A 55630-nucleotide genomic window follows, 5' to 3' on the forward strand; every position below is an offset into this window, starting at 1 on the left:
GAGCTTGCGAGCGAATCATTCAGCTCAGTCTTGAACTCATGGCGACGCCGGAGCGAAGCGGAGGTGGCGGCATGAGCGAGCTTGCGAGCGAATCATTCAGCTCAGTCTTGAACTCATGGCGACGCCGGAGCGAAGCGGAGGTGGCGGCATGAGCATTCAGGAGGCTGCGGGGGCGGCGTTCAGGCAGGCGTACGGGACTGAGCCGGCCGGATTCTGGGCAGCGCCGGGCCGGGTCAACCTGATCGGCGAGCACACCGACTACAACGACGGTTTCGTGCTGCCCTTCGCCCTGCCGCAGCGCACGATCGCCGCCGTCGGCCCGTCCACGGACGGCCGCTGGTCGGTCTGCTCCACGATCGCCGCCGACCCGGTCACGTTCGGCGTCACCGAACCGGGTGAGGTGACCGGCTGGGGTGCGTATGTCGCCGGAGTGGTCTGGGCCCTGCGCGAGGCGGGCCACGAGGTGCCGCCGGTCCGCATCGCTCTCGCCTCCGACGTTCCCCTCGGCGCGGGGGTCTCCTCGTCGGCCGCGATGGAGTCGGTGGTGCTCACCGCACTGATCGACGTCGGCGGCCTGGACGTGCCCCTGGAGAAGCGCCCGGCGATCGCCCAGCGGGCCGAGAACCTCTACGTCGGCGCGCCCACCGGCATCCTGGACCAGTCGGCGTCCATCCGCTGTCAGGAGGGCAGGGCGCTGTTCCTCGACTGCCGGTCGTACGAGGTCGAGCAGATCCCGTTCGACCTGGCCGCCGAGGGCCTGGCCATCCTCGTGATCAACAGCAACGCCCCGCATCAGCACGTCGACGGTGAGTACGGCGCCCGCCGCAAGACCTGCGAGGCGTCCGCGAGCGCCCTGGGTGTCACCGCCCTGCGTGACGTCTCCGTGCCGGAGCTGCCGCAGGCTCTGGAGCGGCTGGACGACGACGTGATGCGGCGGCGCACCCGGCACATCGTCACCGAGAACCAGCGGGTCCTGGACACCGTCTCGCTGCTGCGCTCGGGCCGGGTCCGCGAGATCGGCCCGCTGCTGACCGCCTCGCACGCCTCGATGCGCGACGACTTCGAGATCACCGTGCCGCAGGTGGACGTGGCCGTGCAGGCCGCGCTGGAGTCCGGAGCCTACGGCGCCCGGATGACCGGCGGCGGATTCGGTGGCTGTGTGCTCGCCCTGGTCGACGCCGACCGGGCGGACGCGTGCGCGGCAGCCGTTGCCACGGCCTACGAGCAGCACGAATTCACCGCTCCGACCAGTTGGGTGGCTGTCGCCGGCCCCGGCGCGACCCGGCTCTGACACCGCGGTCACCGGCCCCCGAAAGTCCGGAGAGGCCTACGGGGGCCACCAATCCGAGGGGGGTGGTCGGCCTTTCATCCGATCACCCGCAGGAGCGAGACCAGGGGCTGAACCGGCCGGAGCGCGGTTATGGTGTCCGGCATGGGGGTCAGCGCACCGTATCTTTCCGATGACACCGAGCAAGGTGTCTCCATCAGCGTCGACAACGTCGAGGACGCTGCCGTCTCGCTGCTCACGGTTCGTGGCCCCTGGGACGCCCAGCTTCGCTACAGCGCCTCGGTGACGCTGCGCCAGTGCTTCACCGAGCATCCCGACGGCCTGATCGTGGACCTCACCGGCCTGCTCGACCCGCACAGCGAGAGCGCGTCCACCTGGACGTCCGCTCAGCACGCCGCGGCCGGCCTGCAGCCACCGGTCCACCTCGCTCTCTGCGTTCCCCCGGACCTGCCGCTCGCCGACCTGATGCAGGGCCTGGGCGCCGGCCGGTACCTGCCGATCTACGCCAAGGTGGACCAGGCGCGGGTGGCGCTGGCCGGGCGGTTGCCGGGTGCGGAGCGGCTGAGCCTCACGCTGACGCCGGACCCGGACGCACCGAGCGTGGCCCGCAACCTGGTCAGCGACGCCTGCCTGGCGTGGGGACTCGTGCATCTGCTGCACCCGAGCCGGCTGGTGATGTCGGAGCTGGTGACGAACGCTGTCGAGCACGCGGGCACCGAGATCCGGGTGGTGGTGACCCGGCGGGGTGCGGGCCTGCACCTGTCGGTGGCCGACGACGACCCGCGGCTGCCGGAGATGATCCAGCTGACCCGGCCCCGGCCGGACGTACCGCTCGACGTGCGCGGGCGAGGACTGCGGACAGTGCAGGAGACAGCCGTCCAGTGGGGTTCCGTACCGGCCGGGAAGGGCAAGGTCGTGTGGGCGGCGGTCCGTGACCACCGCCCGTCAACCTGACGACTGCTAGCGGGCCTCGATGATCATTCCGGCGGCGACGGTCCGGTTCGTGGTCTCGTCGATCAGGATGAAACCGCCGGTCGTGCGGTTGCGCCGGTACTCGTCGGCCAGCAGCGGCACCGTGGTGCGCAGCCGGACCCGGCCGATCTCGTTGAGCGCGAGCTCGCCGGCGCTCTCGTCGCGGTGCAGCGTGTTCACGTCCAGCCGGTACTGCAAGCCCCGGACCACGGTACGAGCGGTCCGGGTGGTGTGCTTGATCGCGTACCTGGCGCCGACGCGCAGCGGTGCCGTCTCGTCCATCCAGCAGATCATCGCCTCGACGTCCTGAGCGGGCGTCGGCGCGTTGTGCGGCCGGCAGATCATGTCGCCACGCGAGATGTCGATCTCGTCGGTCAGCCGGACCGTCACCGACATCGGCGGGAACGCCTCGTCGACCGGGCCGGCGGCGGTGTCGATCGACGCGATCTTGCTGGTCATGCCGGACGGCAGGACCATCACGTCGTCGCCGGGCTTGAGGATGCCGGAGGCGACCTGCCCGGCGTAGCCGCGGTAGTCGGTCACCGTCGTCGACTGGGGACGGATCACGTACTGCACCGGGAAGCGGACGTCGACCAGGTTGCGGTCGCTGGCGATGTGCACGTGCTCCAGGTGGTGCAGCAGCGACGGGCCCTCGTACCACGGCGAGTTCTCCGAGCGGGAGGCGATGTTGTCGCCGTTCAGCGCGGAGATCGGGATGACGGTCAGGTCGGGTGCGTCGAGCTTCGCGGCGAACGAGGTGAACTCGTCGGCGATCTTCTCGAAGACCTTCTGGTCCCAGTCGACCAGGTCCATCTTGTTGACGCACAGCACCAGGTGCGGGACACGCAGCAGCGAGCAGAGGAAAGCGTGCCGGCGGGACTGCTCGACCAGGCCCTTGCGGGCGTCGACCAGGATCAGCGCCAGGTCGGCGGTGGAGGCGCCGGTGACCATGTTCCGGGTGTACTGGATGTGCCCCGGGGTGTCCGCGATGATGAACTTGCGCCGCGGCGTCGCGAAGTAGCGGTACGCCACGTCGATCGTGATGCCCTGCTCCCGCTCGGCGCGCAGGCCGTCGGTGAGCAGAGCCAGGTTCGTGTACTCGTCGCCGCGGGACGCGCTGGCCGCCTCGACGGCCTCCAGCTGGTCGGCGAAGATCGTCTTGGTGTCGAACAGCAGCCGCCCGATGAGCGTGGACTTACCGTCGTCGACGCTACCGGCGGTGGCGAAACGAAGCAGGTCCATGTTGCGCGCGGCGGCGGCGTCAGGCTCGAGAACTGCCTGGCTCATCAGAAGTAACCCTCTCGCTTACGGTCTTCCATCGCGGCCTCGCTGACCTTGTCGTCGCCGCGGGTCGCGCCACGCTCGGTGATCCGGGTGGCGGCGACCTCGTCGATCACCTTCTGCACGGTGTCGGCGTCGGAGAGCACGGCGGCGGTCTGCGAGGCGTCGCCGACGGTCCGGTACCGCACCCGGCGGACCTCGGAGGTCTCGCCGTCACGCAGCCGGATGAACTCGTTGACCGCGTAGAACATCCCGTTGCGCTCGACGACCTCACGGTCGTGGGCGTAATAGATGCTCGGCAGCGGGATCCGCTCCTTGGCGATGTAGTGCCAGACGTCCAGCTCGGTCCAGTTGGAGAGCGGGAACACCCGGATCGACTCACCCGGGTGGTGCCGGCCGTTGTAGAGGCCCCACAGCTCGGGACGCTGGTTCTTCGGGTCCCACTGGCCGAACTCGTCGCGGAAGCTGAACATCCGCTCCTTGGCCCGGGCCTTCTCCTCGTCGCGCCGGGCGCCGCCGAAGAGGGCGTCGAAACGGTATTTCTCCACCGCGTTGAGCAGGACCGGGGTCTGGATCCGGTTACGCGTGCCGTCGGGGAGCTCGCGCACCAGACCGGTGTCGATCGCCTCCTGCACGCTGGCGATCACCAGGTTGAGGCCGAGCGAGGCGACCCGGCTGTCCCGGTACTCCAGGACCTCGGGGAAGTTGTGCCCGGTGTCGATGTGCATGACCGGGAACGGGATGCGCGCCGGGGCGAACGCCTTCTCCGCCAGGCGCAGCATCACGATCGAGTCCTTGCCGCCGGAGAAGAGCAGCACGGGGCGCTCGAACTCGGCCATCACCTCCCGCATGACGAAGATGCTCTCCGCTTCGAGAGCATCCAGATGCGAAACGCGGTAGGGCTTCGTCTGGCTCATTACTTCAGTCCCCAGACCTTTCTCCGGCGATTGGGCACGGGCGTTGCCGAGTCGTCATTGTTGCGGAAGATGCCTCTGCAGTGCAGCAAGCAACCGAGGAGCGAGATCTTTGCGACACACGACCAGGTCCGGAAGCTTGGGATCGGCCTGGTTGTAGGCCAGCGGGGAGCCGTCGATGCGTGACGCGTGAAGTCCGGTGGCCAGCGCCACAGCGGCCGGTGCGGCCGAGTCCCACTCGTACTGGCCGCCGGCGTGCACGTACGCGTCGGCCTCACCGCTGATCACCGCGGCGATCTTCACGCCGGCCGAGCCCATCGGCACCAGCTCGGCGCCGATGTCCTCGGCGAGCGCGGTGACGAACGCGGGCGGCCGGGTCCGGCTGGCCGCGATCCTGATGGCCCCGCCGGTGGCCGACTCCAGCGGCATCGGCGGGTAGGCGGGCGGCTGGTCGGTGGCGAAAGTGCGGTGCTGGGCCGGCATCGCCACGGCACCCGCGGCGAGGCAAGCGGGGCTGGAACAGTCGGCGGTCCAGAGGGCCACGTGCACGGCCCAGTCGGTACGGCCCTCCTCGGAGAACTCCCGCGTCCCGTCGAGCGGGTCGACGATCCACACCCGGGAGGCGCTCAGCCGGTCCGGTCGTACCGTGTGCTCCTCACCCTCCCGCCAGGCGACGCGGGCGTGCTCGTCCTCCTCGGACAGCACGGCGTCGGCCGGGCGCCAGCGGGCCAGCTCGGCCCGGAGCAGTTCGTGAGCGGCGTGGTCACCCGCGGATTTGAGAGCTTTCGGGTCGGCGTACCCCATCTCGGCACGGACCTGGAGCAGCACCTGGCCGGCGCGTTCCGCCAGCCAGCGGGCGAACGCGGCGTCGATGACCGGCGGCGTGCCGCCCTCACCGGAGTCCCGCTGACCAGCAATGCGCGCGGACGTCTTCGTCTGCTCGCCCATCGTCTCGCTCCTCACTCACCGTCGGCGGGCGCCGAACGTTCAGTACGCTCCGGATGACCGCACCACGGCGGTCACTGTCCTGAGCAGGATCACCAGATCCAGGCTCAGGGACCAGTTCTCGACGTAGCGAAGGTCGAGCCGGACCGCCTCCTCCCAGGAGAGGTCCGACCGCCCGGACACCTGCCACAGACCGGTCATGCCCGGCTTGACGGCCAGGCGGCGCCGCACATCGTCGGCGTAGGCGGCGACCTCCGTCGGCAAGGGCGGCCGCGGGCCGACCAGCGACATCTGCCCCAGCAGGACATTGAGCAGCTGCGGGAGCTCATCCATCGAGAACCTGCGCAACCACCGTCCGACCGGAGTGACACGCGGGTCGTCGCGGATTTTGAAGAGCACACCGTCGTGCTCGTTGAGGTGTCTCAGCTCAGCCAACCGGGCCTCGGCATCGACATACATGCTGCGGAACTTGAAGATCCGGAACTGACGGCCGTCACGTCCCACGCGCACTTGCCGAAAGAGTACCGGTCCACGGGAGGTGAGTCCCACGCAGAGCGCCACGCTCAGGAGCACCGGACCGAAAAGGACCAGAAGCAGGAACGCGCCTACACGATCGACCATGTCCTTGACCAACCGCGATCCGCCGTGCAGCCGGGGATGCTCGACGTGCAGCATGGGCAGCCCGTCGAACGGCCGGATGGTGGTGCGCGCCCCGGCCACGTCGACGAGCGCACTGGCCACCACGAGGTCCACCTCGTCGCGCTCGAGCTGCCAGGCGAGCCTGCGTACCGCGGCGCCGTCCAGCTCGGGGCAGCTCAGCACGACCACGGTGTCCGCATCGGCCTGCTCGACGGCGTTCGCCACGTCGTCGAACGTGCCGTAGACCGGCAGATCGGTCACGCCTATCCCGTCGGCGCCCGGCGGCAGGCAGGCGCCGACCACCTCGAGGCCGTGGTACCGCTCGCGGCGCAGCTGCCGGGTGATGCCGATGACCGAGAGCTCGTGTCCGACGACGATCACCCTACGGAGGTTCTCCCCGCGGGCCCGGGCACAGTGCAGGCGCTTGCGGAGCGCGAACCGCGAACCGACCACCGAGGCCACCGCGATCGGCAGGGCGACCAGGACGTACGACCTGGCCAGGTCCAGATCGAGGGCGTACGAGACGACGGCCGCCCCGGCGATCAGGCCGACACCGCCGCGGATCACCCGCTGGTATTCATCACTGCCGACGAAGAGGAAACGTCGCTCGTACGCGCGGCAGAGCGCCAGCGCCAGCAGCAGCGCCACCGGCAGCAGCGCGGAGAGCACCAGGTAGGCGCGGTTGTACTGGGTGACGGCGTCACCGAAGCGAACCATGAACGTCACGGCACCGGCGGTCACCCCGGCGAGCAGGTCGGTGAGGATCAGTGCCCAGACGTACCGGCGTTCCCAGAGCTGCCGCCGCGACATCGCCGCGTGCCGGCCCCGGACCCGCAGGAACGGGCGGGTCGCCGCCCGGACCGCCTGCGAACGGCTCGGCCGAGTGGACCAGTGCCGCTCCATCGCGCGATTCCGCGCCCGGTCCGCGTTCGTCACCCGATCGGGGGTGGGTCGTTCGTTGCGGTGCCGCTCCCCCGCACCGGTCGGCGGCGAGCTGAGCGGCGCCCGATCCGCCGCGCCCGCGGGCGGCGAGTTCAGCGGCGCCCAGTGCCGTTCCTCCGCACCGGCCGGCGGCGAGTTCAGCGGCGCCCAGTGCCGTTCCTCCGCACCGGCCGGCGGCGGGCTGAGTGGCGCCACCACCGGGCCAGGGATCTTGTTGAGAGCCGATCCCCGCTGGGGAGAACGCTGCGGACCGCGGTTGCCGGGAGGATGATTCGCCAGGCCGTGACCCGGCGGCGGATCCTGCGGTACGCGATCGGGCCGGATCGCCGGCAGGATCACCGTGGGTTCGGTCAACGCGTCCGCCCGGTCCTCGGACACGTCCTGCGACATCCTCGAACCTCCCGTCACGTCAATCCAACGCACCGATTGCGTGCGTCCGTGTGACCAACGGATGGACGGCGGAGCGCGTCACGGGATCCCGGGGCGGACAAAACGACCCAAACGGATTTTTCTATTTTTTCCGCCGAGTCTCAGACCCCGTGGTACTTGTTCTGCGCCCACTCGACGCCCTCGAGGATGATCGCCTCGGTCACGTCGGCTGCCCGATCCACCAGGAAGTCCAGTTCCTTGCGCTCCACCGCGGAAAAGTCGGAGAGCACGTAGTCGGCCGGATCCTGCCGCCCCGGCGGGCGCCCGATCCCGAACCGCACGCGGGCGTACTCCTTGCTCGCCAGCGACTTCGACATCGAGCGCAGCCCGTTGTGACCGCCCTCGCCCCCACCACGTTTCGCCCGAACCTGTCCGAACGGCACATCAAGCTCATCATGCACCGCGATCACATTCGCCACGGGAATTTTGAAGAACTGCGCCAGCGACACCACGGGTGCCCCCGACAGGTTCATGTACGTCAGCGGCTTCACCAGGATCACCCGGGGACCACCGAAGCCCAGCCGGCCCTCGGCCGCCTCGGCCTGCGTACGCTTCGCCCGGCCGAACCGGCCCCCGAACCGGGAGGCCAGCAGGTCAGCCACCATGAAACCCACGTTGTGCCGGTTGGCCGCATACTCCCGGCCGGGATTCCCCAGCCCGACCACCAGCCACGGCGCCTCGTCACTCACCCTTGCCTCCGCTCCCGCCGCACATGAGGACGCACTGCGCCCGCCCCCGGTCGTACATACCGACGCAGCCTCGCGTCCGCTCCGGCCACATACAGATCAGGGAAAGTGCCACCCGGCACTTTCCCTGATCCCTGGCTTACCGCTGCGCTGCTGCGCGACAGACTTACTCCGCGGCCTGGCCCTCGGTGGTGGCCTCGCCCTCGCCGGCCTCGCCCTCGGACGGAGCGGCGTTCTGCGTCGACGCGGTGATCATCGCGAGGACGTAGTCCGCCTCGACCGCGAGCTCGGTGCCCTGCGGGAGGTTGATGTCGCCGGCGGTGATGCGCGAGCCGGCCTCGAGGCCCTCGACCGAAACCTCGAGCTCGGACGGCAGGTGCAGCGCGTCAGCGACCACCGCGACGGTGTTCGACTCGTGCACGACCAGGGTGCTCTTGGCGGCCTCACCGGTCAGCACGACCGGGACGTCCACCTGGATCTTCTCGCCGCGCTTCACGATCAGCAGGTCCACGTGCTCGAACGTGTCCTTGATCGGGTCGCGCTGGATCGCCTTTGGCAGCGCCAGGGTGGCGGCCGCGTTGCCGGCGATGTCGATGGTGAAAATCTGGTTGAGGCCACCGTGACGGATGGCGGCCGCGAACTCACGGACGGGCAGCGCGATGTGCTGCGGCTTCTCGCCGTGCCCGTACAGCACGGCCGGCACCAAGCCGGCCCGGCGCGTGCGGCGGGCACCGCCCTTGCCGAATTCGGTACGGGGCTCGGCGCTGATCTTTACCTCGGACACGGGGAAACTCCTGAAACTCTTCGATGCGGGCTGCGTCTAAGTCTGCGGCTGCGGTATCCGGCAGTGCTGCGGTGGTCACCGTCGACGGTGCGGAAGCCGTCGCCGGCGCTGCCGGGCTAGGGGGCGCGCTGGGCACAGGCCCGGAGCACCGCGTCGATGACGGCGCCTCGAGCGGACTGCGAACCTCAACAGCCCACGAAGCACCCTCGCCGTGGCAACCGTACTAGCTTACCTGGCACGATCGAGCACCACTCAGCGGGTCCGGCAGCCTGTCGGCGTCCGCAAAAAATCACCCCGCCGAATGCAACTTGCACCTCAAAGCAAACGCCCGTCACAGGACGGGCGCGCCAACTCGAGGAAACCGGCTCAGCTGAGGCCACCGAACAAAGTGGTCACCGAACCATCGTCGAACACCTCACGGATCGCCCGCGCCAGCAGCGGTGCGATCGACAACACAGTGATCTTGTCCAGCCGCTTCTCCGGCGACAACGGCAGCGTGTTCGTCACCACCAGCTCGCTGATCCGGCTGTTCTTCAGCCGCTCGGTGGCCGGATCGGACAGCAGCGCGTGCGTCGAGGCCACGATCACGTCCGCCGCACCCTCCTGGAACAGGATGTCCGCGGCCTTCGTGATCGTCCCACCAGTGTCGATCATGTCGTCGACGATCAGGCACACCCGGCCCTCGACCTCGCCGACCACCCGGTTCGCCACCACCTGGTTCGGCTTCAGCGGGTCCCGGGTCTTGTGGATGAACGCCAGCGGGCAACCACCCAGCCGGTCCGTCCACCGCTCGGCCACCCGCACCCGGCCCGAGTCCGGCGCGACCACTGTCATCGGCCGGCCCGCGAACTTCCGCTGCACGTACTCGGCGAGGATGTCCATCGCGAACAGGTGGTCCACCGGACCGTCGAAGAATCCCTGGATCTGCGCGGTGTGCAGGTCCACGGTCAGGATCCGGTTCGCCCCCGCGGTCTTCAGCAGGTCCGCCACCAGCCGGGCCGAGATCGGCTCACGGCCCCGGTGCTTCTTGTCCTGCCGCGAGTACGGGTAGAACGGCAGCACCACGGTGATCCGCTTCGCCGACCCCCGCTTCAGGGCGTCGACCATGATCAGCGTCTCCATGACCCACCGGTTCACCCCCTCGGTGACCGACTGCACCACGAAGGCGTCCGAGCCCCGCACCGAATCCTTGAACCTGACGAAAATCTCACCGTTGGCGAACTCGTACGAGTCCGAAGGCGTCGGCGCCACGCCGAGCACCTGGCCGATCTCCTCCGCCAGTTCCGGGAAACCCCGGCCGGAGAAGAGCATCAGACTCTTACGGTTCTCGGCGACGATGCTGCCCATCGACTCGCGCTCCCGTTAATCAGAGGGTGGGTTCGCAGTGAAGTATCCCTGTCGGGCACGTAACCGCCATGTTTCCGGGCCGCTGCGTGGGATGCCTCACCCCCGCTGGATCACTCCTGGTCAGCAGTGGTATCCGCTGCCTCAGCCGCACGCTGCGCCGCATCCGCGGAAACCGTCCCCGGCCGCCGGCGAGCCGTCCAGCCCTCCACGTTGCGCTGCTGGGCCCGGGTGACGCCCAGGTTGCCCGCCGGTACGTCCTTCGCGATCGCGCTCCCGGCGGCCACGTAGGCGCCCGGACCGATCTCTACCGGAGCGATCAACACGGTGTCCGAGCCGACGAAGGCGGCCTCACCGACGGTGGTCCTGCTCTTTCGCACCCCGTCGTAGTTGGCGAAGATCGTGCCGGCCCCGATGTTGGCCTTCGCCCCGATGGTCGCGTCACCCACATAAGTCAGGTGCGGCACCTTCGCGCCCTCACCCAGCTCGGCGTTCTTCGTCTCGACGAACCCGCCGACCTTGGACTTGCGCGCCAGGCGGGTCCCGGGCCGCAGGAACGAGAACGGGCCCACCGTCGCCTCCGGACCGACCTCGGCACCGATCGAGTGGGTCCGCAGAACGGAGGCGCCCTCAGCCACCACGGTGTCGATGAGCGTCGTATCCGGACCGACCACCGCGTCCCGGGCCACCGTCGTCGCACCGGACAGCCGGCAGTTCTGATCGATCACTGCGTCCGGCTCCAGCGTCACGGTCACGTCGATCCAGGTCGTCGCGGGATCGAGCAGGAGCACGCCGGAACGCATCCAGCCGTCGTTCACCCGGTCGCGCATCAGCACCCGCAGCCGCGACAGCTCCGCGCGGTCGTTGCAACCGAGGGTCTCGTACGCGAATTCGGCCACCTCGATCGCCACCGGGTGCCCCTGCCCGGCGAGGATCGCGAACACGTCGGTCAGGTACTCCTCGCCCTGGGCGTTGTCCGTGGACAGCTTGCCCAGCGCCTCCCGCAGCAGAACCGCGTCGAACGCGTAGATCCCCGAGTTGATCTCGCGGATCCGGCGCTGCTCCTCGGAGGCGTCCTTCTGCTCGACGATCCGCTCCAGGTTGCCCGCCGCGTCCCGCACGATCCGGCCCAGCCCGCCCGGCTCCGCCACCTCGGCACTCAGCACGGTCGCCGCGGCGCCGGCCTTCTCGTGGGTGGCCAGCAGCGCCTCCACCGTCTCCGGGCGCAGCAGCGGCACGTCACCGCTGAGCACCACGACCGTGCCGGTCAGCTCCGGTGCGGCGTCGAGCGCGATGCGGACCGCGTGGCCCGTCCCGTTCTGCTCGGCCTGCAGCACCGGGGTGGCGTCCGGAGCGGCCTCGGTGAGGAAGGCGCCGACCTCGTCGGCCTTGTGACCCACCACAACGAGCGTGCGATCGGTGTGGATGGCCGAGGCGACCGCGAGGACGTGCCCGAGCAGGGTGCGGCCGAGGAGTGGCTGCAGAACCTTGGGCGTCGCGGACTTCATCCGCTTCCCCTCACCGGCGGCGAGGACGACAACGGTACGGCTGAGGGCCTGGCTCACGCGGGACTCCATCGTTCGCAGTGGCATCTTGCATGGGCGACGTCATGTCGCTCGCAGCCATCGGCGGCTGGTGTCACAAGGGATTTGCTCGGCCGCCAGGACTCGAACCCGGAACTTTTGGACCAAAACCAAAGGTGTTGCCAATTACACCACGGCCGAATATCGCTGGGGACAGCCTAGCGTCTCCCCGCCCGCCAACGATAAGCGGACGAAGCCTCTCGTGTGAACGCCCGGGAGCGCTGTCGATCAAACGACACCGTGAGGCTGACAGGATGGGCCGGTGATGGAACACGGGGATCCCAGAACGACGCCGCGGGTGCGGATGTCGGCAGCTCAGCGCCGGGAGCAACTGATCGCCACCGGCCGGCAACTCTTTGCCGAGCGTGGATTCGAGGCGACGAGCGTCGAGGAGGTCGCGGCCCGGGCGAAGGTGTCGAAGCCTGTCGTCTACGAGCACTTCGGCGGCAAGGAGGGCCTCTACGCGGTCGTCGTCGACCGGGAGGTGCGGGCCCTGCTGGACCGGATCGCCACGGCGCTGACCGCCGGGCATCCGCGGGAGCTGCTGGAACAGGCGGCGCTGGCGTTGCTCGACTACATCGAGGAGGAGCCGCACGGGTTCCAGGTGCTGATCCGCCAGGCGCCGGTGCTCTCCAGCGGCGGCACCTTCTCCAGCGTGATGAGCGACGTGGCGCATCAGGTGGAACACATCCTGGGCGCCGAGTTCAAGAGCCGGGGCATCGATCCGAAGTTCGCCGAGCTCTACTCGCAGGCGCTCGTGGGGATGGTCGCCATGGTCGGGCAGTGGTGGCGGGAGGCGCGCAAGCCGAAGAAGGAGATGGTGGCCGCGCACCTGGTCAACCTGGCCTGGAACGGCCTCTCCCACCTGGAGACCAAACCGGGGCTGCAGACCCGCCGGGTCCGGTGAGACAGACCCGGCGGCGGTCGGCGCCGGATCAGGCGGTGCGGCCTTCGCGCACCTGGCGAGGCGTGCCGGCCTGCGCCTCCGGGACGACCTTGCTGTACAGGCTGACGGTGATCAGCAGCAGCCCGGCGAGGTAGGTGACGACCACGGTGGCGACGCTGGCTCCGAAGAAGTTCGCGTCGGTCCGGATGGTGGCCAGGGAGTAGCTGCCGAGCACCAGCAGGCCCCAGCCGAGGTACTTGTCGATCGCGACGTCGAGGTTGCGCCCGATGACGGTGCCGAGCAGGACCAGGCCGCCGATGACGAGCGTGATGATCGACCAGAGCATGTTGCTCTCCTGGCCGAGCACCCGAACGCCCGTCTCGTTGGCGAACGGCTCACCGGCCGTCTGGATCAGGCCCAGGATGCCGAAGGCGACCAGGTACCCGCCGGTGATGAAACCGACCACGCGGTAGATCGACCGCAAGGGGTGATTGACCGGGTTGTGCGCCATGCTGTCCGTCTCCAAGGTCAGGTGTCTTCGGACCGATTCTCGCGTATCCCCCACAGCGACGCAGGCACACCCCCCGGATCAGTTTCCGGGCACCTGCTCCGCAAGCTCCAGCCAGGTCTCCTCAACCTGCGCCCGCTCCACCTGAACGGCCTTGAGCTGCGCCTCGAGCTCGACGATCTTGTCGTAGTCGCTGCCGTGCTCGGCCAGGCCCTCGTTGATCTTGGCTTCCTTCTCGGAGAGCTTGTCCATCTGCCGCTCCAGCCGCGCAAGATCCTTGCGAGCCTGGCGCAACTCACCCGACGAGAGGCCCGGCGCGCTCTGCGGCGCTTCACCCGCAACCGTTTCCGGTACGACCGGAGCACTCGGATCCGCGACCCGAGCAAGGTATTCGTCGATGCCGCCCGGCAGGTGCACGAGGCGGCCGTCGCCGAACATGCCGTAGGCCGTGTCGGTGACCCGCTCGACCAGATAGCGGTCGTGGCTGGCGACGACCATGGTGCCCGGCCAGGAGTCGAGCAGGTCCTCGAGGGAGGCCAGGGTGTCGGTGTCCAGGTCGTTCGTCGGCTCGTCGAGGAGCAGCACGTTCGGCTCGGTGGCGAGCAGGCGCAGCATCTGGAGACGGCGCCGCTCGCCGCCGGAGAGGTCGCTGACCGGGGTCCAGATCCGCTTGTCGGTGAACCCGAAGACCTCGGCGAGCTGACCGGCGGAGAGCTCCCGGTCGCCGAGCTTGACCCGCTTGGCGACCTCCTCCACCGCCTCCAGCAGGCGCAGGTGGCCCGGCAGCTCCCTGAGCTCCTGGGAGAGGAACGCCGGGCGGACCGTCGAACCGGTGACCAGACGGCCGCCGTCCGGCTTGGTGACGCCCGCCAGCAGCCGCAGCAGGGTGGTCTTGCCCGCGCCGTTGGCACCCAGGATCGCGATCCGGTCGCCGGGGCCGACCTGCCAGGTCAGCTCCCGGAAGATCGGCTTGGGGCCGGCGTTGAGGGTGACCTGCTCGAGGTCGTAGACCTGCTTGCCGAGCCGGGTGGTGGCCAGGCGCTGCAGGCTGACGGTGTCACGGACCGGCGGGACGTCGGCGATCAGCTCGTTGGCGGCGTCGATCCGGAATTTCGGCTTGGAGGTGCGGGCCGGCGGACCGCGGCGCAGCCAGGCGATCTCTTTACGGAGCAGGTTCTGCCGGCGGGCCTCGACGGAGGCGGCGACCCGCTGCCGTTCCACCCTCGCCAGGGTCCAGGCGGCGTAACCACCCTCGTAGAGGTGGACCTCCTCGTCCACGACCTCCCAGGTCGCGGTGCAGACCTCGTCGAGGAACCAGCGGTCGTGGGTGACCACGACCAGGGCACCGCGCCGGGTGACGAGGTGTTTCGCCAGCCAGTCGACACCGGCCACGTCGAGGTGGTTGGTGGGCTCGTCGAGGATCAGCAGGTCGCTCTCGCGGACCAGCAGGGCCGCCAGCGCGACGCGGCGGCGCTCGCCACCGGACATCGGGCCGACGGGCGTGTCCAGGCCGAGATATCCCATGCCGAGACCGTCGAGGATCATGCGGACACCGGCGTCGCCGGCCCACTCGTGCTCGGCGCCCATGCCCTCCGCCAGCCAGGCGGTGCCGAGCACGACGTCGCGCACGGTCGCCTCGGCGGCCAGGGTCAGGGTCTGCGGCAGCGTCGCGACCCGCAGGTCACGACGGTGGGTGACCCGGCCGGAGTCCGGTTCCTCGGTCTTGGCGAGCAGTCGGAGAAGGGTTGATTTGCCGGCACCGTTGAGACCGACGATGCCGATGCGGGCGTCGTCGTCAAGGCCGAGCGAGACGTCGGTGAGCAGCTGACCGGCGGCGCCGTAACCCTTGTTGACCCGGTCCAGGTTGATGATGTTGGCCACGATGCGTCTAGATTACCCGCGCTCCGGGTTGCGGCCCGCGCGCGGTGACCGCCGCCCGGCACACACCCGCCGCGTCCAGCCCCGAAGCCACCCGCTGCGCGTGCGCCGCGTCGGTGGCGAGGAAGACACACGTCGGGCCGGAACCGGAGACCAGACCGGTGACCGCACCCGCCTCGTGACCGGCTTTCAGCACGTCGGCCAGGTGCGGGCGCAGCGAGAGCGCGGCCGCCTGGAGGTCGTTGCCGAGGGCGGCGCCGAGAACCTCGGGATCACGCTGGCGCAGGGCGGACATCAGCTGATCGGCGTCGGCGAGCGCGGCCGGCGGCCAGGAGCTGGCGCGCAACGTGTCCAGTTCCCGGTAGACCGCGGGGGTGGAGAGACCGCCGTCGGCGATCGCGACGACCCAGTGCCAGCTGGTGGGGCGGGCCAGGATCGGGCTGATCGCCTCACCGTGCCCGGTGCCGAGGGCGGTGCCACCGTGCAGCAGGAACGGCACGTCGGAGCCGAGCTGGGCACCCACCACGGCGAGCTCGTCGCGGGACATGCCGAGGCCCCACAGCAGGTCGCAGGCGATCAGGGTCGCGGCGGCGTCGGCGCTGCCACCGGCCAGCCCGCCGGCGAGCGGGATCGACTTGCGCAGGTGCAACCGCGCATATGCCGGGACGCGCCCGTGCGCGGCCAGGGCCCGTGCGGCCCGGATGATCAGGTTGCTCTCGTCGAGCGCCAGCTCGCCGGTGCCTTCGCCCTCCATGGTGAGGGTGAGGGTGTCCCCGCGGCGGGCGGTGAGCTCGTCGAAGAGGCTGATCGCGTGGTAAACGGTGTTCAGCTCGTGATAGCCGTCCGGCCGCAGCGGACCGACACCGAGATGCAGGTTGATCTTCGCCGGCACACGCACCTTGACCGGACCGTGGTGCGGGCGCGGCCGATCGTCGTCCGGTCCCCAGGCTTCGGTCACGGAGTGATGTCCCGAATCGGCAGCACGATCTCGAACGGCTTGCTCAACACCAGTTGCTCCGTCGCATCGGCAACCAGCCGATAGGAATCACCGACCAGGTCATAGGCGAAGACGTGCAGGGGATCCTGCTCGATGCGCCAGTAATGCGGAATGCCCGCGGCAGCATAGAGAGCCGGTTTCACCAGGCGATCGCGTCGCCTGGTGCCCGGGGAGACGATCTCGATGACGGCGACCACCTGTTCCGGCTGGAAGAAGTGATGATCAAGATCGACGGGGCTGTGCAGGATCAGCGCGTCGGGCTCGAGGGTGAAGTCGTGGTCGACCATGACCCCGACAGCCATCTGCGGCTCGAACCCGTCGGGAAGATGCTGATCGAGCCAACCCACCAGCCGCCAATTGATCCTTTGATGGCCACCGGTCGGAGAGGGAACCACGGTCAGGACTCCATCGGCAAGCTCGACGCGGGGGGCGTCATCGGGCAGGTTGAGGACATCTTCGACGGTGTAACCGGCGCGCTTCTGCTTGACAAGGTCAGGGCTCCACAAGACGTCACCCACTGATTCCGCAGTCATGAGTTCACCCCTGCCCTGAATCCAGTCCGCCATGAATCCAGCTCCGTCATGAGTTCGCCTCTGTGGGCTGTGCGTCGGACCGGCTGAGCTTACCGCCGTACCCCGACTGTTTTGCCGCCGCCGCGATCGCGGCGAACTCGCCCACCGTGAGCGACTCGCCCCGTGCCTGCGGGCTGATGCCCGCTGCCCGCAACACCTGCTCGGCCCGATCCGGGCCGCCCGCCCAGCCGGCCAGTGCGGCGCGCAGGGTCTTGCGCCGCTGGGCGAATGCCGCATCCACCACCGCGAAGACGTCGCGCCGGTCGGCACCCGGAGGCGAGTCCTGCCGGGTGAAGGCGACCAGCCCGGAATCCACGTTGGGCACCGGCCAGAACACCGCGGGCGGGACCTTGCCGGCCGACTTGGCGGCCGCGTACCAGGCGAGCTTGACCGACGGCACGCCGTACACCTTCGAACCGGGACCGGCGATCAGCCGGTCAGCGACCTCCTTCTGCACCATCACCAGCCCACCGCGCAGGGTGGGCAGCTCGGCGAGCAGATGCAGCACCACCGGGACCGCCACGTTGTACGGCAAATTCGCCACGAGCATGGTCGGCGCCGGGTCGAAGCGGTCGCCGGTGACCCTCAGCGCGTCCGCGGCGTGCACGGTGAGGTGCGCTGCCCGGACGGTGTCCGGCAGGGCCGCGGCCAGCACCGGGTCGATCTCCACCGCGTGGACGTGGCGGACCGCGCCCACCAGCCCGAGGGTCAGCGAGCCGAGCCCGGGGCCGACCTCCAGGGCGACGTCGCCGGGTACCAGGCCGGCGGCCGCGACGATGCGCCGGATGGTGTTCGGGTCGTGCAGGAAGTTCTGGCCGAGCTTCTTGGTCGGCGCGACGCCGAGGCGCGCGGCGAGTTCCCGGATCTCCGCCGGGCCGAGGAGTGCGTCAGCCATCCCCAGAGCCTAGGACGGACCTCGTCCTCGCTGGACGCCGCCAGGTAGTAATGGAGTCATGACGGAACTGCTGGCGCTGCGAGGAGTGGTCGAGGCAGCTCCGGACTTGGTGGCGGGGGTGCTGCTGGACGTGCGGCCGGGTGGGCGGTCGCCGCTCGCCACCGGCGGCCCGGTCGAGGAGGACGACGGCGACGAGTTCGTGGTGGTCCGCGACGGCAGCCGGCTGACCGTCCGGATCGACCGCACCGCCCGCTCGGTGACCCAGGAGGGCGAGTGGTGGTACCGCGGAGTCACCTCGGTCGAGCCGGACCCGCGCGGCGCCCTGCTGGTCACCCGGATCTACAACATCGCGCCGGGGCACGGCTGGGCGGTGCGGATGGTGTCGCGCGGCCCGCTGCACGCCGCACCGACCGCCTTCGCGACCCAGTTGGAGCAGCTCAGCCGCGAGCTGGGGGTAGCCGCGTGGGTCGAGGTGGACTAGGCCTCCCGGAGCAGGATCAGCGCCAGGTGCCGAAGACCCGCTCACCGTTCGCCGAGATCGTGGCGCAGAGTTCGTCCACGTCGATCCGGCGGGCCTCGGCGAGGGCGCGCACGGTCAGCGGGATCAGGTAGGAGGCGTTGGGGCGTCCCCGGTACGGGGTCGGCGTCAGATAGGGCGCGTCGGTCTCCACCATCATCTGCTCGGGCGGGGTGATCGCGGCCGCCTCGCGCAGGGCGGACGCGCTGGCGAAGGTGACCGTGCCGGCGAAGCTCAGGTAGTAGCCGCGCCGGACGCACTCGGCGGCGAACTCGGCGTCGCCGGAGAAGCAGTGCAGCACCACAGTGTCCGGTGCGCCCTCCGAGTCGAGCACCCGCAGCACGTCCTCGTGTGCGTCCCGGTCGTGGATGATCAGCGCTTTGCCGTACTGCTTGGCGATGGCGATGTGCGCGCGGAAGCTCCGCTCCTGGGCGGCCCGCCCCTCGTCACCCGTACGGAAGGTGTCCATGCCGGTCTCACCGATGCCCCGGACCCGGGGGCGGGCGGCGAGCGCCTCGATCTCGCGCAAGGCGGCGTCCAGATCGGAGAGCCGGGGCGCCTCGTTCGGGTGCAGGGCGACGGCGGCGAGCACCGACTCGTGCCGGTCGGCTAGGTCGGCACCCCAGGCGGACGAGGCGGCGTCCACTCCGACCTGGACGAGGCGGTCCACGCCGCTCTTCGCCGCGGCCGCGATCAGCGACTCGATCGGGTCCCCGGTGCCGTCGCCGGGAACGCCGGCCTCGGAAACAGTGAGGTCGAGGTGGGTGTGGCTGTCGAAGACCGGTACCGCGAGCGGCTCGGGCGCCGGCGGGAACTCACCGGCCCGGCGGGAGCTCTTGGCACGGCGCGATTCCGATGGAGAAGGCATGTGAGACATTGTGCACGTCGCATTTTTCGGTAACCGGCTGTTCATCCCGTATCCACCGTGATCACTTAAGTTGCGCCGCGTGACCGTGACCGGTGAGGACAGTGAGCTCGGGACAGATCCGCTCGATCCGCCCCTGATGGCTCCTCTGCGGCGCGAGCTGAGCTGGCAGCAGGTTCAGTCGATGAGCCAGTCCGCGGGATATCGCGATGATCCGGGACTGCGCCGGATCCGGGCGACCGCGGCGATCCGCCGGGGCACCCGGATGACCAAGGTGCTGTCCGCGGCCCAGGTGGCGGGCCATCTCGGCGGCTGGCTGCCGTACGGGTTCTGCTACCGGTCCTGCGACATCGCCCACCTGCGGGAGCCGGAACAGCTGACGCTGCTGCGCACCGACGGCGCCGCTGACGACCGGGTCGCGTTCGCGCTCCGCTGGCGGGCCACCGACCCGCTGGACTTCGAGGTGCCGGTGGCACCGGCACAACCCGGGCTCGCGGCGCTGCCGTCGCACTCGCGAATCGGCGCGATGGTGCTCGGCACCGGGTTCACGCCGAGCACCGACGACCTGATCCCGGAGTACGTCACCACCAGCTTCGCCGACCTGCCGATGCCCGCGAACGCGCAGTTGCTGGCGCACGTGCCGGGCGGGGACGAGGTGGTGCTCTACTCGTTCCAGCCGGAGCAGAACGGGTGGCTGCGGCTGGCCGGGCCACGCTGGCGCGGGCTCCTCGGCGAGATACCCGGTGTCAGCCCGGACCGCGAGTACGTGCCGTGCACCGCGACCGGCACCGCCAAGCTGGTCGGCCAGATCGACGGCAAGGAGTACGAGGCGGTCGCCGACCCGCCCGGCGAGTTCCGGGTGCGCGCGCTGACCCGGGCGGCCCGCTACCCGGTGCAGACGCTGAGCCGCCGGGCCGAGCAGGCGATGTGGCGCGGGGTGCCCTGCTGGGTTCTGCAGCGCGACGAGACCTGGGCGCGGCTGCGGATGCTCCGGCCGGACGCGGACGCGATCAACGTCCTCGGTGCCCGCTGTTACGAGCGGGGCGTCTACGAGACGTGGGCGCCGGTGGGCGAGCTGTCCGATCATCACATCGCGGATCTCGCGTACCAGCTCTGAGGTGACGCGCAGGGCATGCGAAAAAGGGGCCGGCGAAAGCCGGCCCCTTTCACGTCAGTCGTTTGCTCAGCGGGTGAGCCGCACCTCGCGGGTGCGCTCGACGTAGCGGTCGGCGTAGTCGCCGGCCACCGCGCCCACCAGGAAGTAGCCCTTCGAGAGGCCCTTGGGCAGGGTCAGCGACCACTTGCCCTTCTTGACCGGCACGCGCACCAGGTTCACGAAGCAGGAGTTGAACTGCGCGTCGGTGTTGACGCGCTTCCACTTCTTCTGCGGGGTGAGGCAGTACATCGCGCCCGCCTGGGTCATCCGGAAGGCGGTCAGGTAGACCGAGTTGCGGATCAGGCCGGAGCCCTTGTCGCTGGCCGTACCGCGGACGGTCTTCCAGGAGCTGGCCTTGGTCGAGCTGCTCGGCTTGGTGATGGTCAGCTTCGGCTTCCAGCTGTCCTTCAGCACGTTGACCTTGCCGGCGTACTGGTACAGGCTCGCGCCGAACTTGTTCACCGGCGCGACACGGATGGTCCGGACGCCGCTGAGCCGCGTACCGGTCTCCTTGCCGTTGACGACCTTGTACAGGATGTAGCCCTTGACCGTGCCGGACTTCTTGGCGTGGTACGACGTGCTGCCGTCGGCCCAGTCGACGACGAAGCCGGTCGCGCCGGCGGGAAGCTTCTTGACGGTCACGCCGAACGACACGCCCTGGTACACCTTCTTGGTGCTCAGGGAGTAGGTGCCCTTCGCCGGCGTGGTCACCGAGACGGACTTCGGCGCGGTCGTGAAGGAGTTGCCGGCCTTGTCGGTCAGCGTCACGGTCACGTTGAACTTGCCGTTGCGGGCGTACCGCTTGTTGACGGTGACCCAGCTCGGGTAGAGCTGCGTGCTGGTGCCGTCACCCCAGTTGATCTTCCGGTTGATCTGGTTGTCCGGCGTCACGTTGTCGCCGAACTCCGAAATGTTCTGGTTGAACACGAGGGTCTGGCCGAGCCAGAGGCCACCCGAGTTCAGGCGGAACGTGCCGGTCGGCTTGACGGTGTCCGGCGTCGCGGTCGGCTCCGTGGTCGGAGGCGTCGTCGGCTCGGTGGTCGGCTCCGTGGTCGGAGGCGTCGTCGGCGCGTCGGTGGTCGGCTCCGCAGTCGCCGTCGCCGTGGCGGTCGGCGTCGTGCTCGTCGGCGTCGTCGGAACGGGCGCGTCGGTGGTCGGCTCCGTGGTGCTGGGAGTCGTGGTGGTGGGAGTCGTCGGCTCCTCGGTCGCGGCGAGAACGGGCACCGCAGCGACGGGCGCAACGGCCTGAGCCGGCGACGTGTAGACCGCACCACCTGCAACCAGCGCGCCGCTGACGATTGCCGTCAGCAGAGGACGCGAGAGGCGAGGCTTCACAGGTTCTCCTTCGAGAGGGGTTGATCCACACGAAGGACGGGCGAGCGGATCCGGCGGTAGCGCCGAAACGCGACCGTACCGATGAAACGCTCACGTCCCCCCGTGGCGAAGTGACGGTACCGGATCAACGTCACTTCGATCAATCCCTTAATCGACCATGACACGTGCTATTCACCACATGGTCAACATGCCCGCCGGCACCAACCGGCGCCGACGGGCATGAAGAGAGTAGAACCGCAGGTCAGGAAGCCTCGCCGAGGCGAGCCAGCTCCTCTTCCACAACGGACGGGTCGAGCTTGCGGAACACCGGCTTCGGCGTGCTGAGCGGGGTGCCCGCCACCAGCGGCACCGACCGCCACCTGGCGCCGACGGTGTAATCGCCCATCAGGACCGGGTATCCCGGGCCGCCGTCCAGGTCCTCGACCTCGTGGATCTCCGGCATGGGCGCGTGCACGCCCTCGCCGCCGAGAAGCTCGAAGACCTTCTGTGCGGAGTGCGGCAGGAACGGGGTCAGCAGCGTGTTGGCGTCGCTGACCACCTGGAGCGCCACGTGCAGGACGGTGCCCTGGCGCGGCTTCTCCTCCTCCGACTTGAGCTTCCACGGAGCCTGCTCGGAGAGGTACTTGTTGGCCTCGGCGACCACCCGCATCGCCTCGCCGATCGCCGCCTTCTGCCGGTGCTTCGCGATCAGCTCGCCGACCGTACCGAAGCCCGCCTTGGCCACCGCCAGCAGCGCCTCGTCCTCGGTGGTCAGCTCACCGGCGGCCGGGATCTGCCCGAAGTTCTTCGCCGCCATCGAGATCGACCGGTTCACCAGGTTGCCCCAGCCGGCCACCAGCTCGTCGTTGTTGCGGCGGACGAACTCCGACCAGGTGAAGTCGGTGTCGTTGGACTCCGGACCGGCCGCGGCGATGAAGTAGCGCAGCGCGTCGGCGTCGTAGCGCTCCAGGAAGTCGCGCACGTAGATGACCACGCGACGGGAGGAGGAGAACTTCTTGCCCTCCATCGTCAGGTACTCACTGGAGACGACCTCGGTCGGCAGGTTGAGCTTGCCGAACTCGCCGGCCTCGCCACCCTTGTCGCCCTCACCGGAGTAGCCCAGCAGCAGCGCCGGCCAGATCACCGAGTGGAAGACGATGTTGTCCTTGCCCATGAAGTAGTAGCCGGAGGCGTCCTTGCCCTGCGCGTCCGCCGACCACCACTGGCGCCACGCCTGCGGGTCACCGGTCCGGCGGGCCCACTCGACGGACGCCGACAGGTAACCGATGACCGCGTCGAACCAGACGTAGATCCGCTTGTCGGCCCGGTCGCGCCAGCCGTCCAGCGGGATCGGCACGCCCCACTCGAGGTCACGGGTGATGGCGCGCGGCTGCAGGTCGTCCAGGAGGTTGCGGGAGAACTTGAGGACGTTGGGCCGCCAGTTCTCCCGGTTGTCCAGCCAGCTCCCGATCGCCTCGGCGAACGCCGGCAGGTCCAGGAAGAAGTGCTCGGTCTCGACGAACTGCGGCGTCTCCCCGTTGATTCGCGAGCGCGGGTTGACCAGCTGCTCCGGGTCGAGCTGGTTGCCGCAGTTGTCGCACTGGTCGCCGCGGGCACCGTCGTAACCGCAGATCGGGCAGGTGCCCTCGATGTAGCGGTCCGGCAGGGTCCGCCCGGTGGACGGCGAGATCGCGCCCAGCGTGGTCCGCGCGACGATGTAGCCGTTGCGGTGCAGCCCCTCAAACAGCTCCTGCACCACCGCGTAGTGGTTGCGGGTGGTGGTCCGGGTGAACAGGTCGTACGACAGGCCGAGCCCGTGCAGGTCCTCGACGATCACCCGGTTGTACCGGTCGGCGAGCTCACGCGGGGTCACACCGTCCGCGTCGGCCTGCACCTGGATCGGCGTGCCGTGCTCGTCGGTGCCGGAGACCATGAGCACGTCGTGACCGGCCATCCGCATGTACCGGCTGAAAACGTCGGAAGGCACTCCGAAGCCGGAAACATGACCGATGTGGCGCGGGCCGTTGGCATAGGGCCAGGCGACCGCGGCGAGAACGTGACTCATGGTGCCCAAGCGTAGTGACCCGCACGGGTGCGCTGCGAACGGATTGCCACTCAGCGCGCCGGTATGCCGATTTGTCCCGACACGCCCCATCATTGACGTGCTCGGGGCCGGGTGCCGACGTTGAATGAGGGTGTGACCGGAGACCCGCCGCAACCAGGGGAAACGCCAAGCAGTCAGGGCAACCCGTGGACCTTCGCCGACCCCGATACCGCCTGGTGGCACGGTGAGCCCGATCGGGAGCCGCCCGAACACCCCGCCGCGGCGGCCGGTGCCGGGGACACCGTCGCCCACTTCACCGGAGACGCCGAGGGATCACGGCTGGCCACCGCGAACGAGCTGATGATCATCGAGCCGGGTGGGAGTGGTGCTCCCGAGTCCGGCGGAAGCGATGGTGCTCCGGGCGTACCAGAAAGTGAAACGACGGATCGCAACCGGCCCACCGTGGCCCTCACACCGCACCGGCCGCCTGCCGCGGCATCGCCGCCCGTGGCCCGGCTGGAAAAGCCGGCCCCGGCGTCGCCGCAGGCCGGGACCCACCTGGAGACACCTGCGGCGTCGCCGCAGACCGGGACCCACCTGGAGACGCCTGCGGCGTCGCCGCAGACCGAGGCCCGGCTGGAGAAGATGGAGAACTCCACGTTCTGGCTGAGCGAGGAGGAACGCGCCGCGAGGGCCGCCGGTCAGCCCGACCGCCGCCCGGGCCGGCGCCGGCGACCGCCCACGCACAACCCGGCCAGCGCACTGATCGCCCTCGTCGCGCTCGGCATGCTCGCCGCCTTCTTCGCCTGGGTCAGCGCGGAACCGTTCTGGCTGGCGGCCGGGCACGGCGACAAGGGGTACGCGACAACGACCCGCTGCCACGGCGACGGCCTCACCCAGCGCTGCCACGGCCGGTTCGCCACCGAGGACGGCCGGTTCAGCGTGGCGCGGGTGACGCTGCTCGGCGTCTCCGGCGAGAGCCGCCGAGCCGGCGCGATCACCCCCGCCCGGATGGTCAGCCCGGGGAGCGGCCAGGCGTACGCCGCACCCGCCGGACCGATCATGCACCTGCGCTGGGCGCTCGGCTTCCTGCTCGTGCTGGTCTGCGGTTACGGCATCGCCGAGGCGACCGGCGCCCGCCGGCTCGGATCCCGGGTCCAGCGCAAGCGGGCCGTGATCGCGAGCTTCGCCGGACCTCTCCTGCTGCTCGCCGGCTTCCTGATCGCCGCCTACTAGATCTTGTGGACGAGGGTGTAGACGTCGCGCTTCTTCAGGCCGTACTCGTCGGCGACGGCCTGGATCGCATCCCGGCGTGAGGAACCCGCCGCCTCGCGCCGCGCCACCGCCTCCCGCAACTCGTCGTCGGCGGGCCGCTCCGCCGGGCCCGCCGGCGCACCGCCCACCACCAGCGTGATCTCGCCGCGCAGCGCACCGGCGGCGGCCCAGGCGGCCAGCTCGCCGAGACCGGCCCGCCGCACCTCCTCGTAGGTCTTCGTCAGCTCCCGGCAGACAGCGGCCGGCCGGTCCGCACCGAAGACGGCCGCCAGGTCCTCCAGCGCACCCACGATCCGGTGCGGCGCCTCGAAGAGGACGAGCGTGCGCGGCTCGGCGGCGAGCTCCCGCAGACGGCTGCGGCGGCCCGAACCCGAGCGGGGCAGGAAACCCTCGAAGACGAAACGGTCGCTGGGCAGCCCGGACAGCGCGAGCGCCGTGGTCACCGCGCTCGGTCCGGGCGCCGCGGTCACCGGGAAACCGGCGTCGAGCGCCGCACGGACCAGCCGGTAGCCGGGGTCGGAGACGCTCGGCATGCCCCCGTCGGTCACCACGGCGACGACGGCGCCACCCTCAAGGGCCTCCACCAGTTCCGGCGTACGCCGCTCGTCGTTGCCCTCGAAGTAGGAGACGATCCGGCCGCGCACCGTGACACCCAGGTCACGGGCCAGCCGGTTCAAACGCCGCGTGTCCTCCGCGGCGATCACATCCGCCGAGGCCAGAACGTCACGCAACCGGGTGGAGGCGTCCCCGATGTTGCCCAGCGGCGCCCCCGCCAACACGACCCGTCCAGTGCTTTCCACCGGAAAAGTCCACCACATGACAGAACCCACCGACGGCGGGCGTCACTTCCCGGGCGCACCGCCTACGATCGCGGAGTGACGACGGCGGCGACAGCTGAGACTGACCTCTCCGGAGAGGACTCCCCCGCCGAGGCGGAGTCGCCTTCGGGCGTGCGTGGTGCAACCGACATCGTCCGGCGTCGGCTGTCGACGCTGGACCAGCGCTTCAACCCCTACTCGTGGATAGTCACCGCGATCATCGTGGTGGCGGCGGCGATCCTGCGTTTCGCGGGGATCAGCAATCCCAAGGGATACATCTTCGACGAGGTGTACTACCCGACGGACGCCTGGGACATGCTGCAGCACGGCGTGGAGTGGGACGAGAAGACCAACGGCCCGGCGTATGTGGTGCACCCACCGCTGGGCAAATGGCTCATCGCCTTCGGCGAGCAGATCTTCGGCAACAACGAGCTGGGCTGGCGGTTCTCCACCGCCGTCGCCGGCACGCTGATGATCCTCATCCTGATCCGCCTGACCTACCGGCTGTTCCACTCGATCGTGCTGGCCGGCATCGCGGGTCTGCTGATGACGCTCGACGGGTTCCAGCTCGTGCTGTCCCGCACCTCGCTGCTGGACATCTTCCTCGGCCTGTTCATCCTGGCGAGCTTCGCCGCGCTGGTCCTCGACCGGGACCACTACCGGCGCAGCTGGCGGCGGGCCCTCGACAACGGCTACGACCCATCGGCCACCCCGCACCTGCCACGGATCGTGCCGTGGTGGCTGCTCGTCGCCGGCATCACCTTCGGGATGGCCTGCGGCGTCAAGTGGAGCGCCCTGTTCTTCGCGCCGTTCTTCGCCGCCATGGTGATCGTCTGGCGGGTGCAGGCGCGCCGCTCGGCGGGCGTCCGCGGGCCGATCATCGCCGGCATCCTCGGCGACCTCGGCTGGCTGCTGCTCAGCTTCGCCCTGATCTTCCTGGTGTATCTGGCCAGCTGGACCGGCTGGTTCGTCACCGACACCGGCTACTTCCGCCACTACCGGGAAGCCAACGGGCTGAGCGAGCCGCCGATCATCGGTGCGCTGCTCAACCTGGCTCACTACCACTCCGAGGCGTACAACTTCCACAGCGGCCTGACCGAGCGCCACACGTACCAGTCATGGCCGTGGCAGTGGCTGCTGCTCGGGCGCCCGGTCGCCTTCTACTGGAGCGGCAACGGCAACTGCGGTGCACCCAGCTGCGCCGCCGAGATCCTGCTGCTCGGCACGCCGATCCTCTGGTGGTCGTTCCTGCCGGCCCTCGGTGCCCTGGTCTGGCTCGGCATCGCCCGCCGCGACTGGCGCGCCTACGCCATCTTCACCGGCGCGGTCGCCGGCCTGCTCCCCTGGTTCTACTACGCGGTCGCCGACGGCCGGACGATGTTCGCCTTCTACGCCCTCCCCGCCCTGCCCTTCCTGATCCTGGCCGTCGTCTACGTCCTCGGCGCGATCATGACCCCACCGGGCGGCCTCGTCTCCGGCCCGAACCGCTCCGACCGCCAACTCGTGGGCACTGTCGTCGCCACGACGTTCGTGGTGCTGGTGGCGCTCTGCTTCGCGTACTTCTACCCCGTCTTCGTCGGAAACCTCATGCCGTATGACGACTGGTCCGTGCGTATGTGGCTGGGCAGTCGGTGGATTTAAAAGCAGGGCATTCCGTACGACCGACGTAAAGCTCTCGAGGGTCAGCGCGACCACCTGCCACCCCAGACCATCCGGCGACCGCCGGGCGTGAGTGGGTGGTCGCCCACCCCCCGCTCTCCCGCCCGCCCAGCCCAACCCACCAGCTGGCCCTCAGCGGGGCCCCCGGGCCCAAAACACCCCGCCCAGCCCCAGCCCAACCCGCCGGCTGGCGCACAGCGGGGCCCCCGGGCGTGAAACGCCCCGCTCAACGCCAGCCCAACCCGTCGGCTGGCGCACAGCGGGGCCCCCACGCCCGAAACACCCCGCTCAGCGCCAGCCCATCCCGTCGGCAGGGAGGCAGCACTGGGGACCAGCCGGGGTCTGCGCGGACGCTTGGTCGGCGGCCGGCGCGCGCGGGCTGGGCATTGAGGGCGATGAGAGCTCGGAGTGGAGCAAGCACACTCGGGGGGTGTTGGCAAGGCCTGGGCTGCCGACTAGTCAGGCGGGCGGGGCTTGCTGCAAGTAGGGCGCGCCCCGATCGCCTGCCACGGGGGAAGCGGGCGATAGGGGCGCGCAACATGCAGCTTAACGAGGACGGATGGCGCGCACAACGGGTGCCTGCACAAGATTGCCGTGTCGCTCCGAGCATCCCAGCGATTCGGACATTAGCCTCTTATCTCGCTATTAGGTTTTATCGCTTCGCGAAGAATGCTCGATTATCCAGTCGGGAATGCGACAGCAAATTGATCGGGATTTCGGCGTAACGTCTTTTGCCCGCGACCCGCACCGCAGCTCAGCGGAATGCGCGGGAGAGTCGGACACCAAAGACCCCATCGGGTCAATTCGCCGACCTCACCATTTCGTCCTATTTCAGGGGATCAGTCGGCCGTCACCCTTGTGAGTGATAAGTGCCAAGATCGCGATAAATGTTCTTAAGCTCGCCGCGTGACTTCGCAGGAACCCAAAACCCCGCCAACCGCCGATCCCCACATGCCGGACACGGAAGTGATCGCCGTCTCGTCACCCGCACCGGTGTTCGTCGACAGCACCGGTCGGCGTAGCCGGTTACTCCGGCGCATCGCGCTGGGCTTCGGTGTCCTCGTCGTCGCCTACGGGGGGCTGCTCAGCGTCAGCCTGGCCGGCGGTCCGGTCAGCTCCAGCGCGGTGCTGCCGCTGCCGGGCCTCGACGACGACAAGGATCGTGACGAGCCGGTCCCGCCACGGCCCCTGCCGAGCCCGACCCCGGCTCCCGGCACCACGGCACCGCCGCAGCGCTATGTGGCGGAGTCCGTGCAACGCCGGTCGGAGGAGGTGCTGAGGCGCCGCAGCACCCCTGTCACGTCGCGGCCGTCCAGCAGCACCCCGACCAGGTCGCCGAGCACCAAGCCGACGACCAAGAAGCCCGCACCGGCGACGACCACGACGAAGCCGACCGAGTCGACCACCAAGCCGGGCACCACCACGAAGCCGGTACCCGGCCCGATCGTCACGACGACCACCCCGCCGGTCGAGGTGCCCCCCGCCCCGCCGGCACCGCCCGGCACCGGCGGCGAGGCGGGCGGCGGCCAAGCGGGCGGCCAGACCAGCGGCGGCCAAGCAGGCGGCAGCGCGACCGGCGGCGGCCAAGCAGGCGGCGGCGCGACCGGCGGCGGCCAAGCAGGCGGCAGCGCGACCGGCGGCGGCCAAGCGGGCGGCGGTGGTGCGGCCGGGCAACCGGCGAAGCCCACCTCGGCGCCCAGCCGGCCGGCGACCGTGGACCCGGCCCCGCCGGCGCTGCCGCCGGCTGACGACCCCGCGGATGTCGCCCAGCCGCCCGCCAAGGCGTCGGCGTGACCGCCACCCCCACCCGCCGAGCCCGCACCCGGGGACGGAGCCGGCGGCGCATCCTGCCCCGGCCCCGGGTCATGCTCGGCACCCTGCTGATCGGGTTCTTCGTCGCCGTCCTGGTGGTGCAGGCCTACATCAACGCCGAGTTCAAGAGCGACCACGTGCAGACCGAGGTCGGTGACCAGGCCGCGGTGCCGATGGCCATCCGCGGCGGCGGCCCGGTCATCAACACCACCGGCGGCCAGGAGAGCACCAGCCGCCTGCCCGAGCGGACCATCGCGCTCACCTTCGACGACGGCCCGGATCCCGAGTGGACGCCGAAGGTCCTCAAGGTGCTGCGTGACAACGACGCCCACGGCACCTTCTTCGTCGTCGGCTCCCAGGTGGCCCGGCACCCCGAGCTGACCAGGCAGGTCGTGGCGGGCGGCAACGAGCTGGGTCTGCACACGTTCACCCACCCGAACATGCAGCGGCTCGCCCCGTGGCGGCGGGAGCTGGAGCTGTCGCAGAACCAGGTGGCCATCGCGCGGGCGACGGGCGTACGCACAAACCTGGCCCGCTTCCCGTACTCCTCCAAGAACGCAGCGATCGACGAGGTGAACTGGAAGATCGTCAAGGAGGCCGGCGCACAGGGCTATCTCGTCGTGGTCAACGACAGGGACAGCGAGGACTGGCAGCGCCCCGGCGTCGACAAGATCGTCCGTAACGCCACCCCGGCCGGAGACAGCTCGGCCATCATCCTGTTCCACGACGCCGGCGGCGAGCGGGCGCAGACCGTCGAGGCCCTGTCCCGGTTCATCCCGATGATGAAGGCTCGCGGCTACCGGTTCACCACCGTCACCGAGGGGCTCAACCTGGGCATCGCCGAGCAGGCCGCGGCCGGTGGCGACCGGGCGGAGAGCACCGAGGCGATCGCGCAGCTCCCGGTCAACCCCGAGGCCCCGCACGCCGACGAGTGGCGCGGGCTGGCGCTGATCGGCACCGTACGGCTGGCGGACGGCCTGGTCACCGTGATCGCCGTGCTCTTCATCATCGTCGGGCTGCTGACCGTCGGCCGTACGGTGCTCATGCTCGCACTCGCCACCCGGCACGCCCGGCAGCGCCGCAGGCCGGACTTCAGATGGGGCCCGCCGGTCACCGACCCGGTCTCGGTGATCGTGCCCGCCTACAACGAGAAGGAGGGCATCGAGGCCGCCGTCCGGTCGCTGGCCCTCGGCGACTACCCGGAGATCGAGGTGGTGGTCGTCGACGACGGATCCACCGACGGGACCGCGGACCTGGTGGAACGGATGTGCCTGCCGAACGTGCGGGTGGTACGCGTACCCAACGGCGGCAAGCCGAACGCCCTGAACACCGGCGTGGCCCTCGCCCGGCACGACCTGATCGTCACCGTCGACGGTGACACCATCTTCGAGGACGACTCGATCCGCCGGCTGGTGCAGCCGTTCGCCGACCCGTCGGTGGGCGCCGTGGCCGGCAACGTCAAGGTCGGCAACCGGGGCACCATGGTCGCCCTGTGGCAGCACATCGAGTACGTGATCGGCTTCAACCTCGACCGCCGCCTCTACGAGGTGCTGAACTGCATGCCCACGGTCCCGGGCGCGATCGGCGCGTTCCGGCGTGAGGCGCTCGCTCAGGTGGGCGGTGTCAGCGACGAGACCCTGGCGGAGGACACCGACGTCACGATGGCGTTGTGCCGGGCCGGGTGGCGGGTGGTCTACGAGGAGCACGCCAAGGCGTGGACCGAGGCACCGACCACTCTGGAGCAGCTCTACCGGCAGAGGTACCGCTGGAGTTACGGCACCATGCAGGCGATGTGGAAACACCGCCGGGCGATCTTCGAGTCCGGACCCTCCGGCCGGTTCGGGCGGGTCGGCCTGCCGTTCCTCGCCCTGTTCGGGGTGGCGCTGCCGATGCTCGCCCCGGTCGTCGACATCATGCTCATCTACGGGCTGGTCTTCTGGGATCTGACCGAGACCGTCATCGCCTGGCTCGGCATGCTGGCACTGCAGATGTTCACCGCGGCCGTGGCGTTCCGCTTCGACCGGGAGTCGCTGCGGCCCCTGCTCCGCCTGCCGTTGCAGCAGTTCGCCTACCGGCAGTTGATGTACCTGGTGCTGATCCAGTCGGCGACCACCGCGCTGACCGGTGGCCGGCTGCGCTGGCACAAGCTCAACCGGGCCGGGCTCACCCCACGGTCGGGCTCCCCGGAGCCGGTACCGGTGGGTGGGAGCGTCGCGCCGGTGGTCGACTCGTGGCCGCCGTCCCTCGGCGACGTGCCGCGGGCGCCCGGCCGTTCCCCGACGGGCCGTGCGGTGGCGCCGCCGGCCGTACCCATGCAGCCCCGCCATTCCGAGGATCTTCGCCATTCCGAGGATCTTCCGTCCGCCGGCTCGCCCCCGGTCGACGGCCTCGGCCCGGTACGCGCCGGGTGGTCCCCCGACCAGCGCGCCGGGTGAACGCGCCGGCCCGCACCCTGATCGTGCAGCCGATCAGGGCGCGGGCCGGCGGCGTCAAGCCGAAACGTCAGGCAATCGCCAGGTCGCGGATCAGATCGCTCGGCCGCATGTCCGCGTACGGGAACACCACATGCAGCGAGGTCCCGTCCCCGGGCCGGTCCGACAGCGCCACGGTGGCGTGATGCGCGTCCAGGATCCGCTTCGCCACGGCCAGGCCACGGTCCGGCCCCGGTACGTCGGCCGGATGCGCGATCGCACCGTAGTACAGGTGCGGGAACAGTTCGGGGCGCATACCGTCCGGAAGATCCATGTCGTCCAGGCGTACCGTCGGCCCTGACTCCATCTCGGTGCCCACCCGCACCCGACCGCCCTCCGGTGTGTACTTGACCGCGGCAAAGAGAAGGTGCGTCAGCACCTGCTCGAGGCGCACCGGATCGGCGATGATCGGCAACGACGGGCCGCCCGCCTGGTTGAGGATCCAGATGTGCTTGCTGGCCGCGATCGGCCGGACCGCCTCCACCGCCCGCTGCGTCACCCTGGTCAGGTCGCACTGCCGCATGTGCAGGCTCTCCCCGCCGAGACCGGCGTCGGCCATCGTGGTGAGGTGGTCGATCAGCTCTCGGAACCCGCGCACGTGCGCCGCCGTCGCCCGGCCCACCAGGTCGCCCATCTCGGCGTCGTGGAAACCGGTGTCACCGAGACGCTCGAGGTACGCCGACATCAGCCGCAGCGACGACCGCAGTTCACCGCCGACCAGGCCGGCCAGGTCGTCCTTGCGGCGTTCCAGTTCCTGGAGCCGGGCCGTGGTGTTGGCGAGCGCGAACGCGTACCGGCGGAGCTCGAGCTGCGCGGTGACCTGGCGGGCCAGCGCGCGCAGTGCCTGCTGCTGCTCGATGTCGAGGTGCCGGGTCACGGTGTCCATGACGCAGAGCGTGCCGAGAGCGAACCCGTCGGTCGTCATCAGCGGCGCACCGGCGTAGAAGCGGACGCCGTTCGGGGCGGCGACCGCCGGGTTGTCGGCGAACCGCGCGTCGTCCCGCGCATCGGGTACGAGAAGCAGGTCCCTGCCGAGGATCGCGTGAGCGCAGAAGGACACGTCCCGCGAAGTCTCCGCCAGTTCCGATCCGGTGCTGGCCTTGGCCCATTGCCGGTCGGCGTCGACCAGGCTGACCATCGCCATCGGTGCTTCGCAAACCCCGGCGGCCAGGGCGACGATGTCGTCGAAGTCCTTTTCGGCCGGGCTGTCGAGGATGTCGAGCGAGTAGAGCGCCGCGAGACGCTCGATCTCGTTGTCGGGCAGGGGTGCTTTCATGCGGGTCACCTCCGAGACTCGCTCAAGAGATACCACCCGAAAGTAGCGATTTTCCTGCTTTGCGCATTACCGGGACAGATGCCCGAGCCATCAGCGCCCGGGTGTGACGTAACGGTCAGGACCGGGAAAGACTTATGCGTACGGCCGTATGCTTCGCGCCCATGAGCACCGACCAGTTCGTCTGCGGGATGTGCGGAGCCGTGCACAGCGGCCCGCCGCTCAGCTTCGCCGCACCGGCCCCGGACTACTGGGAACCGGACATGGCAGACGACGAGGCCTGCCTGCTGGACTCGGACCTCTGCGTCATCAGCGGCGAGCAGTTCTTCATCCGCGGACTGATCGAACTACCGGTGTGGGAGACCGGCGAGACCTTCACCTGGAGCATGTGGGTCTCGCTGAGCCACGCCAGCTTCACCCGCGCCGTGGACGTCTGGGAACAGCCCGGCCGCGAGAGCGAACCGCCCTACTTCGGCTGGCTGTCCAACGCGATCGCCGGCTACGAGCCGTCCACGCTCAACCTGCGTACGAACGTGCACACCCGCGCCGTCGGCGAGCTCCCCTACATCGAGCTGGAACCCACCGGCCACCCGCTGGCGATCGAGCAGCGCATCGGCGTCTCGATGAGCCGCGTCGAGGAGATCGCCGCCCTCCACCTCCACGAGCACCCCCAGGGCCGTTGACCTCGGCGTGAGCGCTCAGTAGAAGTGCGCGTGCGCCGTCTCAGGCAGCACACCGGAACGCTGGTAGGCCCGCCGGATCGAGGCGGCGACCTTGACAACCACGGCCCTGTCCACGCCGTCAGTCGAGCCCGTGACCTCGCCGCCCACCACGTCGACGACGATGTCACCCAGGGGTTTCCCGGCACGATCCGCCGGGCGGAACCGCCAGGACACCTGATCGAGAATGACGAATCCGGATCCACCGGCGCCCTGATCCGCCTCCCAGCGATACAGAAAGCCATTGGGCGCCGGCCCTTCGGCCCAGACACCGAGTGATGCGGTCATCCGCCACCTCCGCTCACGTTTCCGCCGTCACTTCTCACGCTGGTAGCCCAAGCCATCCGCGGCCGCCGCTTCAGGGTCCCATGTGAATCCGGCTTCGATCGTCGCGGCATGGGCCCGGCGGTAGCTGGGATCGCCGGTACGAGCCATGAACTCCGCTTCGTACCGCTCATGCCTCAGCAGGTCGAGGTCGGCCGGATGAGGTTGGCCGTTCACCAGCCTCTGCCATGCCTCGGCGATACGCGGATTCGCGTCGAACAGACCCATCTCGCCCTCCGAATAGGAGTCCAGCAAGTGCTGTTCCCGGAACAGATGACTCTTGATGCGGCCGATGTCAGCGGGCGTGAAGCCGTGATCCCTGGCTGCCTCGGTGATGAAAGGAAGGTCGTCGTCACTCGCCCGGATCATGTCGTAGGCGTCGTCCGCCCACTCCAGCTCGTAATCCATGATGTTGCGCGGCAAGCGCATTTCGCCGCCCGTCTCAAAGCTGCGACCGGCCGGTGCGGCGGTGGGATCCGTACGACTCAGTCGGTGCAGCTGGTGCGCGAGCCGCTCGAGGATCCCGGTCAGCTGGGCGAGCTTGGTCCTCAGGCGGCGCATGCTGTCGAGCAGGGACCGGACGAAATCCTGGATGCGGTTGGCCCACTTCGCCACCAGCGCGGCCACCTGACCGGCCACCACGGGCGTCGCAATTCCGACTCGGACTCACCACCGACATCGCAACGGCGGCATCCATCCTCGGCATAGGGCGCAGCAAGGCCTACGCCTTAGCGAAAAGCAATGCCTTCCCCGTACGAATCATCCGCGTCGGCCGCAGCTACGTCGTACCGACAGCGCCAATCCTTAACTTGCTCGGCATTCCAGCTATCGCGCCTGATTCTTATCCTTTTCTTCCCTCACAATATTCGGTCCGACCTTCTCGAAAGGATGCAGCGTTTCAGGTAGGGCTACACGCATCATGTAGCGGCCAAAGGCCTGCGCCAGATGCTCCTTATATGGCGAGATCATTCGAAGCCGCTCACCCATCAGCGCAGCGTGTTCCTTGCAAAGCGACTTGTCAACGAGGCGAAGGTGATGGAAATCGACCAATGCCCAATCTAGGCTCGGCTCCTCAACATGCTCCGGCAGCAGGAAATAGGCGACATCGGCGCCCTGCACCAAGCTCTTATGAAAGGATGACGACTTCGCCCTATCCGCACAGTTAGACGCGGCGACCATTTTGCGATAAGAGTGAACGTTGGCGACCAAGATCTCCGAGACCTTATCGTTAACAAGGTCACAGGTCTGCGAAAGAACAACATAGTTGCCCCGAGATACTGCTACCTTCGGGCCTTCAACGGGATCAAGTTTTACAACGCGCGGCGTTGGCAGATCAAAAAGGACGTCGCCTTGCTCAATCTCTTGTCCGCCAACAGTGGCGTACCAAGCTAAGGCCATACACTGCCCTTCCTACAAGTCGAAGGCGGAGATGGCCGCACGATCGCGATCATCGAAGAAATGCTCCACCGGAGCATCTTCCACGACGACGGTCGCCCTCACCAGCGATACCTCTTCCGTGAGGGACTCGTCCACCACGAAGTCCTCATAGGAGTCGCTGTACTCCCAGGGGCTCGGCATTGCCATCAGAACGGTAGGGATGACACCAGTGGCAGCACTATCAATCAAGTATTGGCCGACAGCGGGGGGACTAGGAGGAACGTCGTCACTCGTCCATGCGCGAGCCACTCGATCCTCACCGGCGTAAGTTTGAGCGATCGTAGACGCCGGAGGCATCAAAGGGATTACACCACTAGCAGAAAGCAGGTAAGGCGTCGCCCTCTTCACCGCCGCGCGAACTACACTCATTCGAAAAGCTCCCTACACTTCTGGGTAATCAGGGACTCGAATAGCTCGTTTTCCTTGGACTTGAGTCGCTTAAGTTCTTCAACAATCGCGACTTCACTGCCGAGGTTCTCAGAAATCATGGAAACCAAATCAAGATCAAGAAGGACGCCCACCGCATCCTCTGCCGAATCCACCGAGGCGACAGTGAGCGAGAAATGCATTCGCTCTTCCGGGTTAGCCAGCTGAGTGCGGTAAAAGAACCCAGAAACGCCACCCGCAAATGGCATTTCGTCGATTGCCGCAAAGGCCTTGTATGAGAAATAGTCGTTTAGGTTAATTACGCGTCCCGGAACGACTACCTTATTAATGTATCGCAACGACAAAGACTTGAGCCCGCCAAGGGCGGAGAATTCCGACCTCAGAGCTTCGATGTCGCGCTGCACACGGGGCAGGAACTCGTCTTCAAAGCTCACGTAGGGAGCAAGTCGGTGGACCGCCAAAAGATCAGGGCCCACCGTAAGCATCTGCGTCTGGTCGTTGGACCTGAACTGAAACCGAGGTGGGCCATGGACCACCCTCAAGGGTGAAGCGTTCTCACCCACCGGTCCCGCTCCGACGAGGTCCGCCTGAATCAGCTGCTGCTCGACCGGCTCAAGCGGGTACGACCCCTTGAGTAACTCGTACAGGGTCCCCGCGGTCCTGACACTCCACGGCTGCGGCGACTCGAAGACCATCTGACAGACCGCTTCATGGATAGGAGGATTCTTATACTTGCGATCCGTCACTCGGCTCCTCCTCCCTCAGATGGGCTCCTGCCCTGACGATCGTCCCAGCCCACCAGACCACGACGCAACCGAACTCGCCTGGGCAAGCAAGTCGGCCAGAAGTAAAACGTCCTTAAGGACCGACCGCGAGAGGTCAAAACGTTGAGGGCGTCACCGCCCACTAGAACCAGACGTACGACCTCCAAACGCCAACTGTGATCGACGATGCGCGAAGCGACGCACCAAGCCGCGCCTGTGCTAGCAACTTCCACGACGGCCAGATGACGGTCAAACGATCAACGGGCCGGTCGCCGCGATCGGCTACCAGCCCGTTTATCAGGTCTTTCTTGGTGGAGCTGAGGGGATTTGAACTCCATAGACCGCGTGCCGGATCAAGCCGATCGAAATCGGGCGATCCACCGGCGTGAGCTGGCCGAGGACTCTCGTCGGTTGACAGCTGTTGACGTGGCTTTTCGCGCTCGTCTGTGCCCGGTTTGTGCCTGTGGATCTTTAACAGAGCGAGGGGCGAAGAGGCTTCCCGTCGCGCGGGCTTGCCCCGATCGGACCGGGTGGCCGGCCACCCGGTCTGATTGCCCGTTGGGCGCGCGACGGGAAGCCTCTTCCCAGAGCGCCCGCCGGAGGCACGCTTCTCTACGGGGATCCGGGGCGGAGCCCCGGCCGCCGGAGGCAGGGGTTGGACTGCCTTCCGGCGGGTCGCGTCCGGGACGGGTGCAGCCGCCTATCTGGGCTGGCGTTTCCGGCCGAGCTGGCGGGGCTGGGTAGCGGCGACCGCCTCGGCGATGGCTGGAAGATCTTCGGCATTAGCACGACTGGCGATCACCAGTAGGGCGATCGCGCGCACTACGCCAGGAAGAGACGCAACGAGCGCGGGTGCAAGGGAAACGAGGGCGGTCACGAACGAAATTTGGGCGAGCGACACCGGAGGCTCCTAGGCCCCTTGCGTCAACGCCCCGAGTTCACGGCTTAGTGCCGGGCCCTGGTCGCACCGGGAAGTCAACTTCTGACAGGACATGCTGAGTTTGATGTGATCCAGGCACGAACATGATAGCCCCGAGCGTTCGGGGCTTCGTCGTGTCCGGCCGGGACTTTGGGTCGGCGCGGCCGGGGTCGGCGCGGAGCCGAAGGCGGCAGCGCCGTGCCTGGATGCGGGAGTGTGCCTGATGCCGATCGATGACCTCTGGTACCTGAGGGAGCGCGGACCGGACCGGAAGCGGCTGCCGTCCGAGCGACACGGGCGCGGGAAGCGGTGGCGGGTCCGCTACGTAGACGCAGCCAGCCAACCTCGGGACCGCCTCTTTGAGCGCTAGGTCGGCGCTGAAGCCTTCGATCTAGAGGCGCGGACGGGCGTCGCGCCGGAGACGCAGCTGGTTCAGGCCGAGCGGCACGTGACCTTCCGCGAGTACGCCGAGCGGTGGCGGCACTCGCGGAAGGTGAGTCAGGCGCCGGACTATCAGCGGCACCTCGACTCCCTCCTCCGCCATCACCACTATCCGTACTTCGGCAACCGGGTCATGCGCGGGATCAACGTGACGGACATCCTGGAGTGGATTACCAAGCTGATTGACGCGAAGGTTGCACAGTCCTCGCTGAAAACCTACTTCGATGTCCTGAACGTCATCCTGAACGCGGCCGTGGTCGACAAGGTGATCGCTGACAACCCCTGCAAGGCGGTACGGCTGTCAGCCATCCTCCGTGGCTTCTCGCGTGCGCCGAAGTGGGTGCCACGACTGAGGAGACGCTCGCACTGCTCGGCGTGGTGCCATCGCGCTTCCGGGCGGCCATTTGGCTCGGCGCTGGTGAGGGGATGCGCATCGGGGAGGTACTCGGCGCGGAGGACGGCTCACGGTGTGTCGATCCGGCCCGGAGGGAGGTGCACGTCGTGCAACAACTGCGGTCCCACAAGCAGGCGTACGGCGGGTTCTACCTCTCGCCGCCGAAGTCGGGGTCGGTGGGTGACGTCGACCTGGACGAGGCGGTGGCGGCGGCCGTGGCTGAGCATGTCCGTGAGTTCCCGCCGGGCGGCGTCGAACTGCTGGATATCACTCGCGGCACGCCGGACTCTGGTAAGCCCGTCGCGCGTCGGCTCGTCAACCTGCTGGTCACCGATGATCTCGGGCGGCCAATCCACGATCAGGCGTGGTCCAAGCTCTGGGCTGGGTGGCGTGCCGCTGCCGGGTGGCCGCAGGAAGGCACTTTCCACTCACTGCGGCACTACTTCGCTACCGAGCTGATCGCGGCGAACGTCGATCCGGCCGACGTACAGAACGCTCTACGGCACTTCAGCTTGCGGATCACGTTGGAGACGTACGTGCATTGGTGGCCGAAGCGGGACCGTCGTCGGAACATCATCAGCTCGGCGCTGCGGGCGGCTGCGGCTGGGCATGGCACGGCGGTCGCGGGGCTGATCCGGTCGTGATCTGTGCCGGATTTGGTCCAAACGATCAACGGCCAGCGTTTCCGCTGGCCGTCGTGTGTGTTGGTGGAGCTGAGGGGATTTGAACCCCTGACCCCCTCGATGCGAACGAGGTGCGCTACCAGTCTGCGCCACAGCCCCTTGGCCCGACGGTGACCTCGTCACCTTGGAGCCGAAGCCAGGCTAACAGGTCCCTCGGCCTCCTCGCGAACCGGCCCTCCCCCAGCCACGATCATGAGCCGGCGGCGGATTGCGGCCCGGTGTTGCAGGTGGCCGCCGGCCCGAGATGGCGGGACGGGCACGGTCGGGCGGTGACGGCCGGCCGCGTACATCTGCAGTGTCCGGAAGCTGCAAACGCACCCGGCGCAAGCGAAACGCGCAGGTCAGGCGGTGCGGAAGGCGTGAATGAAACGCGCAGGTAAGGCGCGAGCGAAACGGGCGGGTCGAGCGGTGCGGAAGGCAAGCTGGCGCTTGCATAACCCCGGATCAGGCGGTGTGGTGGCGGCCGCCGGCCTCGTAGGGGCGGCCGCGCAGCCCGCCGCGCCTGCGGTAGGAGACGGAGCCGCCGTTGGCGACCATGGGTAGGTCGGAGGGTTCGCGGTCGAGGCCCATGGCGGCGCGGCGGACGGCTTCGCGCTGGGCGGCGAGGCGGCGCTGGGTTTCGCGGCGGGCGGCGGCTCGGCGGGCCTGTTCGCGGCGGACCTCGGCTTGGCGGGCGGCGAGCCAGGCGGCTTCGCGGGCCTGGATGCGACGGCGGCGGCTGTCGGCTACGGCGCGGTTGCGCAGGTGGATGAGGTAGACGCCGAGGAGGGTGCCGGTGACCGCGAAGCTGATCCAGAAGCCGGGGCCGACGGCGAGGACGCCGACCAGCTCGATGATGTTGAGCAGGAGCAGGGCGGCGAAGACGCGGCGGCGGCGGACCACCGCGGGGGTGCCGCGGCGACGGGGTATGCGGGGCGGGCGCCTGCCGGTGACCAGGCGGAGCCGGCGCGGTGGCGGGGGCGGGGAATCACCCGATGGGGCGGGCACCGTAACCGTCACCTGGCGGGCGGGGTTTATCGGTCGTTGTCCGGGCACGGTGCGGTGACGGCGGCGGCGTTGCAGCACGCGCGCCGTCGACGACGCCCGCTCCGCTGCGAGGCGCTCGGTTGCGTCGTACCGGCGGACCAGCGCCGGTGCGAGAGCGAGCAGGCCGGCTGCGGCGAGGACGGCGAGGAGTACCGAGGTGGGCACCCTCACCCCTCCCGTCAACGAATGACACGACGAATGCGAGGTTACGGGCGGTAGCCGGGGAATTTCGCGCGCCGCGCCGGTAGCGTCGCGACGTTCAAGATCAATTGCTCGCGCGTACGCGTTTCCAGCGCGACAGCAAGCCGCCCTCTTTGGCGATCTCTTCGCTGGTCATGGCGTATCCGAGGTGATCGCGCCAGCCCCCGTCGATGTGCATGTAGCGCTGGTGGTACGCCTCTTCGCGAAAACCCAGTTTCTCCACGACCCGGCGGCTCGGCCCGTTCTCCGGCCGGATGTTGACCTCGATGCGGTGCAGCCCGCCCGGCCCGAACGCGTGGTCCACCGCGAGCGCCAGCGCGGTCGGTATGACGCCGCGGCCGGCCACCCGGTAGTCCACCCAGTAGCCCGCGTAGGCCGAGGCGAACGCCCGCCGCACGATGTTGCCCAGGTTCACGTGCCCGACCAGCCGCTCCCGGCCGTTCTCGAGCAGGCAGACGGCGAACGGCATGCTGTCACCGCGCCGGGCGGCCCGCTTCATGTCCCGGTAGATGTATCCGAACGCGCGCGCCGAGTTCATCTCGGCCCACGGACCGGGTGGCGCCGACTCCCAGGGCGCCAGCCATTTCTGGTTGGCGACGCGCACCTCGGACCAGGTCCGCGCGTCTCCCCGCTTGTACGGCCGCAGCAGAACCGGGCCATCCGCCAGGACGGCGGGCCATCCGGGCGTGGCCCCGAGCATTCATCGCCTCCGGTCGAGCAGCAGTACGTCGACGGTCGAGCCCGCGGCCGCCGTGGTGACCCGTTCACCGAGCACCAGCAAGCCGTTGGCCTCGGCCAAACCGGAGAGAGTGTACGGCCCACCGGCGAGCGGCTGCACCGTGTGACCACCGCCGCGCCGCTCCGCCACGTGCGCCGGCCGGAATTCGCGCAGGCCACCGGGTGAGGAGACGGTCTCCAGCAGGTGTGCCTTGACACTGGGCCGGAAGACCGGCTCGGCGCCGGCGAGCAGCTGGATCACCGGGCGGGCCAGCACCTCGAAGCCGATCAGGGCGGCGCCCGGCTCGCCGGGCAGGCACACCACTGGTACCTCCTCGCCGCCGACGGTGCCGAAGCCGAGCGAGGTGCCGGGGCAGAGCGCGACGTTGGTGAACTCCACCGAGCCGCGGCCGGTTCCGGGGCGGGACAGCACCCGGCGCAGCATGTCGCCGGGCCCGGTGCCGGTACCGCCGGTCGTGATGATCAGGTCGGCGCGCAGCGTCTGATCCTCCAGCAGGCCGCGGAGCCCTTCCGGGTCGTCGTCGCAGATGCCGATCCGGTACGCCAGCGCGCCGGCCTCCACCGCGGCGGCGGTCAGCGCGTGCGAGTTGGCGTCGACGACCTGACCGGGCTGGCTGGGCCGGCCGACGTCGACCAGTTCGTCACCGGTGGCCACGACGACCACCCGGGGACTGGGCCGGACCATCACGTGGCCGATCCCGGCGGCGGCGAAGACAGCCACCATCGGCGGTGTCACGTACGAGCCGGCCTGGGCGAGCACCTGGCCGACGGAGAGTTCCTCGCCGGCCCGGCGTACGCCCGAACCCCTCTTCGGCGCGTGCATGATCTCCACGGCCGCCATGCCCTGGTCGGTCCAGTTCACCGGCACGACGACGTCCGCCCCGATCGGCAGCGGTGCACCGGCCGCCACCGAGAAGCAGGTGCCGGGGGTCAGGCGTACCGGCCGCCAGCTGGCCGCACCGAGGTCACCGACCACGTTCAGCCGGACCGTGCGACTGGTGTCGAACTGCCCGAACGACGGGTGCGACCCGATGCGCCCGGCTCCCGCCAGGTCTTCCCATCGGGCCGCGTACCCGTCGATCGCGGCCTGGTCGAACGCCGGGAACTGGTGCGGGGCGACCACGTCGGCCGCGAGCGTGTTCCCGTGCGCCTGGGTGAGGTCGAGGTCGAGCGGAGGCAGCGCCCGTAACCTGCGCAGAACACTGCCCAGGTATTCGGCGAGAGGCATCAGCTCGTTGGCGGCCGCCTCGGCATCGGCCGTGGCGGTCATCCCTTCCGACCGCCGACGAACTCGGTGAGCCAGGCGCGGAACTCCTCGCCCAGGTCGGCACGCTTGACGGCCAGCTCGACGACCGTCTGCAGGTAGCCCAGCGGCATGCCGGTGTCGTACCGGTGGCCGCGGTAGACGATGCCGTGCACCGGGACGCCCTGGTTGAGCAGCGTCGCCATCGCGTCGGTCAGCTGGATCTCACCGCCGCTGCCGGGTTTGGTGTCCGCGATCGCCTCGAAGACCGAGCCGGGCAGGACGTAGCGCCCGATCAGCGCCAGGTTGCTCGGCGCCTCCTGGGGCGAGGGCTTCTCCACCAGCCCAGTGATCTTGACCGTGTCGGTGGTGTCCGTTTCCTCCACGGAGGCGATGCCGTACCGGGAGGTCTCCTCGGGCTTCACCTCGAGCAACGCGAGGACGATGCCACCGGTCTGCTGCTGGAGATCGAGCATGGCGGGAAGGAGCGGCTCGTCCTCGTCCACGAACTCGTCGCCGAGCAGCACCGCGAACGGCTCGTTGCCGACGTGCGAGGCGGCTGTACCGACGGCGTGGCCCAGACCCAGCGGCTCACCCTGGCGGACGGTGTAGATGTCGGCCAGCTCGCTGGTGCGGCGGACCGCGGCGAGACGCACCTGGTCGCCCTTCTCCTCGAGCCGCTGCTCCACGTCGGGGCGGCGGTCGAAGTGGTCCACCATCGAGGTCTTGCCCCGGCCGGTGACCAGCAGGACGTCGGTGATGCCGGCGGCGGCGGCCTCCTCGACGATGTACTGAAGCACGGGACGGTCGACCACCGGCAGCAGTTCCTTCGGCACGGCCTTGGTGGCCGGTAGGAACCGCGTGGCCAGACCCGCAGCAGGAATCACTGCCTTCACCGCGCGCTTGCCTGTGCCCTGCGCGTTCGTCGTCATTCAGTCACGCACCTTCGCTGGATCCTCCCGGACATGCCGCGAGACTATCGGCCACGAGCATGTCGCGGCGGCTGCGGCCCACCGGTGGTCGCCGTCGCGGAATCGAAATGCCCCTCAGGTACTGCTGGGGAAACCCCTTCGGCGAGGCGATAGGTGTCACGTCCGGCGTGCTTCGCCGCGTACAGCGCTTCGTCGGCGGCGTCGAGCACCTCCTGGGCGGTGTTGCCGTGCTCGGGGAAGACCGCGATGCCGATGGACACGCTGATCGCGATGCGGTCGTCAAGGCCCGGGCGGCGAGGGTCGACCGGAACCGGCCAGTCCCGGACCGCGGCGCCGAGCCGTTCCGCCACGATGACGCCGCCATACGCGTCGGTCTCCGGCAGCAGCACCACGAACTCCTCCCCGCCCTGGCGGAACGCCACGTCCACCTCGCGCAGACCGATCCTGATCCGCCTCGCGAACTCGCTCAACACCTGGTCACCGGCCGTGTGCCCGTATGTGTCGTTGACATCCTTGAAGTGATCCAGATCCAGCACCAGAACGGTGAGCATCCGGCCGAATCGGCTGGCCCGCTCCACCTCCCGGCGGCTCACCTCGCGCAGGTAACGGTAGTTCCACAGGCCGGTGAGCGGATCGGTCAGCGAGAGCCGCTGCGCCTCCTCGTGCACTCGGACGTTGTGCACCGCCACACCCGCCTGACCGGCGAACGTCCGCACGGTACGCAGGTCGTTGTCGTCGAAGTCGGGCCCGCCGAGCCGGTCGTAGAGGGCGAGCACCCCCAACGTCCCCGGCTCCGGATCAGTTTCGGACTCGCTCGGCGGCGCGCAGATCGGCACCGCGAGATACGACTCACACGCCGGCTCGTCCGGGGAGCCGCCGCTGGTCCCCCGCAGCGGTGACCCGGTCGACGCGACCGTCCCGAGCACGCCCCGGCCGGGCACCAGGCGGCGTTTCGCCAGTTCGGCCTCGGTCACGTCCCACTCTCCGGTCAGTCCGGCGGCGCAGCGGGCAGCCAGCCGCCCGTCCGCCGGGTCGGCGAGCAGGACCAGCCCGGCCCGTGCGCCGGTCGCCGTCATCGCGGTCCGCATGATCACCGGCAGGATCCGGTCCAGGTCATGGGTGCTGGACAGGGTGTCGCCCAGAATCGCCAGATGCCGGCGGAGCTGGTCGCGGCTGGCGGTCAGCGCCTGGACGTAGGACTGCAGCTCACGGGTCATCCGGTTGAACGTCCCGGCCAGCCGGCCGAGCTCGTCCGGCCGCGGGATCGGCACCCGGGTGTCCAGGTCACCGTTGGCGACGCGGTCCGCCGCCCAGGCCAGGTCGCCGAGCGGGCGGGTGGTGGAGCGGGCCAGCCAGCGGGCGGCCAGGACGGCCGCGACCGCGGTGGCCAGCACGATCAGGAGCAGGATCACGTACCACATGGTGGGATCACCGGCGGGCACGCTGAGGGTGAGCGGCAGCGGCTGGCCCGGGCCGGCGTCGAGGCGCGTGCTGGCGGGACCGGCCCGCTCGGTGGTGACGGCGCTCAGTGCCACACCGACCCCACCGGCTTCGCCGAGACGATCGAGCAGCGCGGGATCCACACGCTGGGCGGCAATCACTGTCACATCGGGGGCGTACGCGGACGCGGTCAGCGCCGTGACCAGGCTCTGCCCGTCGGGTGCCGCACAATCCTCATGACCCGAACCGGTCTCCTCGGTGCCTGTCGTCCGCGCCGCCGAGCCGATCCGCCCCCGCGGCACCGGATCCCTCATGGCGACACCCGTCGCGAGTCCGCGAGTGATCAGCTGGTTGGCGACCGCGGAACGGCTCGCCCCCGGGACCACGGCGACCGAGTCGGCGACGGCCTGCAGTTGCCGGCAGAGCGCTCCCACGGCCGCGCTGACGGTGGTCGCGGCATGGTCCAGGCGCTCGGCGGTCCGCTCGCGACTCACAGCGCCGACGGTCAGGGCGACGAAGATCGAGCCGAGCAGGACCGGACCGAGCACGACTACCAGAAACGCGCTGGTGAGCCGGCCACGTAATGTCACACATCCTCCCGGCAGTGGCCCTCTTTGAGGCGATGCTGACATAGTGTGCACCGTTTGCCGCTTTTCGAAAGGGGGTGTTGCATGTCGGATTTAGCCGGTGATGCGGAAAAATCACCACAAACCAAGATCGCGCTGCGCGCACGACTGCTCACGGCGCGTAGATTGCTATCGGCCGCCGAGCGCTCGGCCGCAGCAGTGAAGATCCAAGATCAAGTGCGTCTTCTGGTACGGCGTACAGCACCCCGGACGATCGCAGCCTATGTGCCGGTGGGGTCCGAGCCGGGCGGTTCGGCGCTGCCGTACGTCCTCGCCGAAGAACTTCCCGCGGGCGGACGTCTCCTCCTGCCAATCCTGCTGCCCGATGGCGATCTGGACTGGGCCCCCTTCTCCACCCTTGCCGAAGGGCCTCGTGGCCTTCTGGAGCCGGTCGGGCCGCGATCCGGGACCGACGCGATCCGGGGGGCCGACCTGGTGCTCGTTCCGGCGCTCGCGGTGGACCGCACCGGGATGCGGATGGGTCGCGGCGGCGGCTCCTACGACAGGGCCCTGTCCCGGCTGCCGGAACCCGGCCCCATCACCGTGGCGCTGCTCCACGACGGCGAGGATGTCGACGCCGTACCCGCCGAACCGCACGACCGGCCGGTCATGGCTGTGATGACACCCACCGGCGGGTTCTCCCTCAGGCCGGACCCGGAGTGGACGAATTGACCTCCGATGCCGCAACATTGGCACTCGGAGTTGGCGAGTGCCAGCAGCCGAACGATCCGGAGGAGCCGTGCCTACCTACCAGTACGCCTGCACCGAGTGTGGTGAGCAGCTCGAAGCAGTGCAGTCCTTCTCCGACCCGGCACTCACCGAGTGCCCGAACTGCCAGGGCAAACTCCGCAAGGTGTTCAACTCGGTCGGCATCGTCTTCAAGGGCTCCGGCTTCTACCGCAACGACTCCCGCTCCGGCAACGTGAGCGCGGAGAAGCCGGCCGGTGCCTCCGAGTCGGGCTCGGGTTCGAGTTCGAACTCAGGGGATTCCAGCTCGTCGACCACGCCGTCGACCACTACGGCCCCTGCTTCGACCTCGACGTCTTCGTCCTCGTCGTCGTCAGCCTCTACGTCGGGATCGTCGACCAGCACCAAGACCGCCGCGGCTTCCTGACCTGATGTCGGCGCTGGCGCGCTGGGCCACTCGGCCCGGCGCGCTTTCGTCGTTCCATCCCCCGCTTCGCTTCGCCGCGCCGCGCCGCGCCGCGCCGCGCCGCGCCGCGCCTGGCCTCGCCTCGCCTCGCCTCGCCTCGCCTCGCCTACCAAGATTTTCTGAGTTTCCCCTGGTCATCCACAATCCTGGCTTGTCCACAGGGGTGCCTACGCCTTCGCCTGCGGCCGCCTAACGTCGGCCTCTCTCAACGGCGCGGCGAATCAGGAGCCCGAGGATGTCCCGTTCCGCCCCGGCAGGCAGAAAGGCCGACCGTCTCGACCCGGTGCGGTGGCGCGGCCCCACCCGCGGCTCACTCCTGCGACTGACCACGGTCGCTGTGTTGTTGATCACAGCCGCAGCCGTCCTCTGGATCCGCCCGGATTCGTCCTGCGCCCCGTCAGTGGTCGTCACGACGGCATCCCCCGGAGCCCTGACGTCCCAACGGCCACCCGCACCCGTCGGCACCGCTCTTCCGCCCGGCACCGCTATTCCGCCCGGCACCGCCATCCCACCCGGCGCTGCCATCCCGCCGGGAGCCGCCATCCCACCGGGAGCCGTCATCCCACCCGGCACCGTTGGCGTTCCCGTGCGACTGGCCGACCCCACCGCACTCACCGTTGTCCGGCCGGGCAATCGGGTCGACCTGCTACGTCTTGATGACGACGTGAGCACACCAGTGGCCAGCGACGTCCTCGTACTCGACGTCACCGGCACAGACGACCCCGTCACCGGCGGCCTGCTGCTGGCTCTGAGCCCCGACCAGGCCGAGACAGTCGTCGGCTCCAGCCGCGGCTTCGCCATCCTCATCCGCCCGGACTGATCCAGCAGGGCTCAGCCCCAGCAGGGCTCAGCCCCCGCAGGGCTCAGCCCCAGTGGGGTGGGCGGTCCTCGATCAGGCGATCGTCATTGGAGTGACCGTGCTCGCCCCAGCCATGCTCGGTGTCGTCACGGGTCTGGTCGGGCAGCACCGGAGCCTCTTCGGGGTCGAAATCGACCTCACGCTCGGCGTCGGGATCCCGCTCGGGCTCGTCCAGGATGTCCACGTCTAAGAGGGTAAGCCGACAGCGGCGCGGCCGTCGTCCCCCTCCGGCTGTACCGTCGGTGAACGTGAGCTCCCCCACCAGCCCTCCGGACGACGACGCCTACTGGCAGCGGCCTGACCCGACCGCCGAGTCGCTCGGCCGGCCGGCCCGGAGCGAGCCTCCCGTTCCCGAGCCTCTCGGCTATGCGGGACCGCCTCGCGCCGACCCCCCGATCGCCGGATGGCGCCCGCCGACGATCGCCCACCCTCCGCCGCCGCGCAGCATGCCCGGCCAAGACATCGACGCCCTGGAGGAGTCCGAGGGCTCTGCCCGCACCGTGACCTACGGGATCGGCCTCGTCACCGGCGCGATCGCGGTCGTCCTCATGTGCCTGCTCTGCTCCCGCTTCCTGTTCTGACGCCTTCCCGTTCCGACGCCTTCCGTTCGACGACTTCCCGTTCCGACGCCGGCCGGGCACGAGCAGGGCTCCCGCATGCGCCGGCCAGGGCAGCCGTGAATGCCCACCCTGGCCGACTGCGTCGCGGTTGGTAGCCGCGTCGCCGTTAAGGAGCCGCGTCGCCGTCAAGGAGCCGCGTCGCGGTTAGTAGCTGCCCCAGACGGCGGTGGCGCCGGAGTCGCCGGTCTGGAAGACGTAGTAGGCGGCCAGACCGCCCAGGACGAGCACGACCACCGCGAACGCCAGGTCGGCGATGCGGGGCAGGGCCCTCGGGTTGCGCCACGTCAGCGCGACCAGGATGAGGGTGACGACACCGAGGGCGATGGCGAACCATGTGGTCCGGTCGCCGTAGCCCATGTGCTGGTCGAGGATCGCGCGGCCCGCGGGGGACACCCGCTCCTCGCTGATCAGGCGGTTGTAGAGCTCGGTGCCGGACAGTTTCGTGATCAGAGCGGCACCGGGTGCGACCACCGCCAGCAAACCCACCGCCCATCCGATTTTGGGGCGCCACGGTGCCACGAACGCGTAAACGATCGAGCCGAGCACCAGCAAGGGCACGAAGATGACCGCGGCGTGGAGCACGAGGATATGTACTGGCAAACCGTTGACCTGGTCGAACACCGTTCCTCCTCGATCATGGGTGTGCGCAAGCTTAGGAGTTGCGTGACGGCGCAAACATCCCCACTAGGGCAAACTTCTGCATCGGTTTCCGGCGGCCGGTCGAGGCCGGGACCGGGCCGGCACTGTTTGCCCTGATGACCACCGGGGTTGGTGATTCGGTTCCCGCGTGTTGTCATGGACCGATGTCCACCGGTGAGGAACTCCTGCGTACGCATGGCCTGCGGGTCACCCGCCCGCGCCTGGCCGTGCTGGACGTGCTCACCGCCGGCGGCCATCTCGAGGTCGACGAGGTCGCCCGCCGCGTGCGCACCCGCCTCGACTCCGTCTCCACCCAGGCGGTCTACGACGTTCTCGGCGCCCTCTCCCGCGCCGGCCTGGCGCGCCGGATCGAACCGGCCGGCAGCCCGGCCCGTTTCGAGGCCCGGGTCGGCGACAACCACCATCACATCGTCTGCCGCGGCTGCGGCGAGATCGCCGACATCGACTGCGCCACCGGCGAACCGCCCTGCCTGACGCCGGACACCACCCACGGCTTCGCCGTCGACGAGGCCGAGGTCACCTTCTGGGGCCTCTGCCCGGCCTGCCAGTCCCGCCGCGAAGCCGACACCTCAGCCTGAGCGAAGCCGACACCTCAGCCTGACCCGGCGGCGGCCCACTCCATCGACTCGCGAGGGTCCGGGGAGATCGCGTGGCACGCTTGGGGGCATGGCAGGAGACGTAGGGCTGTTCGGGCCGGATTCGGTCACCTGGAAACTGCACAGCGAGCCGATCCTCATGCTCGGCGGTCTGCGCTCGCTCTACCTGCAGGCGTTGCACCCCCGTGCCGTTGCCGGGGTCGTGCAGAACTCGGACTACCGCGCCGACCCGTGGGGCCGCCTGATGCGCACCTCCGACTATGTCGGAATGGTCGTCTACGGCAGCACCGCCGACGTCAAGCAGGCCGCCGAGCGCCTTCGCCGGCTGCACTCACGGATGTCGGCGGTCGACCCTCGCACGGGTGAGCGCTTCCGCATCGACGAGCCCGACCTGCTGCGCTGGGTGCATGTCGCCGAGGTGGAGTCGTTCCTGAGCACGGCGCTGCACGCCGGGGTGCGGCTGACCGACGACGAGATCGACACCTATTTCACCGAGCAACTGCGAGCCGCCGAGCTGGTCGGTCTGGATCCGGCCACGGTGCCCTCGACGGCCGCCGAGGTGGAGGCCTATTACGCGGCCGTCCGCCCGGAGCTCCGCATGACCCGGGACAGTGCGGAGACGGCCCTCTTCCTGACCGTCCCGCCCGTACCGGACACGTGGGGTGGGCGCGCGATCCGCCTGGGGCTCACCCTCGGCCCGCCGCGCTGGGCGTACTTCGGCATCGCCGGCACCGCGATCGGCCTGCTCCCGCCGTGGGCCCGCAAGATGTACGGCGGCCTGGGCTGGCAAGCCACCGACATGGCCGCCCGCCTGTCGGTCCGCAGCCTGCGCGCGATGATCTCCGCTCTGCTCACCACGCTGCCGAAGGAGTACCAGGCGAGCCCGATGCACCGCGCCGCCCTCGAACGCATCGGCCTGACCTGATCATCCCGGACACCATGGCGGTAAGAGCGCCGAGGCGAACATCACGCGGACAGGTGCTCAACCGCCGTCCACGGCTCCTTGGCCTGAACCTCGGCACCAGCCGGGCACACCTTCCGGAAGTCGCACCACCCGCAGAGCGCACCAGGATTGGTAGGAAACGACTCGTCCGGGTCGGCGCCGGCCGCCACCGCCTTCTCCGCCGCCATGATGTCGAGCGCCGTCTCCTCGGCCCGTCGGACCTGCCGCGCCAGCGACTCGTCGGTGTGCTCGTGGGTGGCCACCGTGCCGGTCGGCAGGTGATGCAGCTCGACCCGGTGACACGGGCGCCGGAAGACCCGCTGGGCGGCGAACGCGTACAGCGCGAGGGCCTGGGAGCCGCGGGCGTCGTCGGCGTCCAGCCCGGAACGGCCGGTCTTGTAGTCGACGATCACCGCTTCGGGGCCGTCGGGACCGCCGCGGCCGTCGATCCGGTCGGCCCGGCCGTTCAGCGCGAGGATCGAGGTCTTGGTCGCGACCACCCGCTCGACACCGAGTGGTTCCTCGGCCGGGTCGAGGGTCGCCACGTAGGACTCGAGCCAGTCCAGTGCCCGCTGGTAGGTGGCCCGCTCCTGGTCGACGTCGCGATATCCCTCCCGGACCCAGGTGGCCTTGAGCAGGGTCGGCAGCGCACCGGGGGCGCGTCGGTCAGTAGGCAGCGCATACCAGTTCTTCAGCGCGGTGTGCACGCTCGCGCCGAGCGAGTTGTGCGCCCACGGCGGCCCCTTGGGTGGGCTGGGCCGGTCGACGTAGGAATACCGATAGCGCCGGGGACAGTCGGTGTAGGTCCCGAGCTTGCTCGGTGTGCAGACGAAGAGCCGCTCGGGCATGCCGGCAAAACCAAGCTGCTCGGGAACGGCCGCACGATCAGAAGCGGCGCGGTTTCTGGTGGGGGGCACACGACAATCCTGCCAGCACCCCCCGACAACAATTCCTCAGAGCCGCGGCGCGTACAGCTCGACGAAAGCCAGGACGGCGCGGGAACTCCTCAGAGCCGCGGCGCGTACAGCTCGACGAAGGCGAAGATGGCGTCCGCGATGAGCTGGACCGCGATGGCGGCGAGCAGCAGACCGGCGATCCGGGTGAGCACCTCGATGCCGGCCGGGCGCAGCAGCCGCACGATGACTCCGGAGAAGCGCAGCACCACCCAGACGGCGATCATCACGGCGAGGATCGCCGCGGCGATGACCAAGTACTCGTCCGGGCCCTCCGCCCGCTGGACGAACAGCATGGTGGCGACGATCGCACCGGGGCCGGCCAGCAGCGGGGTGCCGATCGGGACCAGGGCGACGTTGCTCGTACCGACCTGGTCCTCGGGGGCGTCGGTCTTGCCGGTGAGCAGCTGCAACGCGACCAGGACGAGCAGCAGGCCACCGGCGGCCTGCAGTGCGGGGAGCTGTACGTGCAGGTAGTCGAGAAGGGTCTGCCCGGCCACGGCGAACCCGACGATCACCCCGAGCGCGAGCAGGACGGCCTGGGTACCGGCCCGATGACGGGCCTTCGCGGGCAGGGCACCGGTGAGCGCGAGGAAGACCGGCACCATGCCGGGCGGATCCACGATCACCAGCAGGGTCACGAAGACCTCGCCGAACAGCTTGACATTCACCCGAACAAGGTAGGGGTGAGTCGCTCCTCGGCGCAGTTCCGTGCGGCGATCGTCACCCCAGGACCGGGACGCCGGTCGCGGCGGAGACCAGTTTCTCGTACGCCTCAGGTGCTGTGGTGAATGCTCCCAGCGCGACAGTCTTGTGCGTACCGTGGAAGTCGGACGATCCGGTCACGATCAGGCCGAGCCGATCCGCCAAGGCCCTTATCTGCGCCCGCTCCGCGGGTGTGTGATCTTCATGGTCGGCCTCCAGGCCGAACAGGCCCTCGTCCGCGAGGTCGGCGATCAGCTCGTCCGGCACCACCCGGCCACGCTTGGTCGCGCGCGGATGCGCGAACACCGCGACCCCACCCGCTTCGCGCACCGCACGCACGGCTTCAAAAACGTCAAGATCAGATTTGGGTACGAAGTAACGCGCGCCCAGCCACGCAGAGGCGAAAGCCTCATCGGTGGTCCGGACGAGTCCCGCCCTGATCAGGGCTTGAGCGATGTGCGGACGACCCACCGAGCCGCCCGCGGCATATCCGTGAACCTCGGCCCAGGTGATCGGTACCCCGTCCGCCCGCAGCTTTTCCACGATCTTCTCAGCGCGCTGCTCCCGGTCCTCCCGCAACCGCAGCAGCTCTGCCGCGAGCATCGGCTCCGCCGGGTCGAACAGGTAGGCCAGCAGGTGCAACGCGATGGCCGGCTGCGTGCCGAACCACCGGCAGGACAGTTCCGCGCCGCGGACCAGCCGCAGGCCCTCGGGCCGTGCCGCCTCGGCCGCCGCCCAGCCACCGGCGGTGTCGTGATCGGTGATCGCCATGACGTCGAGCCCGGCAGCGGCACCCGCCCGGACCAGCTCGGCAGGTGTCAGCGTGCCGTCGCTGGCGGTCGAATGGCAGTGCAGGTCGATTCTGGTCATCGCTGCCACGCTACCGCCGGGCGGCGAGTCAGGCGTCGTCTCCCTCGTCGTCCTTGCCCAGCCGTGCCTCGACCGCCTGAGGCTCGTACATCTCCTCGACGACACGCAGGTAGAGCTCGTTGGGGTTGGGCAGATGCTTGACCTCGCGCAGCGCCTGGTCCTGGCCGGCCGACTCCAGCACGAACGTGCCGTAACTCAGCATGCGGCCGAGGGCCGACTGCTCGTACTTCATGTCGGTGACCCGCAGCAGCGGCATCATCGCCACCTTCCGGGTGATGATGCCGTTGACGACCATCACCCGCTTGTTGGTGAGGATGAAGCGGTCGAAGTACCAGTCGAAGACCTTCCAGGCGACCCAGCTGATCACGCCCAGCCAGATCAGCACCGCGACGGTCACCAGACCGTCGATCTCCTGCCGGGTCAGGAAGCCGGCCAGGTAACCGAGCGCCAGCGTGGCGCCGGCACCGATGCCGAGCGGGCCCGAGAGGTGGATCCAGTGCCGCTTCCACTCACCGCGGTAGCGCTCGGTGGGGAAGAGATAGCGAGCGACCAGTGTGGTCGGTTCGTCCTCCAGGGGGAGGAACCGCCGCGGGCCGCCGCCCCGGTCGAGACCTTCCAGCTCCTCCTCGGTGAAGCTGGGCGCCTCGTACTGATCGGGATCGTCATACAGATCGCGGCGTTGACGTGCATACGCCGCGTCGTCGGCGAAGGGATCGGCCCTTGTGAACTCAGGATCGTCGTCGAACGCCGGGTCTCTGTACCCGAAGCTCTCGTCGTCGTCCCGAGGGCGGCCAGCACCCTCACCTCGAGGGTCGCGCGGCTCACCAGGATCCATGTGGAGATGCTATGCGACGAGGTCGGTGAAGAAAGTGCCGAAGCCTCGTGCGATGTCGGCGATCGTGCCTCCGAGTGACTCGAAGACCGCCGCGGCGGATCTCGGGTTGAAGGCGATGAAGAAGATCAAGAATGCAATACCAAGCCAGGTGAGGACCTTCTTGATCATGGCGGGCCTTCTCCTCCGGTGCGGGTGACGTTCAGCGCCGCGGCAGTACTGACGGTATCAGCTTCGTCGCTTCGTGTGAACAAAGTGCCCAGAAACCCCGATTGCCACATCTCCGCTGGTCACACCCAAGGGTCAGGCACGACCGTGCAGATAGGGCGATGGTGCTCCGAACACCAGCTCGGGCGGCACCCCATCGGACAGGTCGTGCAGGACGACGTGCTCGGCGAGGAGATAGCCCGCGCTTGCGGGCCACGCTACCGCATAGAGCCACATTCCTTTTGCCTCACTCACGTAAGCGCTTCGATCTTCCGGGGACTTCACACACCACAGTGGAGTGGGATGTCCCGCGGCCTTGATCTTCGCGTGTGGACCGGCGTGCGAGCCCCGGTCGGCGAGCGCCTGGGCAAGCAGGTGACCAGGGTCGATGGCGGGAATGCCGGCGAAACGCGTACCCAGGCCGACGCCGGGCTGTTCGGCGATCAGCACGAGGTCCGCGGGACCGCCGCCGAGCGGCTCGGGGCCGCTGCAGGCGAGGAGGGTCGCCCGTACGCCGAAGCGCTCGTCGCCCGACCAGGCCACGCCGGTGACCATCCACCCGGTGGGCAGCGGCCAGGGACACCAGAGCGGTGTTCGCTCCGCGCTCGAGGCCGACTCCCGCAGCACCGCTCCGACGATCTCCGCACTGATGTGCTCGGCGACGTGGAACGGCGGAACGTCGCCACAGTTGTCACAACGCCAGTTGCTGTGCATCAGGTCCGGCTTCCGAACCTGAGCAGCGCATCTGGGGCAACTCACCGTGACACCCACACTCCATACCGTGCTGGTAGCGGGAGCCGTCGTCAAGCGGATCGGCAGGATCCACGTGACCGGGGTGAGCCGCCGCCGCCCGTGCTAAGGCCCGCCCTGAGCGGGCCTCAGGCTGGCGGTGGGCCGGCGTGTGCCCGGATCCACGCGTGCATCGCTATGCCGCTCGCGACGCCGGCGTTGATCGAGCGGGTGGAGCCGTACTGGGCGATGGAGAACAGCTGCGCGCAGGCGGCACGGGCCGGCTCGGACAGCCCTGGGCCCTCCTGCCCGAAGAGCAGGACGCACCGGCGCGGCAGGGTGGTGGTCTCCATCGGGCGGGAGCCGGGGAGGTTGTCGATGCCGATCACCGGCAGGTCCTCGGCAGCCGCCCAGGCGACGAACTCCTCGATGGTGGGGTGGTGCCGCACGTGCTGATAACGATCCGTGACCATCGCGCCCCGGCGATTCCACCGCCGCTGGCCGACGATATGGACCTCGGCGGCGAGAAAGGCATTGGCGTTGCGAACCACGGTGCCGATGTTGAAATCGTGTTGCCAGTTTTCGATGGCGACGTGGAAATCGTGCCGCCGGGAATCGAGATCCGCGATCACCGCTTCCCGGCTCCAATACCGGTACCGGTCGACGACGTTGCGCCGATCGCCGGCCTCGAGCAGCTCAGGGTCGTAGTGCTCACCGGTCGGCCAGTCGCCTGACCATGGGCCCACGCCGACCTTTATGGATTCGTCCTCGACCGCCGTCATGGACCGTTAGGCTACTCATCCGGCCTCGCGAGGCCGTGGAGCCGTCCATTTCCGGCAGGAGACGCAATGAGCGGCGGGGCCCTCCCCGGCACCCGCCGCCCACGCTCTGTTGAGCCCTGAGTCTGCCTTACCGTCCGTATCCATGTGAAGGACTTTCGGATGTGACACAAGTCACATTTAGGTTTCTTTACTGTTCCCAGGAACGGATGGTCACGCTCCCACTACAGGCCATCACGCAGGACAAATCGCCTAGATCACGAGATGACGGGCGGATCACTCCGTCTTTGCCAGTCGGCAATCAGACACCGTCCGCCTACTTTCGGTTACGATGAGTCGTCCCCGGCCACCGCGCCGGCCCGAACCGAAGGTGCCGCACGACACGTGTCGCGGCGTCCGGAGAGGGAATGGTGAGTGGGTACCAGCCGTTTCACCGGACGAAAGCGATTCTGCGCAGACGGAGGCATCATGGCGACGGTTACGCTGACGACAGCGAACTTCGACGAGGTCACCGGCAAGGACGGCATCGTCCTGGTCGACTTCTGGGCCAGCTGGTGCGGGCCCTGCGTCCGGTTCGCGCCGACCTACGAGCGCTCCTCGGAGAAGCACCCGGACATCAAGTTCGGGAAGGTCGACACCGAGGCCGAGCAGGCCCTGGCAGCGAAATTCGACATCCGCTCCATCCCGACGATCATGGCGGTCC

The 55630-nt window shown here is 69.1% G+C and carries 56 protein-coding genes, 2 tRNA genes and 1 pseudogene (1 of these 59 only partly in view); 19 read left to right on the top strand and 40 right to left on the bottom strand.

All coding sequences use genetic code 11. The features are described from left to right. Positions 1 to 148: 148 nt before the first annotated feature. Together galK and ACFQV6_RS04795 are read left to right on the top strand one after the other, a co-directional pair. Positions 149 to 1291 (top strand): galactokinase, encoded by a 1143-nt coding sequence (galK, locus tag ACFQV6_RS04790; protein ID WP_378026074.1) that lies wholly within the window; start codon positions 149 to 151, stop codon positions 1289 to 1291. Positions 1292 to 1432: 141 nt separating this feature from the next. Next, a complete protein-coding gene (locus ACFQV6_RS04795; protein WP_378026075.1) occupies positions 1433 to 2242 on the top strand; it encodes an ATP-binding protein in 810 nt (269 codons plus the stop codon). A 6-nt stretch (positions 2243 to 2248) separates the two neighbouring features. Here the strand turns inward: ACFQV6_RS04795 and cysN are convergent, their stop codons facing one another. From cysN to ACFQV6_RS04840, 9 genes are all read right to left on the bottom strand, one after another. Next, on the bottom strand, positions 2249 to 3547 hold the full coding sequence (gene cysN / locus ACFQV6_RS04800) for a sulfate adenylyltransferase subunit CysN (protein WP_378026076.1): 1299 nt from the start codon (positions 3545 to 3547) through the stop codon (positions 2249 to 2251). Beyond that, entirely contained in the window at positions 3547 to 4458 is a 912-nt protein-coding gene (gene cysD, locus ACFQV6_RS04805; protein ID WP_378026077.1) for a sulfate adenylyltransferase subunit CysD, read from the bottom strand. The genes cysN and cysD overlap by 1 nt, the downstream gene beginning before the upstream one ends. Positions 4459 to 4512: 54 nt before the next feature. Continuing rightward, positions 4513 to 5403, bottom strand: a complete 891-nt coding sequence (locus ACFQV6_RS04810; protein WP_378026078.1) for a 3'(2'),5'-bisphosphate nucleotidase CysQ — start codon at positions 5401 to 5403, stop codon at positions 4513 to 4515. Positions 5404 to 5442: 39 nt separating this feature from the next. Continuing rightward, on the bottom strand, positions 5443 to 7371 hold the full coding sequence (locus ACFQV6_RS04815) for an exopolysaccharide biosynthesis polyprenyl glycosylphosphotransferase (protein ID WP_378026079.1): 1929 nt from the start codon (positions 7369 to 7371) through the stop codon (positions 5443 to 5445). 140 nt (positions 7372 to 7511) lie between these two features. Further along, the gene (pth, locus tag ACFQV6_RS04820) at positions 7512 to 8099 is read right to left on the bottom strand and encodes an aminoacyl-tRNA hydrolase (protein WP_378026080.1); all 588 of its coding nucleotides are present in this window, start codon (positions 8097 to 8099) and stop codon (positions 7512 to 7514) included. Between the two features lie 163 nt (positions 8100 to 8262). Beyond that, complete coding sequence (locus ACFQV6_RS04825; RefSeq protein ID WP_378026081.1) at positions 8263 to 8880, bottom strand: 50S ribosomal protein L25/general stress protein Ctc; 618 nt, start codon at positions 8878 to 8880, stop codon at positions 8263 to 8265. Positions 8881 to 9246: 366 nt separating this feature from the next. Beyond that, entirely contained in the window at positions 9247 to 10227 is a 981-nt protein-coding gene (locus tag ACFQV6_RS04830; protein WP_378026082.1) for a ribose-phosphate diphosphokinase, read from the bottom strand. Between the two features lie 110 nt (positions 10228 to 10337). Beyond that, positions 10338 to 11789: a bifunctional UDP-N-acetylglucosamine diphosphorylase/glucosamine-1-phosphate N-acetyltransferase GlmU gene (gene glmU / locus ACFQV6_RS04835; RefSeq protein WP_378026083.1), complete on the bottom strand. Its 1452-nt coding sequence runs from the start codon at positions 11787 to 11789 to the stop codon at positions 10338 to 10340. An 87-nt stretch (positions 11790 to 11876) separates the two neighbouring features. Further along, a tRNA-Gln gene (locus ACFQV6_RS04840) sits at positions 11877 to 11948 on the bottom strand. Positions 11949 to 12072: 124 nt separating this feature from the next. On the opposite strand from ACFQV6_RS04840, the gene ACFQV6_RS04845 reads away from it, so the two are divergent. Next, positions 12073 to 12714 carry a TetR/AcrR family transcriptional regulator gene (locus tag ACFQV6_RS04845; protein WP_378026084.1) on the top strand — a complete coding sequence of 214 codons (642 nt, stop codon included), beginning with the start codon at positions 12073 to 12075 and terminating at the stop codon, positions 12712 to 12714. 28 nt (positions 12715 to 12742) lie between these two features. Here ACFQV6_RS04845 and ACFQV6_RS04850 read toward each other — a convergent pair whose 3' ends face one another. The 5 genes from ACFQV6_RS04850 to rsmA all read right to left on the bottom strand — a co-directional run bounded on the left by ACFQV6_RS04850 (position 12743) and on the right by rsmA (position 17543). Then, on the bottom strand, positions 12743 to 13204 hold the full coding sequence (locus ACFQV6_RS04850) for a DUF4383 domain-containing protein (RefSeq protein WP_378026085.1): 462 nt from the start codon (positions 13202 to 13204) through the stop codon (positions 12743 to 12745). Positions 13205 to 13282: 78 nt separating this feature from the next. Next, the gene (locus tag ACFQV6_RS04855; protein WP_378026086.1) at positions 13283 to 15082 is read right to left on the bottom strand and encodes an ABC-F family ATP-binding cassette domain-containing protein; all 1800 of its coding nucleotides are present in this window, start codon (positions 15080 to 15082) and stop codon (positions 13283 to 13285) included. Positions 15083 to 15089: 7 nt separating this feature from the next. Then, positions 15090 to 16037 (bottom strand): 4-(cytidine 5'-diphospho)-2-C-methyl-D-erythritol kinase, encoded by a 948-nt coding sequence (locus ACFQV6_RS04860; protein ID WP_378026087.1) that lies wholly within the window; start codon positions 16035 to 16037, stop codon positions 15090 to 15092. Continuing rightward, complete coding sequence (locus ACFQV6_RS04865; protein WP_378026088.1) at positions 16034 to 16642, bottom strand: Uma2 family endonuclease; 609 nt, start codon at positions 16640 to 16642, stop codon at positions 16034 to 16036. The genes ACFQV6_RS04860 and ACFQV6_RS04865 overlap by 4 nt, the downstream gene beginning before the upstream one ends. Before the next feature lie 13 nt (positions 16643 to 16655). Beyond that, positions 16656 to 17543, bottom strand: a complete 888-nt coding sequence (rsmA, locus tag ACFQV6_RS04870; RefSeq protein ID WP_378026089.1) for a 16S rRNA (adenine(1518)-N(6)/adenine(1519)-N(6))-dimethyltransferase RsmA — start codon at positions 17541 to 17543, stop codon at positions 16656 to 16658. Positions 17544 to 17601: 58 nt separating this feature from the next. On the opposite strand from rsmA, the gene ACFQV6_RS04875 reads away from it, so the two are divergent. Beyond that, positions 17602 to 18024 carry a hypothetical protein gene (locus ACFQV6_RS04875; RefSeq protein WP_378026090.1) on the top strand — a complete coding sequence of 141 codons (423 nt, stop codon included), beginning with the start codon at positions 17602 to 17604 and terminating at the stop codon, positions 18022 to 18024. A gap of 16 nt (positions 18025 to 18040) precedes the next feature. Here the strand turns inward: ACFQV6_RS04875 and ACFQV6_RS04880 are convergent, their stop codons facing one another. After that, positions 18041 to 18928, bottom strand: a complete 888-nt coding sequence (locus ACFQV6_RS04880; protein WP_378026091.1) for a TatD family hydrolase — start codon at positions 18926 to 18928, stop codon at positions 18041 to 18043. Positions 18929 to 19007: 79 nt separating this feature from the next. On the opposite strand from ACFQV6_RS04880, the gene ACFQV6_RS04885 reads away from it, so the two are divergent. Further along, on the top strand, positions 19008 to 20042 hold the full coding sequence (locus ACFQV6_RS04885) for a hypothetical protein (protein ID WP_378026092.1): 1035 nt from the start codon (positions 19008 to 19010) through the stop codon (positions 20040 to 20042). 66 nt (positions 20043 to 20108) lie between these two features. On the opposite strand, the gene ACFQV6_RS04890 is transcribed toward ACFQV6_RS04885, so the two are convergent. Together ACFQV6_RS04890 and metG are read right to left on the bottom strand one after the other, a co-directional pair. Continuing rightward, positions 20109 to 21416 (bottom strand): PKD domain-containing protein, encoded by a 1308-nt coding sequence (locus ACFQV6_RS04890; protein WP_378026093.1) that lies wholly within the window; start codon positions 21414 to 21416, stop codon positions 20109 to 20111. Positions 21417 to 21657: 241 nt separating this feature from the next. Beyond that, positions 21658 to 23460 (bottom strand): methionine--tRNA ligase, encoded by a 1803-nt coding sequence (metG, locus tag ACFQV6_RS04895; RefSeq protein ID WP_378026094.1) that lies wholly within the window; start codon positions 23458 to 23460, stop codon positions 21658 to 21660. A 132-nt stretch (positions 23461 to 23592) separates the two neighbouring features. On the opposite strand from metG, the gene ACFQV6_RS04900 reads away from it, so the two are divergent. Next, positions 23593 to 24675, top strand: coding sequence for a hypothetical protein (locus tag ACFQV6_RS04900; protein WP_378026095.1), 1083 nt, complete (start codon positions 23593 to 23595; stop codon positions 24673 to 24675). Here the strand turns inward: ACFQV6_RS04900 and rsmI are convergent. Further along, positions 24672 to 25514, bottom strand: coding sequence for a 16S rRNA (cytidine(1402)-2'-O)-methyltransferase (gene rsmI / locus ACFQV6_RS04905; RefSeq protein WP_378026096.1), 843 nt, complete (start codon positions 25512 to 25514; stop codon positions 24672 to 24674). The two genes, ACFQV6_RS04900 and rsmI, sit on opposite strands and share 4 nt — an antisense overlap. A gap of 75 nt (positions 25515 to 25589) precedes the next feature. On the opposite strand from rsmI, the gene ACFQV6_RS04910 reads away from it, so the two are divergent. From ACFQV6_RS04910 to ACFQV6_RS04920, 3 genes are all read left to right on the top strand, one after another. Continuing rightward, positions 25590 to 27173, top strand: a complete 1584-nt coding sequence (locus ACFQV6_RS04910; protein ID WP_378026097.1) for a dolichyl-phosphate-mannose--protein mannosyltransferase — start codon at positions 25590 to 25592, stop codon at positions 27171 to 27173. A 969-nt stretch (positions 27174 to 28142) separates the two neighbouring features. Beyond that, positions 28143 to 28985 carry a hypothetical protein gene (locus tag ACFQV6_RS04915; RefSeq protein WP_378026098.1) on the top strand — a complete coding sequence of 281 codons (843 nt, stop codon included), beginning with the start codon at positions 28143 to 28145 and terminating at the stop codon, positions 28983 to 28985. A gap of 71 nt (positions 28986 to 29056) precedes the next feature. Continuing rightward, positions 29057 to 31438 (top strand): bifunctional polysaccharide deacetylase/glycosyltransferase family 2 protein, encoded by a 2382-nt coding sequence (locus tag ACFQV6_RS04920; RefSeq protein WP_378026266.1) that lies wholly within the window; start codon positions 29057 to 29059, stop codon positions 31436 to 31438. Between the two features lie 67 nt (positions 31439 to 31505). Here the strand turns inward: ACFQV6_RS04920 and ACFQV6_RS04925 are convergent, their stop codons facing one another. Further along, a complete protein-coding gene (locus ACFQV6_RS04925) occupies positions 31506 to 32750 on the bottom strand; it encodes a GAF domain-containing protein (protein WP_378026099.1) in 1245 nt (414 codons plus the stop codon). Between the two features lie 161 nt (positions 32751 to 32911). On the opposite strand from ACFQV6_RS04925, the gene ACFQV6_RS04930 reads away from it, so the two are divergent. After that, complete coding sequence (locus ACFQV6_RS04930; RefSeq protein WP_378026100.1) at positions 32912 to 33430, top strand: DUF2199 domain-containing protein; 519 nt, start codon at positions 32912 to 32914, stop codon at positions 33428 to 33430. A gap of 15 nt (positions 33431 to 33445) precedes the next feature. Here the strand turns inward: ACFQV6_RS04930 and ACFQV6_RS04935 are convergent, their stop codons facing one another. From ACFQV6_RS04935 to ACFQV6_RS04960, 6 genes are all read right to left on the bottom strand, one after another. Continuing rightward, positions 33446 to 33754: a hypothetical protein gene (locus tag ACFQV6_RS04935; protein ID WP_378026101.1), complete on the bottom strand. Its 309-nt coding sequence runs from the start codon at positions 33752 to 33754 to the stop codon at positions 33446 to 33448. Positions 33755 to 33781: 27 nt separating this feature from the next. Further along, a complete protein-coding gene (locus ACFQV6_RS04940) occupies positions 33782 to 34417 on the bottom strand; it encodes a hypothetical protein (protein WP_378026102.1) in 636 nt (211 codons plus the stop codon). A gap of 198 nt (positions 34418 to 34615) precedes the next feature. Continuing rightward, complete coding sequence (locus tag ACFQV6_RS04945; RefSeq protein WP_378026103.1) at positions 34616 to 35188, bottom strand: hypothetical protein; 573 nt, start codon at positions 35186 to 35188, stop codon at positions 34616 to 34618. Between the two features lie 12 nt (positions 35189 to 35200). Further along, positions 35201 to 35368: a hypothetical protein gene (locus tag ACFQV6_RS04950; RefSeq protein WP_378026104.1), complete on the bottom strand. Its 168-nt coding sequence runs from the start codon at positions 35366 to 35368 to the stop codon at positions 35201 to 35203. 224 nt (positions 35369 to 35592) lie between these two features. Next, entirely contained in the window at positions 35593 to 36360 is a 768-nt protein-coding gene (locus tag ACFQV6_RS04955) for a TIGR04255 family protein (protein WP_378026105.1), read from the bottom strand. A 1328-nt stretch (positions 36361 to 37688) separates the two neighbouring features. Then, positions 37689 to 37841 carry a hypothetical protein gene (locus tag ACFQV6_RS04960; protein ID WP_378026106.1) on the bottom strand — a complete coding sequence of 51 codons (153 nt, stop codon included), beginning with the start codon at positions 37839 to 37841 and terminating at the stop codon, positions 37689 to 37691. On the opposite strand from ACFQV6_RS04960, the pseudogene ACFQV6_RS04965 reads away from it, so the two are divergent. Together ACFQV6_RS04965 and ACFQV6_RS04970 are read left to right on the top strand one after the other, a co-directional pair. Further along, positions 37791 to 37976: pseudogene (locus ACFQV6_RS04965) on the top strand (site-specific integrase); the annotation flags it as partial. The gene ACFQV6_RS04960 and the pseudogene ACFQV6_RS04965 overlap by 51 nt on opposite strands. A gap of 98 nt (positions 37977 to 38074) precedes the next feature. Continuing rightward, the gene (locus ACFQV6_RS04970) at positions 38075 to 38776 is read left to right on the top strand and encodes a tyrosine-type recombinase/integrase (protein WP_378026107.1); all 702 of its coding nucleotides are present in this window, start codon (positions 38075 to 38077) and stop codon (positions 38774 to 38776) included. Between the two features lie 61 nt (positions 38777 to 38837). Here ACFQV6_RS04970 and ACFQV6_RS04975 read toward each other — a convergent pair. From ACFQV6_RS04975 to ACFQV6_RS05000, 6 genes are all read right to left on the bottom strand, one after another. Then, positions 38838 to 38914, bottom strand: a tRNA-Ala gene (locus ACFQV6_RS04975). A 345-nt stretch (positions 38915 to 39259) separates the two neighbouring features. Next, entirely contained in the window at positions 39260 to 40012 is a 753-nt protein-coding gene (locus tag ACFQV6_RS04980; RefSeq protein ID WP_378026108.1) for a hypothetical protein, read from the bottom strand. 94 nt (positions 40013 to 40106) lie between these two features. Next, a complete protein-coding gene (locus ACFQV6_RS04985; protein ID WP_378026109.1) occupies positions 40107 to 40742 on the bottom strand; it encodes a GNAT family N-acetyltransferase in 636 nt (211 codons plus the stop codon). After that, positions 40743 to 42050 (bottom strand): gephyrin-like molybdotransferase Glp, encoded by a 1308-nt coding sequence (gene glp, locus ACFQV6_RS04990; protein ID WP_378026110.1) that lies wholly within the window; start codon positions 42048 to 42050, stop codon positions 40743 to 40745. It abuts the gene before it with no gap. After that, positions 42047 to 42955, bottom strand: a complete 909-nt coding sequence (locus tag ACFQV6_RS04995) for a UTP--glucose-1-phosphate uridylyltransferase (protein WP_378026111.1) — start codon at positions 42953 to 42955, stop codon at positions 42047 to 42049. Before ACFQV6_RS04995 ends, glp begins: the two co-directional genes overlap by 4 nt. Before the next feature lie 44 nt (positions 42956 to 42999). Beyond that, positions 43000 to 44985 carry a diguanylate cyclase gene (locus ACFQV6_RS05000; RefSeq protein WP_378026112.1) on the bottom strand — a complete coding sequence of 662 codons (1986 nt, stop codon included), beginning with the start codon at positions 44983 to 44985 and terminating at the stop codon, positions 43000 to 43002. 81 nt (positions 44986 to 45066) lie between these two features. On the opposite strand from ACFQV6_RS05000, the gene ACFQV6_RS05005 reads away from it, so the two are divergent. The 3 genes from ACFQV6_RS05005 (at position 45067) to ACFQV6_RS05015 (ending at position 46994) form a co-directional block, all read left to right on the top strand. After that, positions 45067 to 45693, top strand: coding sequence for a 5-formyltetrahydrofolate cyclo-ligase (locus ACFQV6_RS05005; protein WP_378026267.1), 627 nt, complete (start codon positions 45067 to 45069; stop codon positions 45691 to 45693). Positions 45694 to 45760: 67 nt separating this feature from the next. Next, complete coding sequence (locus tag ACFQV6_RS05010; RefSeq protein WP_378026113.1) at positions 45761 to 46135, top strand: FmdB family zinc ribbon protein; 375 nt, start codon at positions 45761 to 45763, stop codon at positions 46133 to 46135. 274 nt (positions 46136 to 46409) lie between these two features. Continuing rightward, complete coding sequence (locus tag ACFQV6_RS05015) at positions 46410 to 46994, top strand: hypothetical protein (RefSeq protein ID WP_378026114.1); 585 nt, start codon at positions 46410 to 46412, stop codon at positions 46992 to 46994. 43 nt (positions 46995 to 47037) lie between these two features. On the opposite strand, the gene ACFQV6_RS05020 is transcribed toward ACFQV6_RS05015, so the two are convergent. Continuing rightward, complete coding sequence (locus ACFQV6_RS05020) at positions 47038 to 47217, bottom strand: hypothetical protein (RefSeq protein WP_378026115.1); 180 nt, start codon at positions 47215 to 47217, stop codon at positions 47038 to 47040. 64 nt (positions 47218 to 47281) lie between these two features. Between ACFQV6_RS05020 and ACFQV6_RS05025 the strand changes: the two genes are divergently transcribed. After that, complete coding sequence (locus ACFQV6_RS05025) at positions 47282 to 47614, top strand: translation initiation factor 2 (protein ID WP_378026116.1); 333 nt, start codon at positions 47282 to 47284, stop codon at positions 47612 to 47614. A gap of 183 nt (positions 47615 to 47797) precedes the next feature. Here the strand turns inward: ACFQV6_RS05025 and ACFQV6_RS05030 are convergent, their stop codons facing one another. Continuing rightward, the gene (locus tag ACFQV6_RS05030) at positions 47798 to 48274 is read right to left on the bottom strand and encodes a DUF2231 domain-containing protein (RefSeq protein WP_378026117.1); all 477 of its coding nucleotides are present in this window, start codon (positions 48272 to 48274) and stop codon (positions 47798 to 47800) included. A 182-nt stretch (positions 48275 to 48456) separates the two neighbouring features. Between ACFQV6_RS05030 and ACFQV6_RS05035 the strand changes: the two genes are divergently transcribed. Both ACFQV6_RS05035 and ACFQV6_RS05040 read left to right on the top strand, forming a co-directional pair. Beyond that, positions 48457 to 48891, top strand: coding sequence for a Fur family transcriptional regulator (locus tag ACFQV6_RS05035; protein WP_378026118.1), 435 nt, complete (start codon positions 48457 to 48459; stop codon positions 48889 to 48891). 88 nt (positions 48892 to 48979) lie between these two features. Continuing rightward, a complete protein-coding gene (locus ACFQV6_RS05040; RefSeq protein ID WP_378026119.1) occupies positions 48980 to 49834 on the top strand; it encodes an oxygenase MpaB family protein in 855 nt (284 codons plus the stop codon). A 41-nt stretch (positions 49835 to 49875) separates the two neighbouring features. On the opposite strand, the gene ACFQV6_RS05045 is transcribed toward ACFQV6_RS05040, so the two are convergent. The 7 genes from ACFQV6_RS05045 to ACFQV6_RS05075 form a co-directional block, all read right to left on the bottom strand. After that, positions 49876 to 50700 (bottom strand): RecB family exonuclease, encoded by an 825-nt coding sequence (locus tag ACFQV6_RS05045; RefSeq protein WP_378026268.1) that lies wholly within the window; start codon positions 50698 to 50700, stop codon positions 49876 to 49878. A 158-nt stretch (positions 50701 to 50858) separates the two neighbouring features. After that, positions 50859 to 51476, bottom strand: a complete 618-nt coding sequence (locus tag ACFQV6_RS05050) for a MarC family protein (protein ID WP_378026120.1) — start codon at positions 51474 to 51476, stop codon at positions 50859 to 50861. A gap of 52 nt (positions 51477 to 51528) precedes the next feature. Beyond that, positions 51529 to 52380, bottom strand: a complete 852-nt coding sequence (locus ACFQV6_RS05055) for a PHP domain-containing protein (RefSeq protein WP_378026121.1) — start codon at positions 52378 to 52380, stop codon at positions 51529 to 51531. Positions 52381 to 52408: 28 nt separating this feature from the next. After that, on the bottom strand, positions 52409 to 53215 hold the full coding sequence (locus tag ACFQV6_RS05060; protein ID WP_378026122.1) for a PH domain-containing protein: 807 nt from the start codon (positions 53213 to 53215) through the stop codon (positions 52409 to 52411). Positions 53216 to 53224: 9 nt separating this feature from the next. After that, a complete protein-coding gene (locus ACFQV6_RS05065; protein ID WP_014447648.1) occupies positions 53225 to 53383 on the bottom strand; it encodes a hypothetical protein in 159 nt (52 codons plus the stop codon). 132 nt (positions 53384 to 53515) lie between these two features. Further along, positions 53516 to 54190: a DUF6758 family protein gene (locus ACFQV6_RS05070; protein WP_378026123.1), complete on the bottom strand. Its 675-nt coding sequence runs from the start codon at positions 54188 to 54190 to the stop codon at positions 53516 to 53518. Positions 54191 to 54297: 107 nt separating this feature from the next. Further along, positions 54298 to 54930: a TrmH family RNA methyltransferase gene (locus ACFQV6_RS05075; RefSeq protein WP_378026124.1), complete on the bottom strand. Its 633-nt coding sequence runs from the start codon at positions 54928 to 54930 to the stop codon at positions 54298 to 54300. Between the two features lie 465 nt (positions 54931 to 55395). On the opposite strand from ACFQV6_RS05075, the gene trxA reads away from it, so the two are divergent. Then, on the top strand, positions 55396 to 55630 hold the 5' end (the start) of the coding sequence (gene trxA, locus ACFQV6_RS05080; RefSeq protein WP_378026125.1) for a thioredoxin. The gene runs 239 nt beyond the window's last position; the window shows 235 of its 474 coding nt (coding positions 1–235); it begins with the start codon at positions 55396 to 55398; the stop codon falls past the right edge of the window.

The sequence above is a fragment of the Actinoplanes sp. GCM10030250 genome (assembly GCF_042666575.1).
In the GTDB taxonomy this organism is placed as follows: domain Bacteria; phylum Actinomycetota; class Actinomycetes; order Mycobacteriales; family Micromonosporaceae; genus Actinoplanes.

What these genes read in the sequence shown, in the direction of transcription:
- ACFQV6_RS05035 (WP_378026118.1), top strand. Translation starts at nt 48,457, where the DNA reads ATGTCCACCGGTGAGGAACTCCTGCGTACGCATGGCCTGCGGGTCACC.
- ACFQV6_RS05005 (WP_378026267.1), top strand. Translation starts at nt 45,067, where the DNA reads ATGTCGGATTTAGCCGGTGATGCGGAAAAATCACCACAAACCAAGATC.
- metG (WP_378026094.1), bottom strand. Translation starts at nt 23,460, where the DNA reads ATGAGTCACGTTCTCGCCGCGGTCGCCTGGCCCTATGCCAACGGCCCG.
- ACFQV6_RS05055 (WP_378026121.1), bottom strand. Translation starts at nt 52,380, where the DNA reads ATGACCAGAATCGACCTGCACTGCCATTCGACCGCCAGCGACGGCACG.
- ACFQV6_RS05040 (WP_378026119.1), top strand. Translation starts at nt 48,980, where the DNA reads ATGGCAGGAGACGTAGGGCTGTTCGGGCCGGATTCGGTCACCTGGAAA.
- ACFQV6_RS05015 (WP_378026114.1), top strand. Translation starts at nt 46,410, where the DNA reads ATGTCCCGTTCCGCCCCGGCAGGCAGAAAGGCCGACCGTCTCGACCCG.
- ACFQV6_RS05045 (WP_378026268.1), bottom strand. Translation starts at nt 50,700, where the DNA reads ATGCCCGAGCGGCTCTTCGTCTGCACACCGAGCAAGCTCGGGACCTAC.
- ACFQV6_RS04810 (WP_378026078.1), bottom strand. Translation starts at nt 5,403, where the DNA reads ATGGGCGAGCAGACGAAGACGTCCGCGCGCATTGCTGGTCAGCGGGAC.
- ACFQV6_RS04815 (WP_378026079.1), bottom strand. Translation starts at nt 7,371, where the DNA reads ATGTCGCAGGACGTGTCCGAGGACCGGGCGGACGCGTTGACCGAACCC.
- cysD (WP_378026077.1), bottom strand. Translation starts at nt 4,458, where the DNA reads ATGAGCCAGACGAAGCCCTACCGCGTTTCGCATCTGGATGCTCTCGAA.
- ACFQV6_RS04795 (WP_378026075.1), top strand. Translation starts at nt 1,433, where the DNA reads ATGGGGGTCAGCGCACCGTATCTTTCCGATGACACCGAGCAAGGTGTC.
- ACFQV6_RS04875 (WP_378026090.1), top strand. Translation starts at nt 17,602, where the DNA reads ATGACGGAACTGCTGGCGCTGCGAGGAGTGGTCGAGGCAGCTCCGGAC.
- ACFQV6_RS05060 (WP_378026122.1), bottom strand. Translation starts at nt 53,215, where the DNA reads ATGGATCCTGGTGAGCCGCGCGACCCTCGAGGTGAGGGTGCTGGCCGC.
- ACFQV6_RS04930 (WP_378026100.1), top strand. Translation starts at nt 32,912, where the DNA reads ATGAGCACCGACCAGTTCGTCTGCGGGATGTGCGGAGCCGTGCACAGC.
- ACFQV6_RS04915 (WP_378026098.1), top strand. Translation starts at nt 28,143, where the DNA reads ATGCCGGACACGGAAGTGATCGCCGTCTCGTCACCCGCACCGGTGTTC.
- ACFQV6_RS04945 (WP_378026103.1), bottom strand. Translation starts at nt 35,188, where the DNA reads ATGGCCTTAGCTTGGTACGCCACTGTTGGCGGACAAGAGATTGAGCAA.
- rsmA (WP_378026089.1), bottom strand. Translation starts at nt 17,543, where the DNA reads ATGGCTGACGCACTCCTCGGCCCGGCGGAGATCCGGGAACTCGCCGCG.
- ACFQV6_RS04985 (WP_378026109.1), bottom strand. Translation starts at nt 40,742, where the DNA reads ATGCTCGGGGCCACGCCCGGATGGCCCGCCGTCCTGGCGGATGGCCCG.
- galK (WP_378026074.1), top strand. Translation starts at nt 149, where the DNA reads ATGAGCATTCAGGAGGCTGCGGGGGCGGCGTTCAGGCAGGCGTACGGG.
- ACFQV6_RS04845 (WP_378026084.1), top strand. Translation starts at nt 12,073, where the DNA reads ATGGAACACGGGGATCCCAGAACGACGCCGCGGGTGCGGATGTCGGCA.
- ACFQV6_RS04850 (WP_378026085.1), bottom strand. Translation starts at nt 13,204, where the DNA reads ATGGCGCACAACCCGGTCAATCACCCCTTGCGGTCGATCTACCGCGTG.
- cysN (WP_378026076.1), bottom strand. Translation starts at nt 3,547, where the DNA reads ATGAGCCAGGCAGTTCTCGAGCCTGACGCCGCCGCCGCGCGCAACATG.
- ACFQV6_RS04995 (WP_378026111.1), bottom strand. Translation starts at nt 42,955, where the DNA reads ATGACGACGAACGCGCAGGGCACAGGCAAGCGCGCGGTGAAGGCAGTG.
- ACFQV6_RS04950 (WP_378026104.1), bottom strand. Translation starts at nt 35,368, where the DNA reads ATGCCGAGCCCCTGGGAGTACAGCGACTCCTATGAGGACTTCGTGGTG.
- ACFQV6_RS04830 (WP_378026082.1), bottom strand. Translation starts at nt 10,227, where the DNA reads ATGGGCAGCATCGTCGCCGAGAACCGTAAGAGTCTGATGCTCTTCTCC.
- ACFQV6_RS04865 (WP_378026088.1), bottom strand. Translation starts at nt 16,642, where the DNA reads ATGGCGGACTGGATTCAGGGCAGGGGTGAACTCATGACTGCGGAATCA.
- ACFQV6_RS04925 (WP_378026099.1), bottom strand. Translation starts at nt 32,750, where the DNA reads ATGAAAGCACCCCTGCCCGACAACGAGATCGAGCGTCTCGCGGCGCTC.
- ACFQV6_RS04935 (WP_378026101.1), bottom strand. Translation starts at nt 33,754, where the DNA reads ATGACCGCATCACTCGGTGTCTGGGCCGAAGGGCCGGCGCCCAATGGC.
- ACFQV6_RS04960 (WP_378026106.1), bottom strand. Translation starts at nt 37,841, where the DNA reads ATGGCGGAGGAGGGAGTCGAGGTGCCGCTGATAGTCCGGCGCCTGACT.
- ACFQV6_RS05065 (WP_014447648.1), bottom strand. Translation starts at nt 53,383, where the DNA reads ATGATCAAGAAGGTCCTCACCTGGCTTGGTATTGCATTCTTGATCTTC.
- ACFQV6_RS05075 (WP_378026124.1), bottom strand. Translation starts at nt 54,930, where the DNA reads ATGACGGCGGTCGAGGACGAATCCATAAAGGTCGGCGTGGGCCCATGG.
- glp (WP_378026110.1), bottom strand. Translation starts at nt 42,050, where the DNA reads ATGACCGCCACGGCCGATGCCGAGGCGGCCGCCAACGAGCTGATGCCT.
- ACFQV6_RS04880 (WP_378026091.1), bottom strand. Translation starts at nt 18,928, where the DNA reads ATGCCTTCTCCATCGGAATCGCGCCGTGCCAAGAGCTCCCGCCGGGCC.
- ACFQV6_RS04920 (WP_378026266.1), top strand. Translation starts at nt 29,057, where the DNA reads ATGCTCGGCACCCTGCTGATCGGGTTCTTCGTCGCCGTCCTGGTGGTG.